The 56,958-nt window shown below is 71.5% G+C and carries 50 protein-coding genes and 1 pseudogene (2 of these 51 only partly in view); 18 read left to right on the top strand and 33 right to left on the bottom strand.

Annotated elements, in window-relative coordinates; translation table 11 throughout:
- From ACFY8U_RS11115 to ACFY8U_RS11105, 3 genes are all read left to right on the top strand, one after another.
- Positions 1-281 carry the 3' portion of a YajQ family cyclic di-GMP-binding protein gene (locus ACFY8U_RS11115; RefSeq protein WP_362016956.1) on the top strand. The gene continues 211 nt to the left of window position 1, outside the view, so only the last 281 of its 492 coding nucleotides appear in the window; the start codon falls outside the window, past its left edge; the stop codon is at positions 279-281.
- Between the two features lie 88 nt (positions 282-369).
- A complete protein-coding gene (locus tag ACFY8U_RS11110; protein ID WP_361667411.1) occupies positions 370-864 on the top strand; it encodes a methylated-DNA--[protein]-cysteine S-methyltransferase in 495 nt (164 codons plus the stop codon).
- The gene (locus tag ACFY8U_RS11105; protein WP_389568622.1) at positions 864-1,490 is read left to right on the top strand and encodes an alpha-ketoglutarate-dependent dioxygenase AlkB family protein; all 627 of its coding nucleotides are present in this window, start codon (positions 864-866) and stop codon (positions 1,488-1,490) included. Before ACFY8U_RS11110 ends, ACFY8U_RS11105 begins: the two co-directional genes overlap by 1 nt.
- Here ACFY8U_RS11105 and ACFY8U_RS11100 read toward each other — a convergent pair.
- Positions 1,487-1,756 (bottom strand): GlsB/YeaQ/YmgE family stress response membrane protein, encoded by a 270-nt coding sequence (locus tag ACFY8U_RS11100; protein ID WP_389568619.1) that lies wholly within the window; start codon positions 1,754-1,756, stop codon positions 1,487-1,489. The genes ACFY8U_RS11105 and ACFY8U_RS11100 overlap by 4 nt on opposite strands.
- Before the next feature lie 112 nt (positions 1,757-1,868).
- Between ACFY8U_RS11100 and ACFY8U_RS11095 the strand changes: the two genes are divergently transcribed.
- On the top strand, positions 1,869-3,113 hold the full coding sequence (locus ACFY8U_RS11095) for an APC family permease (protein ID WP_389568616.1): 1,245 nt from the start codon (positions 1,869-1,871) through the stop codon (positions 3,111-3,113).
- Between the two features lie 31 nt (positions 3,114-3,144).
- On the opposite strand, the gene ACFY8U_RS11090 is transcribed toward ACFY8U_RS11095, so the two are convergent.
- The 14 genes from ACFY8U_RS11090 to ACFY8U_RS11025 all read right to left on the bottom strand — a co-directional run bounded on the left by ACFY8U_RS11090 (position 3,145) and on the right by ACFY8U_RS11025 (position 15,834).
- Positions 3,145-3,972 (bottom strand): hypothetical protein, encoded by an 828-nt coding sequence (locus ACFY8U_RS11090; RefSeq protein ID WP_389568613.1) that lies wholly within the window; start codon positions 3,970-3,972, stop codon positions 3,145-3,147.
- A gap of 61 nt (positions 3,973-4,033) precedes the next feature.
- Positions 4,034-4,435 (bottom strand): YccF domain-containing protein, encoded by a 402-nt coding sequence (locus ACFY8U_RS11085; RefSeq protein WP_361761447.1) that lies wholly within the window; start codon positions 4,433-4,435, stop codon positions 4,034-4,036.
- Positions 4,432-5,295 (bottom strand): zinc metalloprotease HtpX, encoded by an 864-nt coding sequence (gene htpX / locus ACFY8U_RS11080; protein WP_361606982.1) that lies wholly within the window; start codon positions 5,293-5,295, stop codon positions 4,432-4,434. Before htpX ends, ACFY8U_RS11085 begins: the two co-directional genes overlap by 4 nt.
- A gap of 179 nt (positions 5,296-5,474) precedes the next feature.
- Positions 5,475-5,930, bottom strand: coding sequence for a large conductance mechanosensitive channel protein MscL (gene mscL, locus ACFY8U_RS11075; protein ID WP_389568610.1), 456 nt, complete (start codon positions 5,928-5,930; stop codon positions 5,475-5,477).
- Positions 5,931-5,975: 45 nt separating this feature from the next.
- On the bottom strand, positions 5,976-7,499 hold the full coding sequence (locus ACFY8U_RS11070; RefSeq protein ID WP_389568607.1) for an NADH-quinone oxidoreductase subunit N: 1,524 nt from the start codon (positions 7,497-7,499) through the stop codon (positions 5,976-5,978).
- Complete coding sequence (locus ACFY8U_RS11065; protein ID WP_389569701.1) at positions 7,496-9,049, bottom strand: NuoM family protein; 1,554 nt, start codon at positions 9,047-9,049, stop codon at positions 7,496-7,498. Before ACFY8U_RS11065 ends, ACFY8U_RS11070 begins: the two co-directional genes overlap by 4 nt.
- A gap of 27 nt (positions 9,050-9,076) precedes the next feature.
- Entirely contained in the window at positions 9,077-11,056 is a 1,980-nt protein-coding gene (locus ACFY8U_RS11060; RefSeq protein ID WP_389568604.1) for an NADH-quinone oxidoreductase subunit L, read from the bottom strand.
- The gene (gene nuoK / locus ACFY8U_RS11055) at positions 11,053-11,430 is read right to left on the bottom strand and encodes an NADH-quinone oxidoreductase subunit NuoK (RefSeq protein WP_361606994.1); all 378 of its coding nucleotides are present in this window, start codon (positions 11,428-11,430) and stop codon (positions 11,053-11,055) included. Before nuoK (ACFY8U_RS11055) ends, ACFY8U_RS11060 begins: the two co-directional genes overlap by 4 nt.
- Positions 11,430-11,996, bottom strand: a complete 567-nt coding sequence (locus ACFY8U_RS11050; RefSeq protein WP_361606997.1) for an NADH-quinone oxidoreductase subunit J — start codon at positions 11,994-11,996, stop codon at positions 11,430-11,432. Before ACFY8U_RS11050 ends, nuoK (ACFY8U_RS11055) begins: the two co-directional genes overlap by 1 nt.
- Positions 11,993-12,562: an NADH-quinone oxidoreductase subunit I gene (locus ACFY8U_RS11045; RefSeq protein ID WP_361607000.1), complete on the bottom strand. Its 570-nt coding sequence runs from the start codon at positions 12,560-12,562 to the stop codon at positions 11,993-11,995. Before ACFY8U_RS11045 ends, ACFY8U_RS11050 begins: the two co-directional genes overlap by 4 nt.
- A complete protein-coding gene (locus tag ACFY8U_RS11040; RefSeq protein WP_361445204.1) occupies positions 12,562-13,530 on the bottom strand; it encodes a complex I subunit 1 family protein in 969 nt (322 codons plus the stop codon). Before ACFY8U_RS11040 ends, ACFY8U_RS11045 begins: the two co-directional genes overlap by 1 nt.
- Positions 13,527-14,864 carry an NADH-quinone oxidoreductase subunit C gene (locus ACFY8U_RS11035; protein ID WP_389568600.1) on the bottom strand — a complete coding sequence of 446 codons (1,338 nt, stop codon included), beginning with the start codon at positions 14,862-14,864 and terminating at the stop codon, positions 13,527-13,529. The genes ACFY8U_RS11040 and ACFY8U_RS11035 overlap by 4 nt, the downstream gene beginning before the upstream one ends.
- Entirely contained in the window at positions 14,861-15,436 is a 576-nt protein-coding gene (locus tag ACFY8U_RS11030) for an NADH-quinone oxidoreductase subunit B (RefSeq protein WP_389568597.1), read from the bottom strand. The genes ACFY8U_RS11035 and ACFY8U_RS11030 overlap by 4 nt, the downstream gene beginning before the upstream one ends.
- Complete coding sequence (locus ACFY8U_RS11025; RefSeq protein ID WP_361445195.1) at positions 15,427-15,834, bottom strand: NADH-quinone oxidoreductase subunit A; 408 nt, start codon at positions 15,832-15,834, stop codon at positions 15,427-15,429. Before ACFY8U_RS11025 ends, ACFY8U_RS11030 begins: the two co-directional genes overlap by 10 nt.
- Before the next feature lie 175 nt (positions 15,835-16,009).
- On the opposite strand from ACFY8U_RS11025, the gene ACFY8U_RS11020 reads away from it, so the two are divergent.
- From ACFY8U_RS11020 to ACFY8U_RS11000, 5 genes are all read left to right on the top strand, one after another.
- Entirely contained in the window at positions 16,010-17,167 is a 1,158-nt protein-coding gene (locus tag ACFY8U_RS11020) for a sensor histidine kinase (protein ID WP_389568594.1), read from the top strand.
- Between the two features lie 467 nt (positions 17,168-17,634).
- Complete coding sequence (locus ACFY8U_RS11015; RefSeq protein ID WP_389568592.1) at positions 17,635-18,921, top strand: sensor histidine kinase; 1,287 nt, start codon at positions 17,635-17,637, stop codon at positions 18,919-18,921.
- Between the two features lie 220 nt (positions 18,922-19,141).
- Positions 19,142-19,801 carry a response regulator transcription factor gene (locus ACFY8U_RS11010; protein ID WP_361445409.1) on the top strand — a complete coding sequence of 220 codons (660 nt, stop codon included), beginning with the start codon at positions 19,142-19,144 and terminating at the stop codon, positions 19,799-19,801.
- A 271-nt stretch (positions 19,802-20,072) separates the two neighbouring features.
- A complete protein-coding gene (locus ACFY8U_RS11005) occupies positions 20,073-22,013 on the top strand; it encodes a 2-oxoacid:acceptor oxidoreductase subunit alpha (RefSeq protein WP_389568590.1) in 1,941 nt (646 codons plus the stop codon).
- Positions 22,006-23,058, top strand: a complete 1,053-nt coding sequence (locus ACFY8U_RS11000; RefSeq protein ID WP_389568587.1) for a 2-oxoacid:ferredoxin oxidoreductase subunit beta — start codon at positions 22,006-22,008, stop codon at positions 23,056-23,058. The genes ACFY8U_RS11005 and ACFY8U_RS11000 overlap by 8 nt, the downstream gene beginning before the upstream one ends.
- 48 nt (positions 23,059-23,106) lie before the next feature.
- On the opposite strand, the gene ACFY8U_RS10995 is transcribed toward ACFY8U_RS11000, so the two are convergent.
- The 4 genes from ACFY8U_RS10995 to ACFY8U_RS10980 form a co-directional block, all read right to left on the bottom strand.
- Positions 23,107-25,311: a bifunctional serine/threonine-protein kinase/ABC transporter substrate-binding protein gene (locus tag ACFY8U_RS10995; protein ID WP_389568584.1), complete on the bottom strand. Its 2,205-nt coding sequence runs from the start codon at positions 25,309-25,311 to the stop codon at positions 23,107-23,109.
- A 3-nt stretch (positions 25,312-25,314) separates the two neighbouring features.
- The gene (locus tag ACFY8U_RS10990) at positions 25,315-27,657 is read right to left on the bottom strand and encodes an ABC transporter substrate-binding protein (RefSeq protein ID WP_389568582.1); all 2,343 of its coding nucleotides are present in this window, start codon (positions 27,655-27,657) and stop codon (positions 25,315-25,317) included.
- Positions 27,654-28,487: a hypothetical protein gene (locus tag ACFY8U_RS10985; protein WP_389568580.1), complete on the bottom strand. Its 834-nt coding sequence runs from the start codon at positions 28,485-28,487 to the stop codon at positions 27,654-27,656. The genes ACFY8U_RS10990 and ACFY8U_RS10985 overlap by 4 nt, the downstream gene beginning before the upstream one ends.
- Before the next feature lie 84 nt (positions 28,488-28,571).
- Entirely contained in the window at positions 28,572-28,979 is a 408-nt protein-coding gene (locus tag ACFY8U_RS10980; protein ID WP_361598393.1) for a helix-turn-helix domain-containing protein, read from the bottom strand.
- Between the two features lie 98 nt (positions 28,980-29,077).
- On the opposite strand from ACFY8U_RS10980, the gene ACFY8U_RS10975 reads away from it, so the two are divergent.
- Both ACFY8U_RS10975 and rarD read left to right on the top strand, forming a co-directional pair.
- On the top strand, positions 29,078-29,938 hold the full coding sequence (locus tag ACFY8U_RS10975) for an NAD(P)H-binding protein (RefSeq protein WP_389568577.1): 861 nt from the start codon (positions 29,078-29,080) through the stop codon (positions 29,936-29,938).
- A 170-nt stretch (positions 29,939-30,108) separates the two neighbouring features.
- Positions 30,109-31,146 carry an EamA family transporter RarD gene (gene rarD / locus ACFY8U_RS10970; RefSeq protein ID WP_389568574.1) on the top strand — a complete coding sequence of 346 codons (1,038 nt, stop codon included), beginning with the start codon at positions 30,109-30,111 and terminating at the stop codon, positions 31,144-31,146.
- A 23-nt stretch (positions 31,147-31,169) separates the two neighbouring features.
- Here rarD and ACFY8U_RS10965 read toward each other — a convergent pair whose 3' ends face one another.
- Together ACFY8U_RS10965 and ACFY8U_RS10960 are read right to left on the bottom strand one after the other, a co-directional pair.
- Entirely contained in the window at positions 31,170-31,505 is a 336-nt protein-coding gene (locus tag ACFY8U_RS10965; RefSeq protein WP_389568571.1) for a DUF6401 family natural product biosynthesis protein, read from the bottom strand.
- Positions 31,506-31,531: 26 nt separating this feature from the next.
- Complete coding sequence (locus ACFY8U_RS10960) at positions 31,532-32,959, bottom strand: MFS transporter (RefSeq protein ID WP_389569697.1); 1,428 nt, start codon at positions 32,957-32,959, stop codon at positions 31,532-31,534.
- Between the two features lie 108 nt (positions 32,960-33,067).
- On the opposite strand from ACFY8U_RS10960, the gene ACFY8U_RS10955 reads away from it, so the two are divergent.
- The 3 genes from ACFY8U_RS10955 (at position 33,068) to ACFY8U_RS10945 (ending at position 36,587) form a co-directional block, all read left to right on the top strand.
- Positions 33,068-33,526 carry a winged helix-turn-helix transcriptional regulator gene (locus ACFY8U_RS10955; RefSeq protein ID WP_389568569.1) on the top strand — a complete coding sequence of 153 codons (459 nt, stop codon included), beginning with the start codon at positions 33,068-33,070 and terminating at the stop codon, positions 33,524-33,526.
- A gap of 47 nt (positions 33,527-33,573) precedes the next feature.
- Positions 33,574-34,029, top strand: coding sequence for a VOC family protein (locus ACFY8U_RS10950; protein WP_389568566.1), 456 nt, complete (start codon positions 33,574-33,576; stop codon positions 34,027-34,029).
- Between the two features lie 338 nt (positions 34,030-34,367).
- On the top strand, positions 34,368-36,587 hold the full coding sequence (locus ACFY8U_RS10945) for an FG-GAP repeat domain-containing protein (RefSeq protein WP_389568564.1): 2,220 nt from the start codon (positions 34,368-34,370) through the stop codon (positions 36,585-36,587).
- A 115-nt stretch (positions 36,588-36,702) separates the two neighbouring features.
- Here the strand turns inward: ACFY8U_RS10945 and ACFY8U_RS10940 are convergent, their stop codons facing one another.
- Positions 36,703-37,203 carry a DUF1203 domain-containing protein gene (locus ACFY8U_RS10940; protein WP_389568562.1) on the bottom strand — a complete coding sequence of 167 codons (501 nt, stop codon included), beginning with the start codon at positions 37,201-37,203 and terminating at the stop codon, positions 36,703-36,705.
- A gap of 280 nt (positions 37,204-37,483) precedes the next feature.
- Between ACFY8U_RS10940 and ACFY8U_RS10935 the strand changes: the two genes are divergently transcribed.
- On the top strand, positions 37,484-38,797 hold the full coding sequence (locus ACFY8U_RS10935; protein ID WP_389568561.1) for a M28 family metallopeptidase: 1,314 nt from the start codon (positions 37,484-37,486) through the stop codon (positions 38,795-38,797).
- 79 nt (positions 38,798-38,876) lie between these two features.
- Here the strand turns inward: ACFY8U_RS10935 and ACFY8U_RS10930 are convergent, their stop codons facing one another.
- Positions 38,877-40,082, bottom strand: coding sequence for an outer membrane lipoprotein carrier protein LolA (locus ACFY8U_RS10930; protein WP_389568559.1), 1,206 nt, complete (start codon positions 40,080-40,082; stop codon positions 38,877-38,879).
- Positions 40,083-40,299: 217 nt separating this feature from the next.
- A complete protein-coding gene (locus tag ACFY8U_RS10925) occupies positions 40,300-41,310 on the bottom strand; it encodes a polyprenyl synthetase family protein (protein WP_361437405.1) in 1,011 nt (336 codons plus the stop codon).
- Between the two features lie 187 nt (positions 41,311-41,497).
- Here ACFY8U_RS10925 and ACFY8U_RS10920 point away from each other — a divergent pair.
- Both ACFY8U_RS10920 and ACFY8U_RS10915 read left to right on the top strand, forming a co-directional pair.
- A pseudogene (locus ACFY8U_RS10920) lies at positions 41,498-42,314 on the top strand (hypothetical protein).
- Between the two features lie 12 nt (positions 42,315-42,326).
- A complete protein-coding gene (locus ACFY8U_RS10915) occupies positions 42,327-44,327 on the top strand; it encodes a CocE/NonD family hydrolase (protein WP_389568556.1) in 2,001 nt (666 codons plus the stop codon).
- 73 nt (positions 44,328-44,400) lie between these two features.
- On the opposite strand, the gene ACFY8U_RS10910 is transcribed toward ACFY8U_RS10915, so the two are convergent.
- Positions 44,401-45,666 carry an LPXTG cell wall anchor domain-containing protein gene (locus ACFY8U_RS10910; RefSeq protein WP_389568554.1) on the bottom strand — a complete coding sequence of 422 codons (1,266 nt, stop codon included), beginning with the start codon at positions 45,664-45,666 and terminating at the stop codon, positions 44,401-44,403.
- Between the two features lie 302 nt (positions 45,667-45,968).
- Between ACFY8U_RS10910 and fahA the strand changes: the two genes are divergently transcribed.
- Positions 45,969-47,195, top strand: coding sequence for a fumarylacetoacetase (gene fahA / locus ACFY8U_RS10905; RefSeq protein WP_361598432.1), 1,227 nt, complete (start codon positions 45,969-45,971; stop codon positions 47,193-47,195).
- Positions 47,196-47,272: 77 nt separating this feature from the next.
- Here the strand turns inward: fahA and nuoN are convergent, their stop codons facing one another.
- The 8 genes from nuoN to ACFY8U_RS10865 form a co-directional block, all read right to left on the bottom strand.
- Positions 47,273-48,934, bottom strand: a complete 1,662-nt coding sequence (nuoN, locus tag ACFY8U_RS10900; RefSeq protein WP_361598435.1) for an NADH-quinone oxidoreductase subunit NuoN — start codon at positions 48,932-48,934, stop codon at positions 47,273-47,275.
- The gene (locus tag ACFY8U_RS10895; RefSeq protein ID WP_389568550.1) at positions 48,931-50,523 is read right to left on the bottom strand and encodes an NADH-quinone oxidoreductase subunit M; all 1,593 of its coding nucleotides are present in this window, start codon (positions 50,521-50,523) and stop codon (positions 48,931-48,933) included. Before ACFY8U_RS10895 ends, nuoN begins: the two co-directional genes overlap by 4 nt.
- A 3-nt stretch (positions 50,524-50,526) precedes the next feature.
- Positions 50,527-52,422 (bottom strand): NADH-quinone oxidoreductase subunit L, encoded by a 1,896-nt coding sequence (gene nuoL, locus ACFY8U_RS10890; protein ID WP_389568546.1) that lies wholly within the window; start codon positions 52,420-52,422, stop codon positions 50,527-50,529.
- Between the two features lie 11 nt (positions 52,423-52,433).
- Complete coding sequence (gene nuoK, locus ACFY8U_RS10885; RefSeq protein ID WP_260229523.1) at positions 52,434-52,733, bottom strand: NADH-quinone oxidoreductase subunit NuoK; 300 nt, start codon at positions 52,731-52,733, stop codon at positions 52,434-52,436.
- Positions 52,730-53,557 carry an NADH-quinone oxidoreductase subunit J gene (locus tag ACFY8U_RS10880; RefSeq protein ID WP_389568544.1) on the bottom strand — a complete coding sequence of 276 codons (828 nt, stop codon included), beginning with the start codon at positions 53,555-53,557 and terminating at the stop codon, positions 52,730-52,732. The genes nuoK (ACFY8U_RS10885) and ACFY8U_RS10880 overlap by 4 nt, the downstream gene beginning before the upstream one ends.
- On the bottom strand, positions 53,554-54,150 hold the full coding sequence (gene nuoI / locus ACFY8U_RS10875) for an NADH-quinone oxidoreductase subunit NuoI (RefSeq protein WP_361598447.1): 597 nt from the start codon (positions 54,148-54,150) through the stop codon (positions 53,554-53,556). Before nuoI ends, ACFY8U_RS10880 begins: the two co-directional genes overlap by 4 nt.
- Positions 54,125-55,516 (bottom strand): NADH-quinone oxidoreductase subunit NuoH, encoded by a 1,392-nt coding sequence (gene nuoH / locus ACFY8U_RS10870; protein WP_361437388.1) that lies wholly within the window; start codon positions 55,514-55,516, stop codon positions 54,125-54,127. Before nuoH ends, nuoI begins: the two co-directional genes overlap by 26 nt.
- 76 nt (positions 55,517-55,592) lie before the next feature.
- Positions 55,593-56,958 carry the 3' portion of an NADH-quinone oxidoreductase subunit G gene (locus tag ACFY8U_RS10865; RefSeq protein WP_389568541.1) on the bottom strand. 1,124 nt of this gene lie beyond the right edge of the window, so the window shows 1,366 of its 2,490 coding nt (coding positions 1,125-2,490); the start codon falls outside the window, past its right edge; the stop codon is at positions 55,593-55,595.

Genomic DNA, 56,958 nt, shown 5'->3' with positions numbered 1-56,958 from the left:
AGCGCGGGATCTCGCTGAAGTCGCTGGACGTCGACGGTGAGCCGCAGCTGTCCGGTAAGGAGTACAAGCTCTTCGCGTCGGTCGTCGAGGGCATCTCCCAGGAGAACGCCAAGAAGGTCGCGAAGGCCATCCGCGACGAGGGCCCCAAGGGCGTCAAGGCGCAGGTGCAGGGTGACGAGCTGCGGGTCAGCTCGAAGAGCCGGGACGACCTCCAGGCCGTGCAGGCGCTGCTCAAGGGCAAGGACTTCGACTTCGCGATCCAGTTCGTGAACTACCGCTAGTCACCAGCTGCGCGTCCGAAAACCGCCAGCCCCGGGTGGGCGGGCCTCGCACACTGGACGGCAGGTGAGTGCGAGGAAAGGAACCGTCATGACGGTGTACGCATACGTCGAGGGGCCCCTGGGCCCGATGCTGCTCGTCGGGCGGGGCGCCGGGCACGGTGGACGGACCGAGCTGGTCTCGCTGTCGCTGCCCGGGCAGAAGGGTGGTGCCGCCGTCGAGGACGGCTGGCGGCACGCGCCCGAGGCCTTCGAGGAGATCGCCGGGCAGCTCGACGAGTACTTCGCGGGGCGCCGGGAGCGGTTCGAGATCCCGTTCGCGCAGAGCGGTACGGACTTCCAGCGGCGCGTCTGGCGCGCCCTGGAGGAGATCCCGTACGGCGCCACCGTCTCGTACGGGGACATCGCCCGGACGGTCGGGTCCTCCGGGGCCGGGGTGCGGGCCGTCGGCACCGCGATCGGACGCAACCCGTTGCTCGTGGTGCGGCCCTGTCACCGCGTCATCGGCGCGGACGGCAGTCTGCGCGGGTACGCGGCCGGCCTGGAGCGCAAGGAGCGGCTGCTCGGCCTGGAGCGGGCCGTGTGATGGACGCGCTCTTTCCGCGTGAGCGGGCGGAGATCGCCCCCGGCGCCGTGCACGTCCCCGGATGGCTCTCCCCCGGCCGGCAGCGGGAGTTGGTGGCCGCGTGCCGGGAGTGGGGGCGCGGGCCCGTGCCGTACCGGCACACCGTGCTGCCGGGCGGCGGGGTGATGTCGGTGCGGTCGCTGTGTCTGGGCCGGCGCTGGGTTCCGTACCGGTATCTCGACACGGTCGAGGTCGAACTTCCCGGCTGGCTGAGCGAGTTGGGGCGTGACGCCGTCACCGAGGCCTACGGGGACGACGGCGGCTTCGCGCCCGACACCGCGCTGGTGAACTTCTACGACGCGGGCGCCGGCGCGAAGATGGGGCTGCACCAGGACAAGGAGGAGCGGTCCGGGGCACCGGTGGTGTCGCTGAGCCTCGGCGACCGTTGCGTGTTCCGGTTCGGGAACACCGAAACCCGGGGGAAGCCGTACACCGACGTGGAGTTGGCGTCCGGCGACCTCTTCGTCTTCGGCGGGCCCTCGCGCTTCGCGTACCACGGGGTGCCCAAGGTCCTTCCGGGCACCGCCGATCCGGAACTCGGGCTGACGGGCCGTCTGAACATCACCCTGCGCGAGACGGGGCTCTAGCGCGAGCGCGGGTGGCCGAAGAGGATCCGGTACGCGATCAGCAGCACCAGCGCGCCGCCGACGGCCGAGAGCCAGGTGGCCGTGTCGTAGAAGCCGGTGGTGATCGGGCGGTCCAGGAACGTGGACGAGAGCCAGCCGCCGACGAAGGCGCCGGCGATGCCGATGACGGTCGTGCCGATGAGCCCGCCCGGGTCGCGGCCCGGGAGCAGGACCTTGGCTATGACGCCCGCGATGAGACCCAGGACGATCCAGCTGATGACGTTCATGCCTGGGAGGACGCCTGGGCGCCGGGCGCGGTTGCGGGCGCGGTCGCGGTCGCGGTCGCGGTCGGCGGGCGCGGTTGCCGGCGCGGTTGCGGGGCCCCGTAGTGTGCCGTGCATGACACAGGGCCTGCGCCGCTCCCTCGGGGTGTTCGACGCCGTCGTCATCGGGCTCGGCTCGATGGTCGGCGCCGGGATCTTCGTCGCGCTCGGCCCGGCGGCCGAGGCGGCCGGAGCCGGGCTGCTCCCCGCGCTCGGGATCGCGGCGGTCGTCGCGTACTGCAACGCCATGGCCTCGGCCCGGCTCGCCGCGCTGTACCCCGCGTCCGGCGGCACCTATGTGTACGGTCGCGAACGTCTCGGGCCGTTCTGGGGGTACCTGGCGGGCTGGGCGTTCGTCGTCGGCAAGACGGCCTCGTGCGCGGCGATGGCGCTGACGGTCGGGGCGTACGTGTGGCCGGATCAGGCGCACGCGGTGGCGGTCGCCGCCGTCGTGGCGCTGACGGCCCTGAACTACGGCGGTGTGCAGAAGTCCGCCCTGCTGACCCGGGCGGTCGTGGCGCTGGTCCTGGCCGTGCTGGCGGCCGTGGTCGTCGCCTCCCTGAGCGCGGAGGCTGTCGGCTTCGGACGGCTCGCGCTGGACGCGGAGGTGACGGCGAGCGGGGTCCTCCAGGCGGCGGGGCTGCTGTTCTTCGCCTTCGCGGGGTACGCGCGGATCGCCACGCTCGGCGAGGAGGTACGGGATCCGGCCCGGACCATCCCCCGGGCCGTGCCGCTCGCCCTCGGGATCGCGCTGGCCGTCTACGCGGCGGTGGCGGTGAGCGTCCTGGCCGTCCTCGGGCCGCAGGCTCTCGCGGCCTCCCCCGCCCCGCTGGTGGACACGGCCCGGGCGGCCGGCGCCGGGTGGCTGGTGCCCGTCGTCACGGTCGGCGCGGCCGTCGCGGCCCTCGGCTCGCTGCTCTCGCTGATCCTCGGGGTCTCCCGTACGACCCTGGCGATGGCCCGGGACGGTCATCTGCCGTCCGGGCTTGCCGCCGTGCACCCGCGCTTCCAGGTCCCGCACCGGGCGGAGCTCGCGGTGGGCGCGGTGGTGGCCGTGGTGGCGGCCACGGCGGATGTGCGGGGCGCGATCGGCTTCTCGTCCTTCGGCGTACTCGCCTACTACGGCATCGCCAACGCCTCCGCGTGGACGCTGGGGCGCTCCCGGGGACGCGCGAACCGGCTGCTCGCGGCGATCGGTCTGGCCGGCTGCGGGGCGCTGGCGTTCGCGCTGCCCCCCGCGTCCGTCCTGGCCGGGGTCGGGGTCCTCGCGGTGGGCACGGTCGCGTACGCGGTCAGCCGGGGGCGCCACACCGGCACGTGAGGGGCGCGTACCCCCGTAGGACGCCGGGAGGTCACCAGGGCCGGCCGAAGGCCGTCCACACCCCGAGCCAGAGCAGAAGGCCCCCGCCGGCCAGGAGCAGCGCCACCTTGCGGATCACCGTGGCGGGCCGGGCTTCGTGGGCGACCCTGTCGGGCCGGCGCGGATCGTAGACGACGGTGACGGTGGACGCCCCGGAACCGCCGGCGTACGGGCGCGGGACACCGGCGGAGTCGTTGAAGTAGTACCGGGGGCGCGCGCCGCCGGTCCCGACCGGCTCGGCGTCCGTGGTCACGCCGTGCCGGGCGAGGTGGGTCCGGCGGAGCACCTCCTCGACGGCGAGGAGGCACACGGACAGGCCGACGACGAGGGGGAAGAGCCCGGTGGTCACCCCCAGGTCGCGCGTACCGGGGGAGTCGTCGGCCCAGACGCCGTAGCCGGCGTAGGCGAGGGCGATGACCGCGACGACCGCGATCCGGGCCCAGCGCGTGCCGTGGGCGGCGGGCCGGGTGACGAGTGCGCTGCCGGCCGGGTCGCGCCGGTCGGGCAGGGCGTCGTTGAGCGTGGTGGCGAAGGAGGCGGCGGCGGCCTCGGCGACCCCGTCGACGCGATGGACCTCACCGTCGGTGAGCACGATCTCCAGGCCGGGCCGCCCGGGAGCCTCGCCGCCGCGGTCGTCGCGGGCGCGGTCGTCGGCGACGGGGGCTTCGGAGACGCGGGCCTCCGCGACGGCCGTGAGGGGGATGACGGTCAGCCCCTCCGTCCGCGTGCCGGTACGCGCCTCGGTGTGCGAGAGGGTGAGTGCGCCGGTGCCGAGGGTGAGGGACACCCGGCGGCCTTCGAGTCTGTGTATCGAACCCATGCGCATGATCATGACGGGCACGGGCGGCGGAGGCCGCGCCGGGAGGGGCGGGAGGGGCGGCCTAGCGGACCGTGTAGCCGCCGTACGCCTGCTCCGTACGGACGATCTCCTTGCCCAGCGGCAGCAGCGAGACCGGGATCAGCTTGAAGTTCGCGATGCCCAGCGGGATGCCGATGATCGTGATGCACAGGACGATGCCCGTGGCGATGTGACCCAGCGCGAGCCACCAGCCCGCGAGGATCAGCCACAGCACGTTGCCCACGCAGGACGGGGCGCCCGCGTCGTGGCGGTCCACGACCGTGTAGCCGAAGGGCCAGAGGGCGTAGACCCCGATCCGGAACGCGGCGAGTCCGAAGGGGATGCCGATGATCGTGATGCACAGCAGGACGCCGGCCAGCATGTAGCCGAGGAACATCCAGAAGCCGCACAGGATCAGCCAGATGACGTTCAGAATTGTGTTCACGGGCGGCGACCTGCCATCTGTTCGAGTCGGGCGATGCGCTCCGCCATCGGCGGATGCGTCGAGAACATTTTCGAAACGCCTTTGCCCCCTCCGAAGGGGTTCGCAATCATCATGTGGCTGGCGGTCTCGATCCGCGGCTCGGGCGGCAGCGGCAGCTGCTTCGTACCGGCGTCGAGCTTGCGCAGCGCGCTGGCCAGTGCCAGCGGGTCGCCCGTGAGCTGGGCGCCCGAGGCGTCCGCCTGGTACTCCCGGGACCGGCTGATGGAGAGCTGGATGAGGGAGGCGGCGACCGGGCCGAGGATCATGATCAGGAGCATACCGAGCAGGCCGGGTCCGTCGTCGTCGCTGGAGCGGCCGACCGGGATCAGCCAGGCGAAGTTGACCAGGAACATGATCACGGAGGCCAGCGCGCCGGCGACCGAGGAGATCAGGATGTCCCGGTTGTAGACATGGCTCAACTCGTGGCCGATGACTCCGCGCAGCTCGCGCTCGTCGAGGATCGCGAGGATGCCCTCCGTGCAGCAGACGGCCGCGTTCCGCGGGTTCCGGCCGGTCGCGAAGGCGTTGGGCGCCTGGGTGGGCGAGATGTAGAGCCGGGGCATCGGCTGGCGCGCCTGGGTGGAGAGCTCGCGCACCATCCGGTAGAGCTCGGGGGCCTCGAACTCGCTCACCGGGCGGGCGCGCATGGCCCGCAGGGCCAGCTTGTCGCTGTTCCAGTACGCGTACGCGTTGGTGCCGAGCGCCACGACGACCGCGACGATCAGACCTGTCCGTCCGAAGAAGCTGCCGATGACGATGATGAGGGCCGAGAGCCCTCCGAGGAGTACGGCGGTCCTCAGCCCGTTGTGCCGGCGGTGCACGGTACGCCCTCCAAGTGGTGCGGCAGGGGAACCCTTTGCTCGGTGGTGGTCCACTTCCAGTGGACCCTCCCGTACTGGTCAACGCCAGGCGGGAGGCGCGGGTTCCCCTGTCCCCACAGGGGGGGCCTGGGCCGTCCGGGTGATCCGTACGGTGATCCCTCAGCGATCCGTACGGGTGATCAGCGCGGCATGGGGAGGAGGCCGGCCTCCGCCATGGCGTCGGCGACGGGCTCGACCTCGCTGGTGCAGTGGGCGCAGCGGGTGGCGATGGCCGGGATCTCGGAGTAGCAGCGGGGGCAGTCGCGCTTCTCGGACTTCGCGTCGGCCTCCTCCTTGGCGAACCTCTCCTGGACCTTCGTCATGGGGACGACGATGAAGAAGTAGAGCACCGCGGCGGTGATCACGAAGGCTATGGCGGCGGCGATGGCCAGGCCGTACGGGAAGATCGTCTTGCCGACGGTGAACCGGGCCTCGCTGAAGTCACCGACCGAGCCGGTGGCGAGACCGATGAGCGGGGTGATGAACGCCTTGCTGAAGCCGGTCACGACGGCCGTGAACGCCGAGCCGACGGCCAGACCGATGGCCATCGAGACGACGTTGCCGCGCAGTATGAAGTCCTTGAAACCGTTCAGCACGGGGTGAAGCTCCTTGGTGCGTTTCTCTTGGGGGTGGGGCGGGGGTCAGAAGAGTGTGGTGGCGGCGAAGCGCAGGGCGAACTGCGGGTAGCCCGACAGGACGACACCCGCGACGGCCGCCAGCGCGATCGCCAGGGTGATCGGGGCGGGCACGCGCGCGTGGGCCCGCTCCCCCGCCGGCTCGCCCACGGATTCTCCCACCGGCCCGCGGAAGAGCAGCGCGGTCCACCGCAGGTAGTAGTAGAGGCCGATCACGACGTTGACGCCCATGACCACGGCCAGCCAGCCGAGGCCGGCGTCGACCGCCGCCGAGAAGACGGTGACCTTGGCGAAGAGCCCGATGATGCCCGGGGGCAGCCCTGCCAGGTTGAGCAGGAAGAAGCCCATGGTGAGCGCGAGCAGCGGACTGGCCGCGTACAGACCGCGGTAGTCGGCGATCCGGTTCTCCGGGTGCGTCCGCGCGACCAGGGCGGCGACCGCGAAGGCGCCGAGGTTCACGACGGCGTACATCAGGGCGTACGCGACGGTGGCGCCGATCTGGTCGTCACTGGAGTACGCGGCGGCGGCGATCGGGACCAGGAGGTAGCCGGCCTGGGCGACGGAGGACCAGGCGAGCAGCCGGACCGCGCTCCACGCGCGCGTGGAGACCTGCCGCAGGGCGCCCACGTTGCCGATGGTCATGGTCAGCGCGGCGAGCACCGCCAGCGCCGGGCCCCAGACGTCAGCGTACGAGGGGAAGGCGACGACCGTCACCAGGATGAGGCCGGTGAAGCCGACGGCCTTGCCGACGACCGAGAGGTAGCCGGCGACGGGCAGCGGGGCGCCGATGTAGGTGTCGGGGACCCAGAAGTGGAAGGGGGCGGCGGCCGTCTTGAAGGCGAAGCCGACCAGAGTGAGGGCGACGCCCGCCTGGGCGAGGGTCTGCAACTGGCCGGGGACGTCGTCGAGGCGCTGGGCGAGCTCGGTGAGATGGAGCGTGCCGGTCGCCCCGTACACGAAGCTGACGCCGAGCAGGGTGACGGCGGTCGCGGTGACCGAGGAGAGGAAGAACTTCAGCGCCGCCTCGCTGGACCGCCGGTCGCCGCGGCGCAGGCCGACGAGCGCGAACGCGGGCAGCGAGGCCACTTCGAGGGCGACGACGAGGGTCGCCAGATCGCGGGAGGCGGGCAGCAGGGCCGCGCCGGCGGCGGAGGAGAGCAGCAGGAACCAGTACTCCCCCGGCGGGAGCTTGTCCCGCGTGTCGGCGAGGGAGAGCAGGGCGGTGAGGAGCGCGCCGCCGAGCACCAGGACCTGGATGACCAGGGTGAAGCGGTCGGCGGTGTAGCTGCACGCGGCGGTGGCGGCCGGTTCGGTGGTGAGGCAGAACGTCGAGCGGTCGCCGGCGCGCAGCGGGATCAGCAGCGCCAGGGAGGCGACGAGTCCGCCGATCGCGGTCCAGCCGAGGAGCTGCTTGTGCCGGTCGGGCACGAACAGGTCCGCGACGAGCACGGCCAGGGCGACCACGGCGGTGAGGGTGGGCGGCGCGATCGCGAGCCAGTCGACGGACTGGACGAGGGTCGTGGGGGTCACGAGTTTCCTCCCGCGAGGAGCTGCTGCACGGCCGGGTCGGTGAGGCCGAGGAGAACCGCGGGCCACAGTCCGGCGAGGACGGTGAGGGCGACGAGCGGGGTCCACGCGGCGAACTCGTACCCCTGGACGTCGGCGATCGTGCCCTCCCCGCTCGGGCGGGGGCCGCCCATGCAGACCCGGCGGACGACGACGAGGAGGTACGCGGCCGTGAGGAGGGTGCCGAAGGCGCCGATCGCCATGAAGGTGAGGAAGGCGGGGCGGCTGAGGCCCTCGGCCGGCTCGAAGGCGGCGAACAGGGCCAGCATCTCGCCCCAGAAGCCGGCCAGGCCGGGCAGTCCGAGGGAGGCGACGGCGGCGAAGGCGAGCAGCCCGCCGAGGCGGGGGGCGCGGCCGTAGAGGGCGGCGCCGGTGGCTCCGGCGAGGGTGTCGAGGTCGGCGGTGCCGTACCGGTCCTTCAGTGCGCCGACGAGGAAGAACAGCAGGCCGGTGATGAGGCCGTGGGCGATGTTGGCGAAGAGCGCGCCGTTGACGCCGGTGGGGGTCATGGTCGCGATGCCGAGGAGCACGAAGCCCATGTGGCCGACGGAGGAGTACGCGATAAGGCGCTTGAGGTCGCCGTTGGTGCCGGGGCGCGTGAGGGCGAGGCAGGCGAGGGATCCGTAGATGATGCCGACGACGGCGAAGGCGGCGAGGTAGGGGGCGAAGGTCCGCATGCCGTCGGGGGTGATCGGCAGGAGGATCCGGACGAACCCGTACGTACCCATCTTCAGCAGGACGCCGGCGAGGAGGACCGAGCCGACCGTGGGGGCGGCGGTGTGGGCGTCCGGGAGCCAGCTGTGCAGCGGCCACATCGGAGTCTTCACCGCGAGCCCGATCCCGATCGCGAGAACCGCGATGACCTGCACGGAGGCGGTCAGCCCACGGCCGTTGTCAGAGGCGAGTGCCACCATGTCGAACGTGCCCGCCTTCAGCCCCACGAGGAGCAGGCCGAGCAGCATGACGACGGAGCCGAGCAGCGTGTAGAGGATGAACTTCCAGGCGGCGGCCTGCCTTCCGGCACCGCCCCAGCGGGCGATGAGGAAGTACATCGGGATGAGGACCATCTCGAAGGCCAGGAAGAACAGGATCAGGTCGAGGACGGCGAAGGTCGCGAGGGTGCCGGACTCGAGCACGAGGAGCAGTGCCACGAAGCCCTTGGGGGAAGGGCCGCCGGGCATCTTGAAGTAGCTGTAGAGCGCGCAGAGGAAGGTCAGGAGCGCGGTCATGACCAGGAGGGGGAGGGAGATGCCGTCCACACCGAGGTGGAGGCGCACGTCGAGTGCGGGGATCCACTTGACGTCCGTGCTCGCCTGGATCCTCGACGGGTTGTCGTGGTCGAAGCCCAGGGTGAGGACGATCGCGGCGGCGAGAACGACGCCGGTGACGATCACTCCGTGGCGCAGCACGGCCTGGTCCGGTGACTTCCCCTTCAGCCCGGGCGGGGCGGGGAGGAGAGCGGCGACGGCGCCGACGAGCGGGCCGGCGACGATCGCCACGAGAAGGAACTGCATCACGGATGCGCTGATATCGATCACGTCTCACGCTCCCGCGACGGCGACGAGTACGGCGGCGATCGCCAGGACGACGGAGCCGGCGAGCAGGGCGCTCAGATAGGTCTGCACATTGCCGGTCTGGGCGCGGCGGACGAGCCAGCCGAGCCATTGGGTGCCGGTGCCCGCACCGCGTACGTACGTGTCGACGACCTCGCGGTCCAGGAAGCGGACCAAGGAGGCGGCCGCCAGGACGGGGCGGACGAAGACGGCGGCGTAGAGGGCGTCCACGTGGAAGCCGGCCGCCGCGGGACGGTGCAGGGGGCCGAGCAGGGCACGGCCGGGGTCGGTCGGGTCCTCGGCGGGGTGCGGCAGGTGCAGGGCCTCCGCCTCGACCTGGCCGGCCTCGGCGTCGGGGTGGGCGACGTGCGCGGCGACGGCTGCCTCCCTGGCGGGGGCCTTCGTGGCGAGGGTGCGCCAGACGGCGTAGGTGACGGCCGCGCCGATCACGGCGATGCCGGTGCCGAGGACGGCGGTGGTGACGGTCGGGGTGAGGGCGTTCCCGTCGAACCAGTCGTCGAGGTACGTGACGCTCAGACCGAAGCCGAGGGAGGGGATGGCGAGCACCCACAGGACGGCGGTCATGGCGATCGGCTGACGGCCGAAGTCGGGGGCTTCCGCGCCCCTGCCCCGGAAGGCCAGCAGCCACAGCCGGGTCGCGTAGGCCGCGGTGAGGAGGGCGGTGAGCAGGCCTGCGACGAGGACGGTCCAGCCGGCCCCGGCGGGGGCGACGGTCCGGTCGCCGAGGGCGGTGTGCTCGGCGGCCACGAGGACGGCTTCCTTGGAGAAGAAGCCGGCGAACGGCGGCAGGGCGGCGAGCGCGAGGAGGGCGACGGTCATCGTCCAGTACGCGTCGGGGACCCGTTTCGTCAGGCCGCTCATCCGGGACATGGCCGAGAGCGAGTTCGTACCGGCGGCGTGGATGATCGCGCCGGCGGCGAGGAAGAGGAGGGCCTTGAACGCGCCGTGGGAGATGAGGTGGAAGACGGCGGCCCCGCGGTCGGCGACGGCCAGGGCGCCGGCCATGTAGCCGAGCTGACCGATCGTCGAGTAGGCGAGGACGCGCTTGATGTCGTCCTGGGCGAGCGCGGCGAGCGCCGAGCCGACCATCGTGACGGCGGCCATCACGGCGAGCACCGTCAGCGCGGCCGCGGAGGAGGCGAAGACGGGCAGCAGGCGGGCCACGAAGTAGATGCCGGCGGCGACCATCGTCGCCGCGTGGATCAGCGCGGAGACGGGGGTGGGGCCGGCCATCGCGTCGGGGAGCCAGGTGTGCAGCGGGAACTGCGCGGACTTGCCCGCCACACCGGCCAGGAGCAGCAGCGCGACGAGGGTGGGGTGGTCGAGTCCGCCGGCCGCGACGGTTCCGAGGATCCCGTCGATCCGGAACGTGCCCGCGTCCGTGGCCAGCGCGAAGAGGCCGATCAGGAAGGGGACGTCGCCGAGCTTGGTGACCAGGAAGGCCTTGAGGGAGGCGGCCCGCGCCTCGGGGGTCTCCCAGTAGTGCCCGACGAGGAAGTACGAGCAGATGCCCATGATCTCCCAGCCGACCAGGAGCACCATCAGGTCGCCGGAGTAGACGACGAGCAGCATCGCGGAGGTGAAGAGGGAGACGAGCGCGGCGTACGAGGGGTAGCGCGGGTCGTCGCGCAGATAGCCGGTCGAGTAGATCTGCACGCAGGTGGCGACCACGCCGACGAGGATGGCGGCGAGCGCGGCGAAGCCGTCGATGTACAGGGCCAGGTCGATCGGGACCGAGCCGGTGGGGGTGAGCTGGGTGGCAGCCTCGATCGTCTTCCCGCCGCCCTGCCGGACGGCGACCACGACGGCCAGCGCGGCCGCGCCGATCGTCGGCAGCACGGCGAGGGGGCGGACGAAGCCGGGCGCGGTGCGGCCGAGGAGCAGGCCGGCGACGGCGCCGAGGAAGGGAAGGAGGGGGACCAGGACGGCGAGGGTCGTGGTGGTCACGCGGTGGCCTCGGCCTTCTCGTCGGTCCCGGCGCTCCGGGGCTCGGCGTCGTCGGTACCGGCGCCGTGGGGCTCGGCGTTGTCGCGCAGGCGGTCGACGTCCGAGGTGCCGCGGTTGCGGTAGACCATCAGGACGATCGCGAGACCGATGCCGATCTCGGCGGCGGCGATGGCGATGGTGAAGAGGGTGAGCGCCTGGCCGGCGTGCAGGGCGTCGCGGAGCCAGACGTCGAAGGCGACCAGGTTGAGGTTGACGGCGTTGAGCATCAGCTCGACGGACATCAGGACCAGGATCGCGTTGCGGCGGGCGAGGACGCCGTACAGGCCGACGCAGAAGAGCAGGGCGGCGAGGACGGCGGGGTAGGCGAGATGCATCAGTCCCGGGCCTCCTTGGCGTGCTTGCGGGACAGGACGATCGCGCCGACCAGCGCGGCGAGCAGCAGGACGGAGAGCGCCTCGAAGGGCAGCACCCAGTGCCGGAACAGGATCTCGCCGGACACCTTGGTGGAGCCCTGGGCCGGTCCGTCGAGTTCGATCCAGGTCGTGCGGAAGGCGTCGACGACCACCCAGACGAGCGCCGCGGCCGCGGCGAGCGCGACCGCGAGGGCGACCGGGCGGTTGCCCGAGTCCGCGTCCGGGGAGCGGCCGATGGGGGCCTTGGTGAGCATGAGCCCGAAGAGAAGGAGGACGACGACGGAGCCGACGTAGATCAGCACCTGGACCCAGGCGATGAACTCCGCGGTGAGGAGGAGGTACTCGACGGCGAGGCCGCCGAGCGCCACGACCAGCCAGAGCGCGGCGTGCACGAGCTGGCGGGTGGTGACGGTCACGACGGCGGCGCCGAGGGTCACGAGACCGACGAGGAGGAAGGCGATCTCGACGCCGGAGGGCGAGAGGAAGCCGGGGGTGGCGGCGGCGAGGCCGGTGGCGGCGGCGGTCACTGCTGGTCCCCCTCGGCCTGGGCGGCCTGGGCGGCCGCTGCCGCGGCGGCGGCCTTCTCCACGGCCTTGCGGGCCGCGCCGATCTCCTTCGGCTCCTCGGCGCCCGGGTCGAGCGCGGGCGGTTCGGGGACCGTCCACATCCACTCGCGGAGCTTGTCGCGCTCATGGGTGAGTTCGTGGATGTCCGTCTCCGCGTACTCGAACTCGGGCGACCAGAAGAGCGCGTCGAAGGGGCAGACCTCGATGCAGATACCGCAGTACATGCAGAGGGCGAAGTCGATGGCGAAGCGGTCGAGGACGTTACGGCTGCGCTCACGGCCGCCGGGCGTGGCGGCCGGCACCGTCTCCTTGTGGGAGTCGATGTAGATGCACCAGTCGGGGCACTCGCGGGCGCAGAGCATGCAGACGGTGCAGTTCTCCTCGAAGAGCCCGATGACACCGCGGGTGCGGGGCGGGAGTTCGGGCTGCTTGTCCGGGTACTGCGCGGTGTGCGCGCGCTTCGTCATCGTGCGGAGGGTGACGGCGAGGCCCTTGGCCAGGCCGGATCCCGGGAACGGGCGGGTCATTACTGGATCGCCACCTTCACGATGCCGGTGAGCGCGATCTGCGCGAGGGCGAGCGGGACGAGCGTGGTCCAGGCGAGCTTCTGGAGCTGGTCCTCGCGGAGCCGCGGGTAGCTCACGCGGAGCCAGATCACGACGAAGGCGAGGATCGCGGTCTTGAGCAGGGTCCAGACCCAGCCGAGGCCGTCGGCGCCGAAGGGGCCGTGCCAGCCGCCGAGGAAGAGGACGGTGGTGAGGCCGCAGAGGACGACGATGCCGGCGTACTCGGCGAGCAGGAAGAGCGCGAAGCGGAGGCCGGTGTACTCGGTGTACGCGCCGAAGATGATCTCGGAGTCGGCGACGGGCATGTCGAACGGCGGCCGCTGGAGCTCGGCGAGACCGGCGACGAAGAAGACGATCGCGCCGACGATCTGCCAGGGCAGCCACCACCACTCGAAGGCGTCGAGGATGCCGGGGAGGGAGACGGTGCCGGCGGCCATCGCCACGGAGGCGGCGGCGAGCAGCATCGGAAGCTCGTAGGCGAGCAGCTGGGCGGCGGTACGGAGACCGCCGAGCAGCGAGAACTTGTTCGCCGAGGCCCAGCCGGCCATGAGGCTGCCGAGGACGCCGACGCCCATGACGGCGAGGACGAAGAAGATGCCGGCGTCGACGATCTCGCCGACGGCTCCTTCACCAGGGCCGATGGGGATGGCGACGAGCACGAGGAGGTACGGGAGGAGGGCGACGGCGGGGGCGAGCTGGAAGACGCGGCGGTCGGCGTTGGCCGGGACCACGTCCTCCTTCTGCGCGAACTTGACCCCGTCGGCGACGAGCTGGGCCCACCCGTGGAACCCACCGGCGTACATGGGCCCGAGACGGCCCTGCATATGGGCCATGACCTTGTGCTCGGTCTGCCCGATGACGAGGGGCAGCACGAGGAACACGGCGAAGACGACGAGCAGCCGCAGGGCGACGTCGAGTGCGTCGTTCACGCGGATTCGCCTCCGTCGGGGTCGGTGGGGTCGGTGGGGTCGGTGGGGTCGGTGTCGGGGCCGGGGCCGGGACCGGTAGGACCAGGGGTGGCCCCGGTCCGCTTGCCGCCGTCGGGTGCGGTGTCGCCGTCGGCCGCAGGGGCGGCCTCGGGCGCGGGCCCGGCCTCGTGGGCCGGACCGGCCTCTGGCACGGGTCCGGCCTCAGGCGCGGGGGCAGCCTCGGGCACGGGTCCCGCCTCAGGGCCGGGTCCGGCCTCGGGCACGGGCGCGGCCTTGGGGGCGGGTCCGGCCTCAGGCGCGGGTCCGGCCTCGGGCACGGGTCCGGCCTCGGGCACGGGTCCGGCCTCGGGGGCGGGTCCGGTCTTGGGCTCGGGGGGCTTGGTCGTTTCAGCGTCGAAGGCCGGGCGGGCGTGGTGCCAGGGGGCGTCCGAGCTGCGGGGGCGGGGCTGGGCCGGCTGGGCCGACGCGCCCTCGGCCGCCTGGCTCGCCGAGCCGTCCGACGCGCTGCGGCTGCGGCGCGGCGGGCGGGCGGGGCCCGTGGTTTCCGGAGCCTGGGCCGCCGCGCCCTCGGCCGCCTGGCTCGCCGAGCCCTCCGACGCGCTGCGGCTGCGGCGCGGCGGGCGCGCGGGCGTCTCCACCTCACCCGCCGGGCCGGCCGCCTGCGTCGCGGAGCCCTCCGCCGTCGTACGGGTACGGCGCGGAGGGCGGTCGCCCGTGGCCGTGGCGCGGGCGGGGCGCGCCGGGGCGGGCGGGAGCTGGCCCTTCATCGGGCCCCAGTCGTTGGGGTCGGGGACGCCCGGGGGCAGCATCTGGCGGCGCTTCGGGCCACCGTGCTCCGACTCCCCCGGCTCCTTCGCTCCCGGCCACGCCTTCACGACCCGCGCCGCGAGCACGAAGTCCTTCCGCAGCGGGAAGCCCTCGAAGTTCTCCGGCAGAAGCAGCGGCACGAGGTTCGGGTGGTCCGTGAACTCGACGCCGAACATCTCGTGCGTCTCGCGCTCGTGCCACTCCGCGCCCGCGTAGACCGCGATCGCCGAAGGCAGCACCGGAGACGCGTGCGGAACCGTCGTCCGTACGAGCAGCCGGCGCACCGCGCCGCCCTCCAGCGCCACCACGTGCGCGCACACCTGGAAGCCGGCGCCCGGCTCGTCCACGGCGCTCAGCCAGTCGAAGTACGTGCAGCCCAGCTTGTCCCGCGCGATCTCCAGCGCGGCGATCCACGAGCCGACCGGCACGTCCACCGTCAGCAGGTCGTACGCCCGTTCCGCCCTCGCCTCCTCGCCGAAGACCTCGGTCACGGCGTCCGGGAGGGAGTCGTACGCGTTCGCGTTCACCTGTCATCACCACCCGGCTTCGGCGGCGTCACGAGACCGCTCGTCAGCTGGCCGACCGAGGGGCCCGAGTAGCGCGCCGCCAGCGACTCCCGGGCGATCTTCTCCTGGAGCTTGAGGATCCCCTGCAGCAGCGCCTCCGGGCGCGGCGGGCAGCCCGGCACGTAGACGTCGACGGGGATGATCTGGTCGACGCCCTTCGTCACCGAGTACGAGTCCCAGTACGGCCCGCCGCAGTTCGAGCAGGCACCGAAGGAGATGACGTACTTGGGCTCCGGCATCTGCTCGTACAGCCGCTTCACCGCCGGCGCCATCTTGTCCGTGACCGTGCCTGAGACGATCATCAGGTCGGCCTGGCGGGGGCCCGGCGCGAAGGGGATCACACCGAGCCGGATGAAATCGTGGCGGGCCATCGACGCGGCGATGAACTCGATCGCGCAGCAGGCGAGGCCGAAGTTGAAGACCCAGAGGCTGTAGCGGCGGCCCCAGTTCAGGACCACCTTCATCGGCTCGGGGGCCAGCCGCGCGAGCGGGCCGAGCTTGGGAGCCGGCAGCGGGGTCGGGGTCACGTCCATGTCAGGACGCCCTTCTTGTACGCGTAGAGCAGTCCCACGGCCAGGAAGCCGAGGAAGATGAACATCTCGACCAGCGTCGTCCCGCCGTAGCCGGGCGCGGCGAACACGGTCGCCCACGGGAAGAGGAAGATCGAGTCGACGGCGAAGATCACGTAGAGGAAGGCGTACACGTAGTAGCGGACCTGGGTGTGTGCCCAGCCCTCCCCCACCGGGTCGACACCGCACTCGTACGTCAGCAGCTTCTCCGGCGTCGGTACGACCGGCCGCAGCAGCCGGCCCGCGCCGAACGCGACGGCCACGAAGAGCACGCCGATGACGGCGAGCAGTCCGACGACGGAGTACGACTGGAAGTAGTCCGCCGCGAGTCCGTGTCCCGCCCGTACGGTCGGATCCGGCACGTCCACCCCTCGCTCCCTGCCCGTTTCGGCGATCTGTCTGTACGCACGGGAGTCTAGGCCCTGCTAAAGACGCTGTAAGCGGTCGTGTCACAGTGCGAGCAGTGGGGATATCCCTACTCTCCTTCACCGACGTACCCCATGGCGTGCCGAGCCCCCCGACCGGCACGCTTGGCCCATGAGCGTCGACACCGAGACCCCGCTGCCGCCCGTGCGCCTCGCCTACGGCCGGCACACCTGGAAGGAGATCTCCTTCCTCCTCACCAATCTGCCCGCCGCCCTGGTCGGCTTCGTGTACGTGGTGGTGGCGGTCGCCGTCGGCGTGGGCCTGGCCGTCACGGTGATCGGCCTGCCGCTCCTCGCCCTCGGTCTCGCCGGGGCGCGCGGCCTGGGGCGGACCGAGCGGGCGAGGGCCCGGGCGCTGCTCGGCGTAAAGGTCGACGAGCCCAGCCCGCTCCCCCGCCGGCACGGCTTCTTCCCCTGGCTGTGGACGGCGCTGAAGGACCCGGTGGCCTGGCGGACGATGCTGTACGGCTTCATCCGGCTGCCCTGGGGCATCGTCACCTTCGTCGTCACGCTCGTCTCGCTGATCGTGCTGTGGCCCTTGCTGCCGTTCGTGGCCCGCGGTCTCGCGACCGCCGACCGGGCCATGGTCCGCGGTCTGCTGTCGCCCTCGGACGAACTGGAGCGGCGGATCGCCGAGCTGGAGTCGGACCGGGGCGTGGTCGTGGACACGGCCGCCGCCGATCTGCGCCGGATCGAGCGCGATCTGCACGACGGTGCGCAGGCCCGGCTCGTCGCCCTGGCGATGGGGCTCGGTCTGGCGAAGGAGAAGCTCCTCGAGGACCCGGAGGCGGCGGCCGCGATGGTCGACGAGGCCCACGGCGAGGTGAAGCTCGCGCTCCAGGAGCTCCGTGACCTGGCCCGGGGCATCCACCCGGCGGTCCTGACCGACCGCGGCCTGGACGCCGCACTCTCGTCGATCGCCGCGCGCTGCACGGTCCCGGTGAAGGTGACGGTCGACCTGACCGAGCGGCCGGCCGAGGCCATCGAGGGCATCGCGTACTTCACCGTGTCCGAGCTGCTCCAGAACGTGTCCAAGCACGCCCGGGCCCGTTCCGCTTCCGTGGAGGTGTGGCGGCGGGACGACCGGCTGCTGCTCCAGGTACGGGACGACGGGCAGGGCGGCGCCCGGCTGGACGGCGGCACGGGGATGGCGGGACTCGCGGAGCGCCTGGGGGCGGTCGACGGACTCTTCGTCCTCGAATCCCCGGCGGGCGGCCCGACGACGGTCACGGCGGAACTGCCGTGGCGCGCCCGCCCGACGACCGCGTAGCCCCCGGAGGGGACCGGGACCGGACGCCCGCGTGGCCCCCGGAGGGGGCATGGACCGGACGACCGCGTGGCCCCGGCGGGGGGGTAGCTCCGGCGGGGCGTGGCCCCGACGACCGCGTGCCCCGGCGCGCGTAAAGCGGACGACCGCGTAGCCCCCTGCGGGGCGTAGCCCGCACGACCGCGTCGACCTACGGGACGCGTTGCCCCGCCGGGCGCACGGACGCTGGCGGCGCACGGAGGCGGCGGGCGCATGGCCCGGCGAGCACGTCGACCGTACGGCGCGGGACCGGCCCGCAGCCCCGCGCCCGCCCGCAGCCCCGTACGCCTCCAACCCCGCCCTGCCCCGCCCCCCAAGGTAGGGAAATCCCCCCTCCATACACGCCCACCTCCCTCATGGTCCGGCGCGCGCCCGCGCGGAAACCTTGAGTCGTACTCCTCCACTCCCCCGAGCAGAAACGGACACCAGCGATGGCATCCCACCGCCTCCCCGCCGCGATCCGCGCGCCGTTCGAGGCCCGCACCTGGCGCGAGTTCGGCTATCTGGTGCTCGGGCTGCCGCTGAGCTGCGTCTACTTCGCCCTCTCCATCGCCCTGGTCTCGGCCGGCGCGGGGCTCCTCGTCACCTTCCTCGGCATCCCCGTCCTCGCGGGCGCCCTCGCCATGTGCCGCGGCTTCGGCGCCGTGGAGCGGGCCCGGGCCCGCGGGCTGCTGGATCTGGAGGTCGCGCCGCCCGAGCCCGCCCGGGGCCGTACCGGCGGGGCGATGTCGTGGATGGGCGCGACGCTGAAGAGCGGCGCGTCCTGGCGCCACCTCCTCTACGCGCTCCTGCACATGCCGTGGGCGATCTTCGCCTTCACGGTCGCGGTGACCTTCTGGGTGTCGGGCTGGACGCTGTTCACGTACCCGCTGTGGCAGTGGGTCTTCCCCATGTACGCCGGCCAGGACGGCATCCAGCTGTACGGCGACCGGACACACGCCTTCTATCTGGACTCGCCCTTCGAGATCGCCGTCACCAGCGCCGTCGGCCTGCTCGTCGTGCTCGCCGGGCCGTGGATCATCCGGTCGCTCGCCGCCGTGGACCGGCTGATGGTCTCCGGGCTGCTCGGCCCCTCCCGGCTCGCGACCCGCGTCACGGAGCTGGAGAGCGACCGGGGTGTGGTCGTCGACACCGCCGCCGCCGATCTGCGGCGGATCGAACGCGATCTGCACGACGGCGCGCAGGCCCGGCTCGTCGCCCTCGCCATGGATCTGGGGCTGGCGAAGGAGAAGCTGACCGAGGACCCGAAGGCGGCCGCGCGGATGGTCGAGGAGGCCCACGGCGAGGTGAAGACCGCGCTCCAGGAGCTGCGCGATCTGGCCCGGGGCATCCACCCGGCGGTCCTGACCGACCGCGGCCTGGACGCCGCGCTGTCGGCGGTCGCCGCGCGGTGCACCGTGCCGGTGTCCGTCGAGGTGGACCTCCCGGCCCGGCCCGTGCCGGCGATCGAGGGCATCGCGTACTTCACCGTGTCCGAGCTGCTCCAGAACGTGTCCAAGCACTCCGGGGCCCGGCGCGCGTGGGTCGACGTATGGCGGTCGGGCGACCGGCTGCTGCTCCAGGTACGGGACGACGGGCGGGGCGGCGCGGACACGACCGCGGGCCGGGGGCTCGCCGGGCTCACGGAGCGGCTGGACGCGGTCGACGGGATCCTGGCCGTGGACTCGCCGGCGGGTGGCCCGACGACGATCACGGCGGAACTTCCCTGGCGCGCGTAGTCCGGCCGGACCCCGGGCCCGCCGCGTCCCCCGCCCGGACCCGCATCCCTGCCCCGCGCAAAGATCAAGCCACCCATGACCACGTCATGGCCACGCCATGACACGCCCCTGACACTCCTGAACCCGACCCCGCCCCTTCGCGTCCCTCTTACTGCGATGCTGGGACGCATCGAACACCGGAACATGGGGGCTGCAAGTCGTGGAAGACGTGGCGGACAGGGTGCGCGTGGTCATCGCCGAGGATTCGGTGCTCCTCCGGGAGGGCCTGACCCGGCTGCTGACGGACCGGGGGCACGAGGTCGTCGCCGGGGTGGGCGACGGAGAGGCCCTGGTCAAGACCGTCGCCGGGCTCGCCGGCGAGGGCGAGCTGCCCGATGTGGTCGTGGCCGACGTACGGATGCCCCCGACCCACACGGACGAGGGCGTACGTGCGGCGGTGCAGCTGCGCAAGGAGTACCCCGGGGTCGGGGTCCTGGTCCTTTCGCAGTACGTGGAGGAGCAGTACGCCACCGAACTTCTGGCCGGATCCAGCCGGGGCGTGGGCTATCTCCTGAAGGACCGGGTCGCCGAGGTCCGCGAGTTCGTGGACGCCGTCGTCCGGGTGGCGCGGGGCGGTACGGCCCTGGACCCGGAGGTCGTCCAGCAGCTGCTGGGCCGGAGCCGTAAGCAGGACGTCCTCGCGAACCTGACCCCGCGCGAACGCGAGGTCCTGGGCCTGATGGCCGAGGGGCGAACGAACTCCGCGATCGCGAAGCAGCTGGTCGTGAGCGACGGCGCGGTGGAGAAGCACATCAGCAACATCTTCCTGAAGCTGGGCCTGTCCCCGAGTGAAGGCGATCATCGTCGGGTACTCGCGGTGTTGACCTATCTGAATTCCTGACAAGCTGACACTCTGTCAGATATCGGGGTTCGGGACCTACGACCGAAGAACGAGCGGAACGCGACTTTCCGGAAGGCTCTGGGGGGCGACAGAACGTGACGATTCATGGCAGACAGGCATCCCAAAACGAGGTCCAGGATGCGAGAAGTCCCGGGGAGGGCCACCTCACCGTCGTAGGGTGGGCCACGGGGACGGCCGGTTCGCCGACCGCCCCGCGAGCCTTCTCCCGCCTCTGGCGGAGAGACCCTTGCCGCGAGGGAGGTCCAGTTCAGTGACCAGCCAGGTCAGTAGCGAGGCCGGTGAGGCCCTGGTCGGGGAGCAGCGCAGCGCCGCCCCGACGGCGCCCCGCCACGGCGACGAGAAGGAAGTCCGCCGGCTCGATCGGGTGATCATCCGGTTCGCGGGTGATTCCGGTGACGGTATGCAGCTCACGGGTGACAGGTTCACCTCGGAGACGGCGTCGTTCGGGAACGATCTGTCGACGCTGCCGAACTTTCCCGCCGAGATCCGGGCGCCCGCGGGCACGCTGCCGGGTGTCTCCTCGTTCCAGCTGCATTTCGCCGATCACGACATCCTGACGCCGGGCGATGCGCCGAACGTGCTGGTCGCGATGAACCCTGCCGCGTTGAAGGCGAACATCGGGGATGTGCCGCGTGGCGGCGAGGTCATCGTGAACACGGACGAGTTCGCGAAGCGGGCGATGGCGAAGGTCGGCTACGACACCTCGCCGCTCGAGGACGGCTCGCTGGACGGCTACCGGGTGCATCCGGTGCCGTTGACGACGCTGACGATCGAGGCGCTGAAGGATTTCGGCCTGTCGCGCAAGGAGGCCGAGCGTTCGAAGAACATGTTCGCGCTCGGGCTGCTGTCGTGGATGTATCACCGGCCGACGGAGGGTACCGAGAGCTTCCTGCGGCAGAAGTTCGCATCGAGGCCGCAGATCGCCGAGGCGAACGTGGCCGCGTTCCGGGCGGGCTGGAACTTCGGCGAGACGACGGAGGACTTCGCCGTCTCCTACGAGGTCGCCCCGGCAACCCAGGCCTTCCCCGCCGGCACGTACCGCAACATTTCCGGGAACCTGGCCCTGTCCTACGGTCTGATCGCCGCCTCCCGTCAGGCGGATCTGCCGCTCTATCTGGGTTCGTATCCGATCACTCCGGCGTCGGACATCCTGCACGAGCTGTCGCGGCACAAGAATTTCGGTGTCCGTACCTTCCAGGCGGAGGACGAGATCGCCGGCATCGGCGCCGCACTCGGTGCGGCGTTCGGCGGCTCCCTCGCGGTGACCACCACCTCCGGGCCGGGTGTGGCGCTGAAGTCGGAGACGATCGGTCTGGCGGTGTCGTTGGAGCTGCCGCTGCTGATCGTGGACATCCAGCGTGGCGGGCCGTCGACCGGTCTGCCGACCAAGACCGAGCAGGCCGATCTGCTGCAGGCGATGTACGGGCGTAACGGTGAGGCCCCGGTGCCGGTGGTCGCGCCGCGGACGCCGGCGGACTGTTTCGACGCGGCGATCGAGGCGGCCCGGATCGCGCTCGCCTACCGCACCCCGGTCTTCCTGCTCTCCGACGGCTACCTCGCCAACGGCTCCGAACCCTGGCGGATCCCCGACATCGACGAACTGCCCGACCTGCGGGTCCAGTTCGCCACCGGCCCCAACCACCGGCTGGCCGACGGCACCGACGTGTTCTGGCCCTACAAACGCGACCCGCAGACCCTGGCCCGCCCCTGGGCCGTGCCCGGCACCCCGGGCCTGGAACACCGCATCGGCGGCATCGAGAAGCAGGACGGCACCGGCAACATCTCCTACGACCCGGCCAACCACGACCTCATGGTCCGCACCCGCCAGGCCAAGACCGACGGCATCACCGTCCCCGACCTCACCGTCGACGACCCCGACGGCGCGAAGACGCTGGTCCTCGGCTGGGGCTCCACATACGGGCCCATCACCGCCGCCGTGCGGCGGATCCGCCGGGAGCAGGGCGCGATCGCGCAGGCCCACCTGCGCCACCTCAACCCCTTCCCGAAGAACCTCGGCGAGATCCTGCACCGCTACGACACAGTGATCATCCCCGAGATGAACCTCGGCCAGCTCGCCACCCTCATCCGCGCCAGATATCTCATCGACGCCCGCTCGCACACCCAGGTCAACGGCATGCCGTTCAAGGCCGAGCAGCTCGCTTCGGCGCTCAAGGAGGCCATCGATGAGTGAGACGCTCCTGAACCTCGTGCCCAAAGCCGACGCCGCCCAGTCGATGAAGGACTTCAAGTCCGACCAGGAAGTGCGGTGGTGCCCCGGCTGCGGTGATTACGCCGTCCTCGCCGCCGTCCAGGGCTTCATGCCCGAACTCGGCCTCGCCCGCGAGAACATCGTCTTCGTCTCCGGCATCGGCTGCTCCTCCCGCTTCCCGTACTACATGAACACCTACGGGATGCACTCCATCCACGGCCGCGCCCCCGCCATCGCCACCGGCCTGGCCACCAGCCGCCGCGACCTGTCCGTCTGGGTCGTCACCGGCGACGGCGACGCCCTGTCCATCGGCGGCAACCACCTCATCCACGCCCTGCGCCGCAACGTCAACCTCAAGATCCTGCTCTTCAACAACCGGATCTACGGACTCACCAAGGGCCAGTACAGCCCCACCTCCGAGGTCGGCAAGATCACCAAATCGACCCCGATGGGCTCCCTCGACGCCCCCTTCAACCCCGTCTCCCTCGCCCTCGGTGCCGAAGCCTCCTTCGTCGCCCGCACCGTCGACTCCGACCGCAAACACCTCACCGAAGTCCTCCGCCAGGCCGCCGACCACCCCGGCACCGCCCTCGTGGAGATCTACCAGAACTGCAACATCTTCAACGACGGCGCCTTCGAAGCCCTCAAAGACAGGGACCAGGCACAAGAAGCCGTGATCCGCCTCGAACACGGACAGCCCATCCGCTTCGGCACCGGCCAGGACAAGGGAGTCGTACGGGACCCGGCCACCGGCGAGCTGAAGGTCGTCACCGTCACCCCCGACAACGAGAGCACGATCCTCGTCCACGACGCCCACGCGGCCTCGCCGACCACCGCGTTCGCGCTCTCCCGCCTCGCCGACCCCGACACCCTCCACCAGACCCCCATCGGCGTCTTCCGCTCCGTGAAACGCCCGGTCTACGACACACTCATGGCCGACCAACTCGACACGGCCATCGAACAGCACGGCAAGGGCGACCTGGGGCAGCTCCTCGCGGGGAACGACACCTGGACCGTCGTCGGCTGACGCAGGAATGACGGGTGAGGGGCGCGGCCGCGCGAAGGGCCGCGCCCCTCACCCCTTCTTCCGGCGCTTCTTCTCCTCGTCCGACGCCTTCTCGAACTGCCCGAGGTAGTGCGGGACGCCCTGCTCGATCCGGTACAGGAACAGTTCTTTGTTGTACTGGAACATCATCACGTTCTGTTCCTCGAAGCCGTACTTCTTCGCGAGGCCCTGGAACGAGAACGTCCGCATCGCCCCCCGCACGGCGACCCGCGTGATCGCCAGCTTCTGGTTCGACACCAGATCCGTCATCCGCTCGGCCACGCCCGTGACCACGTCGTACGCCTCCACCGCGAACCGCTCGACCGGCGCCGTGGCCGCCAGGCCCCAGCGCGTGCGGTAGGCGGCCGTGAACTCCTTGGCCGCGGGCACGAGCGCCGGATCGACGTAGGTGGTGCCGAAGTACCAGCCCTCGGCCGCCTCCGGGCCCGCGGCCGTGAGGAACTCCGGTGCCAGCGCGTACTCGACGCCTCCGCGCAGACCGTCGTAGCCCTGCTGCTTCAGCGCCTTGGCGCACAGTCCGGCGCGGCGCGGGGAGACGCCGGCGTAGAGCACGGCGTCGGGCCGGGCGGCGACGACCTCACGCACCACGGCACTGAAGTCCTCCTCGTCCGCGGCGATCTGATGGACTGTCACGGGTGCGCCGATCGCACTCATGGTGCTGCGTGTGGAGTTGGCCGTGCGCCAGGCGTAGTCGCCCGCAGCCCGGTCCTGCACGACGGCCGTCCGCTTGGCCCCACGTACGAGGGCGATGCTGGTGAAGGGCAGTTGCAGCATGTCGTGGTGGACGCGCAGCTCGCGGTAGACGGGGTTGACGTTCGGAAAGGTCAGGTCGCCCTGGTCGATGCCGACGGCGACGGTCGCGAGGACCAGCATGCTCGCGTGGTACGTGGTGGCGGCGGCGACCACCGTCTCGCGGGTCGTGGGGCCGATCACGGCCACGACGGCCGTGTCGTTCGCGAACTCCCGTGCCACGGTGCCCGCCCGGGGCGGGTGGCCCTCGTCGTCCCGTACCTTCACGGCCAGATCGAAGGGGCGGTCCGGACGGGCGTTGAAGGTCTCGACGGCCAGCCTCGCCCCGCGCTCCTGGGCGCGTCCGTCCGCCGCGCGGGGGCCGCTCAGATCGGTCTGGATACCGATCGCGTACGTGGGCAGGGACGCGGGCGGCCCGCCGGTCGCCGGGCTCGCGGGCGCCCGGTTCACGAGCCAGGCCGTCAGCCCGCCGGCCCCGGCGACGGCTGCCGCGGACCCGAGTGCCAGGAAGCGGCGCCGGGACGGCGAGGTGCGGGCCGGTTGTGCGGAGGGCACCACGACCGTCGGCTCGGCCACGGGCAGGTCCAGGACCCGTGCGGAGCGTTCGGCGATCAGCGCGGGCAGCCCGGGCGGCAGCCAGTCGCCCGCCGGCCCCTCGGCGGACCCCAGCCGCGCCCGTACCTCCACGGCCGTCGGCCGGTCCGCGGGGTCCTTGGCGAGACACGCGGTGACCAGCGGCAGCAGCGCCTCGGGTACGCCGTCGAGGTCGGGCTCCTCGTGGACCGTGCGGTACACGACCGCGGCCACCCCGCCCGTACCGAAGGGGCGTCGCCCGGTCGTCGCGTACGCGAGCACGCACCCCAGCGAGAAGACGTCGCTCGGCGGGCCGACCGCGCCCGCACCGGCGGCGCGGGCCTGCTCGGGGGCGAGGAAGCCGGGTGTGCCGATCATCGCGTCGGTGGCGGTGAGGGCGGTGGCCCCGGCCGACCGGGCGATGCCGAAGTCGATCAGGCGCGGGCCGTCGAGGGCGAGGAGGACGTTGCCCGGTTTGACGTCCCGGTGCACGAGTCCGGCCTCGTGCATGTCCGCGAGCGCGTCGGCGAGCCGGGCGCCCAGGGCCCGTACGCTCGCTTCGGGCAGGGCGCCGTGGAGGCCGACGGCCTCGGCGAGTGAGGGTCCCGGCACGAACTCGGTGGCGAGCCAGGGCTCCCGGGCCTCAGGATCGGAGCCGAGGACCCGGACCACCCAGCGGCCGGTGATCCGCTCGGCGACGAGCGCCTCCCGCCGGAACCGCTCGCGGAAACCGGGGTCGGCGGCGTGCTCGGCCAGGATCAGCTTGAGCGCGGCGAGCGCGCCGCCGGCGGACCGGGCGAGGTAGACCACGCCCATGCCGCCGGCGCCGAGCCGGCCGAGCAGGCGGTATCCGGCGATCGCCGAGGGATCGGCGGGACGGAGGGGCCTCATGTCTCAGACCTGTCTGTTCTTCGGCGGCCCGGCGGGGGCGAACTCCAGGGGCTTGTACCGGCCGTTCTCGGCGGCGTACATGAACGTGCCGACCGCCGTCAGGTGCCCGTCCTCGGGATCGAAGACGTAGTCGCCCATGGCGCCGGTGTACTTCGCCTTGCGCAGCAGGGACGCGAGCGCCGTGCGGTCGGGGCGCTTCCCGCCCTTGGCCGCCTTCTCCACCTCCTGGACCAGGAGGTTGACCATGTCGAAGTACTCGCCCGTGTAGAAGGCGGGCGTCGCGCCGTACCGCTTGCGGTGCGCGGCGATGAGGGCGGACGCCTCCTTGCGGGTCGAGGGGTCGACGACCGGCGCGCCGATGATCCAGCCCTCCGCCGCCTCCCCCGCCTCCGCGAGGAAGCGCGGCTCGAAGACGTGCTGGCCGGTGATCCTCATGCCGGTGAAGCCGAGTTCGTCGAGCGCACGGGCGGCGAGGACCGCGCTCGGGGTGAGGCCGCAGTGGACGTACGCGTCCATGCCCTCCGCCATCATGGAGCCGAGCACCCGCTTGTAGTCGGTGGTGGGACCGGGGACGACACGGGGAACGGGGACGACCTTCCCCTGCCGGAAGCCGAAGTTCGCGCCACCGATGTACTGCCAGGCGTAGGTGTCGTCGGTCCGTTCCTGCAGGATGCCCGGCCGGACGCTCCGGGTCTTCGTCAGGACGTAGTAGGCGAGGCACATGCCCGCGAAGGCGTGGTGCGGACAGGCCTGCACCATCGAGAGCCCCTGGCCGCCTGCCTGGTTGACCAGCATGTTCAGCCCGGCGGAGACCGTGATCACGGGCAGGAGGGCCTCGTCGTACGCGGGGAGGGCGGCGAGGCCCGTGTAGTCGGAGGTGGGCCCGATGACACCGAGGACGTCGGGGTCGCCGGTGAGGACGCGGGCGGCGGCCAGGGCCTTGTTCTTGTCGCCGCCGTCGTCGGAGACCTTGAGTTCGAGGGTGAAGGGCTTGTTCTCCCGGGCGTTGAACTGCTCGACCGCGAGCCGGGCACCGCGTTCCTGCGCGCGGCCGATGGCTTTGGCAGGGCCGGTCAGATCGGCGTGGACGCCGATGACCCAGCGGCGCTTCTTCGGTCCGGGGGCGGCCTTCCGGTCCTTGTCGTCGTCCCGGAGCGCGGCCCAGGCCGCGATGCCGCCTCCGGCGGCGAGTACGGCGCCGCCTGAGGCCAGGAGCAGGAACTTCCGTCGGCTGCTCGCCGGTTGCGCATCCCTGTCCGATGCGCCGAGCTGCGTGGACTCGATCTCGGGCAGGGCGAGCATGGCGGCGGAGCGCTCGGCGATGGTCCGTACGACGGGGGCGGGCAGCCAGTCGTTCCCGGCGCCCGGGGCGTCCTCCGTGAGCCGGTCCGCGATCTCCTCGGCGGTGGGCCGCCGGGCCGGATCCTTGGCGAGGCAGGCGCGCAGGAGGCCCAGGAGCCCGTCGGGTACGCCGGCGAGGTCGGGCTCGTCGTGGACCGTGCGGTACAGCAGGGCGTCGACCGCCCCCGTGCCGAAGGGCGGGCGGCCGGTCGCCGCGTGGGCGAGGAGGCAGCCGAGCGCGAAGACGTCGCTGGGCGGGCCGATCTCGGCGGCGCGGGCCTCGGCCTGTTCGGGCGCGAGGAAGCCGGGGGTGCCGACGACCATGTCGGTGGAGGTGAGCGCGGTCTCCCCGGTGGTCCGGGCGATGCCGAAGTCGATCAGACGCGGGCCGTCGACGGCGAGGAGGACGTTGCCGGGTTTGACGTCCCGGTGGACGAGTCCGGCCTCGTGCACGGCGGCCAGCGCGCGGGCCAGCGCGCCGCCGAGGATCCGCACGCTCCGCTCCGGCAGCGGCCCGTGCGCGGCGACGGCCTCGCCGAGGGAGGGTCCGGGGACGAAGGCGGTCGCCATCCACGGCTCCGGGGCGTCCGGGTCGGCGCCCGTCACGGGGACGGCCCAGGGGCTGGCGACCCGGCGGGCGGCCTCGACCTCGCGGCGGAAGCGGGCGCGGAAGTCGGCCTGGTCGGCCTGGTCGGCGTGGGTGACCTTCACGGCGGCGAGTTCGCCGTTGCCGGTACGGCCGAGGTAGACCACGCCCATGCCGCCGGCGCCGAGCCGGCCGAGCAGCCGGTATCCGGCGATCGCCGACGGGTCGGAGGTCCGGAGCGGCTGAACGGCCGCGGGCCGGGGAGCCGACGCGCGAGCCGAGGGCCGGGGCTGGTGAGCAACGGGCTGGGGCTCGGGAGCCGAGGGCTGGGGCTGGTGAGCCGCGGGCGCGGGCTCGGAGGCCGAGGGCTGAGGGTCGGGAGACGAGGGCTCGGGCTGGGGATCGGGTGCGGGGCTCATGACTGGACCTCCAGCTCGTCCTCGGCGCGCCCGACCATGGCGACAAGGGCCTGGACCTGAGCGCTGTCGACGTCCTTGGCGACATGACCGGGAGCGCCCTTGACGACCGCGGCGACGGTGACCTGTCCCACGCGGGACTGGTACCAGGAGTACGTCTGCTCGCCCCGGACCGCGTCGTTGACGTACGTCCCCGCCTCCCTCAGCGAGTCCACGGCGGTGAAGTTGCCCCCGACGCCGAAGGGGCTGCCGAGGGACATCAGTCCGCTGATCCGCTCCCCGTCGCGCAGTCGCTGGTCGGGGCAGCGGAGCGCCTCCTCCAGCGTCTCGGCCATCTCCCAGTCGGCGTCCGTCTCGGTGCGGTGCACGGTGACGGTCGCCGAGACCCGAAGCGTCCCCTTGCCGTCCTGGGCGGGGACCTCGCTGTAGGCGGTGACGCTGTGGAGCACGGTCCGCGGGCGGGCTCCGGTCTCCCAGGTGCACTGCGCGGAGAGGACCGGCCAGTAGTCGTCGGCGCTGAGGTGCGGGGTGCGTTTCACGTAGTCCGCTCCCCAGGATTCGGGGCCCGCGACGATCGCGAGGGCGAGCCGCTTGGCCTCGGCCTCGTTCTTGGGGGCCCGCTTCGGGTCCGCGGTGAAGCCGAGCTTCGTGGGCGTCGGCTGGGGTGTCGGCGTGGGCTGCGCGGTCGCGGTTCCGGACGCCCCCGAGGACGTACTCCCCTTGTCGTCGGAGCGTGTGCCGTCGTCGCCCGCATCGGAGCAGCCCGTCAGGATCATGCCGCACGCGAGCAAGCCCCCGCAGACGCGCAGCACTCTTCGGTACCCGTATGTCACGTATCCCCCACGCACGTTCACACTTGCCCCGAGTGGTGAGCAGATCGTACGACGCGCCGGCACCAACTCGCCCCGTTTACAACATCATTGAGGCGAACCCGTGGCCTTCTCGCGACGTGCCGCGTCATACCGGGCGCGGGACTCCTGGACCGCCGGGACCCGGGCGTCGGTCCAGCGGGCCAGCTCCCAGACCCGGCCGGCGGCCTCTTCGCCGAGCTCGGTGAGGCTGTAGTCGACGCGGGGCGGGATGACCGGCTTGGCGTCGCGGTGGACGAAGCCGTCGCGCTCCAGCGTCTGGAGCGTCTGCGTCAGCATCTTCTCGCTGACCCCGCCGACCTGTCGGCGCAGCTCACTGAAGCGGTACGAACGCTCCCGCAGCGCGATCAGGATCAGGACGCCCCACCGGCTGGTGACGTGCTCCAGGACGAGCCGCGACGGGCACATCGCGCCGTCGACGTCGGCGAGCAGACTCTTCGGATCACTTACTCCCATGCCAGTACCTTACTTCAAAGTGGGTACTTTCTCTTGGTTAGCGCACGCCGTACGGTGAGTGCATTGCCCACCGCACCCCACGGGAGAAGGAACCCCCCATGAGCATCGTCGTCACCGGAGCCACCGGACAGCTCGGCCGTCTCGTCATCGACGAGCTCCTCGCCCGGGTCCCCGCCGAGTCCGTCGTCGCCGTCGTCCGCGACAAGGCGAAGGCCGCCGACCTCGCCGAGCGCGGTGTCGAGCTGCGGATCGCCGACTACAGCAGGCCGGAGACCCTCGCGGGGGCGTTCGAGCGGGGCGACCGCGTCCTGCTCATCTCCGGCAGCGAGGTCGGGCAGCGCGTGGCCCAGCACGCCGCCGTGATCGACGCGGCCAAGGCCGCGGGCGTAGCCCAGCTCGCGTACACCGGCGTCCTCGGCGGGCCGGAGGCCGACTTCGACCTGGCCGCCGAGCACAAGGCCACGGAGACGCTGATCCTCGACTCGGGTCTGCCGTACACGTTCCTGCGCAACGGCTGGTACACCGAGAACTACACCGCGAACCTCGCCCCCGTCCTCGCCCACGGCGCCGTCGTCGCCAACGCCGGCGAGGGCCGCGTCGCCTCCGCCACGCGCGCCGACTACGCCGCCGCGGCCGCCGCCGTCCTGACCGGGCCGGCCGAGGAGCACGTGAGCAGGGCGTACGAGCTGAGCGGCGACGTCGCCTGGTCGCTGGCCGAGTACGCGGCCGAGGTCGCCCGCCAGACCGGCAGGGAGATCGCGTACAGCAACGTCCCGGCCGAGACGCACGAGGCGATCCTGACCGGCGCCGGTGTCCCGGCGGGCTTGGCCGCGATCCTCGTGGACGTCGACGAGGCCATCGGGCGCGGGGCGCTCGCCCGACGGACCGGTGACCTGTCCCGCCTCATCGGCCGTCCGACCACCCCGCTCGCCGAGACGGTCGCGAAGGCCCTCGCGTAAGGCCTGGAAACCCCCGCCGAGGGCCCCGCACCGACCTCGCCCGAGCCTCGCCCGAGCCCTCACCCGAGCCCTCGCTCGAAAGTCATGACCGTATCGCGGTACGGACATGACAGCCTGCCCTGTGCGGCGCTACCTTCATCAGGACGGCGTGGCGCAGGGCAGGAGGTTCGGTGAAGACGGACAACGAGGGACGAGCGGGTCTCCTCTACGGGATCGGTGCCTACGGAATGTGGGGTCTGGTCCCGCTCTTCTGGCCGCTCCTCAAGCCCGCCGGGGCGGTCGAGATCCTCGCCCACCGGATGGTGTGGTCCCTGGCCTTCGTCGTCGTCGCGCTGCTCGCGGTCCGCCGCTGGGGCTGGATACGCGAGCTGGTGCGCAGCCCGCGCAAGCTCGGTCTGATCACGCTGGCCGCGGCGGTGATCACCGTCAACTGGGGCGTCTACATCTGGGCGGTCAACGCCGGCCAGGTCGTCGAGGCGTCCCTCGGCTACTTCATCAACCCGCTCGTCACGATCGCCCTGGGCGTCCTTCTCCTGAAGGAGCGGCTGCGGCCCGCGCAGTGGGCGGCGGTCGGCGTCGCCGCCACGGCCGTCCTCGTCCTCTCCGTCGGGTACGGGCAGCCGCCATGGATCTCGCTGATCCTGGCCTTCTCCTTCGGCATCTACGGCCTGGTGAAGAAGAAGGTCAACATCGGCGGTCTGGAGTCGCTCGCGGCCGAGACCGCGGTCCAGTTCCTGCCGGCCCTCGCCTACCTGGTGTGGCTCGGCTCCCAGGGTTCGGCCACCTTCGGCACCGAGGGCGCGGGACACGCGGCGCTGCTCGCCGCGACCGGCATCGTGACCGCCGTGCCGCTGATCTGCTTCGGAGCGGCGGCGATCCGCGTACCGCTGTCGACGCTGGGGCTGCTCCAGTACCTGGCGCCGATGTTCCAGTTCGTGCTGGGGATCGCGTACTTCCACGAGGCGATGCCGCCGGAGCGCTGGGCGGGCTTCTCCCTGGTGTGGTTGGCACTGACGATCCTGACCTGGGACGCGCTGCGGACGGCGCGGCGGAGCAGGGCGGCGCTTGCGGCGGCGGAGCGCGCGGCGGCGGGCAACCCGGAGGCCGTCCCGGCGTCCGTCATGACGAACGAAGCCGGGTCCGCCGAAGCCGGGTCCGCCGAGGCCGATGTCTCCTCCACCTCGACCCGGACCCAGGCCGTCTCCTGACGTCCCGACCCCAGTGGCGGGGCTCAGGCCGCCAGGAGGTCGTACTCCCGGATGAGCCAGCACACGGCCGTCAGGCGCAGCGTCGCGAAGTCGTGGCCGACGGGCTCGGTCCAGTCGGCCTCCGACAGCGAGTCCGTGAAGCCGAGGACGTAGTCGGCGAGGTCCTCCCTGCGCACGGTCCGCCGACGGGTGAGGGCGGTCCCGTCCGGGCGGCGCGGGGCGGGGATCAGGGCGTCGCATACGGCCGCCGCGTGCTGGTCGACGGCGGCCACGAGCCCCGGCTCGAAGGCGAGCTCCGAGAGCCGGGGCATGTACGTGGCGGCCACTCCGACCAGCGGACAGTCGGAGGAATTGGTCATTCCTCCACCCTAAGGGCGCCTCCTGTTCACCCTGCGGTGACCTTGGCCGCAGCCTCCGAGACGTCCGGGCGCTCCAGGACCGCCAGGATCTCCGGGGCCTCGTTCACCGCCTTGGCGCCCCGCAGCCCCGTCGCCGAGACCAGCGCCCCGAGCGCCACCATCGCCACCGGCACGATCAGCGCGGACCGGAAGCCGTCGAGTCCGCCGCCGACGATCCCGTACACCGCCGTCACCAGCGAGATGCCGACCGCCGAGCCGAACTGGGTCGCCGTCGTCAGGAGCCCGCTCGCCAGCCCCTGCTCCTCCTCCTCGATCCCGTCCGTCGCGGCGATCGTCAGCGGCCCGTACGCCAATGAGAACGCGAGCCCGGTCAGCAGCAGGGTCGGGAACATCGCCGCGTACGACCAGTCCGGCCCGACCGGCAGGAACAGCGCGTACGAGAGGATCGCGAGCACGAAGCCGCCGAGGATCACGCGTCCGTTGCCGAACCTCGCCACCAGCCTCGGCGTGAGCGTCGGGGCGAGGATCGCGTCGACGCCCATGACCATCAGCGCCAGCGCCGTCTCCAGGGAGGACCAGCCGCGCAGCTCCTGGAGGTAGAGCGTGGCGACGAACTGGAAGCCGAAGAAGGACCCGACGAAGAGCAGCGCCCCGAGGTCGGCCCGGACGGTCGACGCCTTGCGCAGCAGCCCGAGGCGGACGAGCGGGGAGGCGGCGCGCCGCTCCACGGCGACGAACAGGCCGGCGAGGGCCGCTCCGGCGGCGGCCACGAGCGCGGTCAGCGGCCATCCGTCGAGGCCGTGCTCCAGCCGTACGATGCCGTACGCGAGCAGCAGCATCGCCCCGGCCGCGGTCAGCGCGCCGGCGAGGTCGAAGCCGCCCGTCGGCTCCGGCCGCGTCTCCTTGGGGATCAGCCGCAGCGCGGCGAGCAGGATCGCCGCGGCGAGCAGGACGGGCGCGAAGAAGACCCAGCGCCAGCCGAGCTGGGTGAGCAGTCCGCCGATGACCAGGCCGAGGGAGAAGCCTCCGGCGGCCGTGCCGGCGAAGACCAGCAGCGCCTGGTTGCGCTGCGGGCCCTCCTCGTACGACGTCGTGATGATCGACATGGCGGCGGGAGTCATGAACGCTGCGGCGACACCCGTCATGAAGCGGGCCGTGATCAGCATCCACCCCTCGGTCGCGAAGCCGCCGAGGCCGGAGAAGAGCAGGAAGACGGTGAGCCAGCCGAGGAACATCCGGCGACGGCCGAGCAGGTCGGCCGCGCGTCCGCCGAGGAGGGTGAAGCCGGCGTAGCCGAGGACGTACGCGGACATCACCCAGGCCGCACTGGCGGTGGAGAGGTCCAGATCGGATCTGATGCTTGGCACCGCCACGGCGAGCATGGCGACGTCGATGCCTTCGAGGAAGATCGTTCCGCAGAGGACGAGGAGAAGGGCCCAGGCGCGTGCGGGCAGGGATGTGGACACAGCTGTCTCCAAGACGGGGAAGGGGAAGGGTGGTTACCGGCCATTGGGTCGGTTCTCTCTTGTAACCACCTCGATCCTGCGACAGGATCCGATGCCATGGAAGAAGGCACTTTGAAGTCACCGAGTCACTGCGAAGTGACCTACGCCGACGGCGCGTCGGGAGACCAGGACCCCTTCCAGTGGGACACCCGGGAGGACTGCGAGGTCCGGCAGATCCTCGACCGGGTCGCCGACAAGTGGTCCCTGCTGGTCATCGCCCTGCTCGACCGCCGCAAGCTGCGCTTCTCGGAGCTGCGGCGGGAGATCGACGGCATCAGCCAGCGCATGCTGACGGTGACCCTGCGGCAGCTGGAGCGGGACGGCCTGGTCAAGCGGACGGTGCACCCGGTGGTCCCGCCGCGCGTGGACTACGAACTCACGCCGCTGGGCGGCACGTTGCACACGACGATCCGCTCGCTGGTGCTCTGGACGGAGCTCCACCAGAACGAGATCGCGGCGGCACGGCAGGCGTACGACGCGAAGGAGGCGGCCGAGGCGGAAGCGGCCCTGGTCTGACGCGCGGCGACAGGCGAAGGGCCGGGCGAGCGGCTATGACTGGTCCCATGGCACCCATCCACTGGAAGCTCGTCGTCGACGCCGCCGACCCGCACGCCCAGGCCGCCTTCTGGGCCGCCGCGCTCGGCTATGTGGACGAGGACCACACGGCCCTCGTCGAAGGCCTCCTCGCGGCCGGTGCGGCCCCGCCCGAGCTGACGGTCGCGCTCGGGGACGGCCGCCGGGCATGGCGTGACCTGGCCGCCGTCCGGCACCCGGAAGACCCGCACGAGGAGAAGTCGGGGGCCGGTCTCGGCCGCCGGATCCTCTTCCAGCGCGTCCCGGAGGAGAAGACCGCCAAGAACCGCCTCCACATGGACCTCCACCCGGGCCCGGAAACCCGTGACGAGGAGGTCGCCCGCCTGGAGTCCCTGGGTGCGTCGTCCCTGCGCCGGGTGACGGAACACGGGTCCACCTGGGTCGTCATGACCGACCCCGAGGGCAACGAGTTCTGCGTGCAGTGACATCACCCGGAAGGGACCGGAAGGCCGACCGAAGAAGATCCAGTACCCCGCACAACCGTTCGCACCGCCCGGTGGTCCTACCGGGCGGTGCGTACGGGTACGCGTACCGCTCCTGTCGCTTCCGGAGGACTCACGTGGTCGCAGACGGCGACGTCGACCACGTCGCGTGAGGCCTGCCGTGCCGTGCCATCACGGACGCGGCGCTCCGGCGCGCGCGGCGGGAAGGGGAACGCTCGTGCCCGGCGCGCGGTTCCCGAGCGGCGCCCGCACAGCCGTGCGCTCGGACGCCTCGCGCGTCCGCTCCGTCATGCAGCACCCTTCGGAAGGTCACCTCACACGTGAAGCACCGCATTTCCGGCCGCCGGCTCGCCGCCGCGGTCCTCACCCTGTCCACGGTCACGGCCGTGACGGGGACGCTCGTCACCGTCCCGGCCGTCGCGGCCGTCCCCGCGGCGACGGCCGCGGCCGGTGCCGAGGCCGCCGACGCGGCGACGCTGCCGGTCGACGCCGACGTCGTCAGCGTCGGCGACACCGGCTACCTCACGTCCCGCAAGGACGCCGACGGCAAGACCGTCCTGGAGTGGCGGAAGGCAGACGGCTCGGCGGAGCCGGTCGGCGGCGCCACCGTCGGCCACGACAGCGCGTCCGACTTCGTCGTCACGGGCGAAGGCGGCAGCACGATCACCGTCCGGGACATGACGGCCCCCGCCGCCCCGCCCGTCACGGTCGACCTCGCCACCGAGTTCGCCGCCGGGGCCAAGCTGGTCGGCGTGATCGGCAGGGACCTGTTCGTACAGGTCCCCAGGGCGGGGAACTACCACGACCTGTGGCTGTACACCCCGAACGGCGAGCAGACCAGGAAGGTCCAGCTCTCCGGGTACGGCAACCACCTGAGCTTCAAGGTCGTCGCGTCCGCCGGGAACAAGGCACTCGTCCTGGTCACCACCCGGTACGAGTCGGGCGTGACGTTCCGCAACCAGGACTCGCTGGCGCTGGTCGACTTCGTCCACGGGACGCCTCTCCAGCACGAGAGGGACACCGGCAAGCTCGTGACGGACGCCTCGGGCGCCCTCACCCACGACTACATCGCCCGGGTCGAGGCCCGTGCCGAGGGCAACAGGATCATCGTCGACAGGGCCGGCAAGCTCCCCAAGGAGATCCGGCTCGACAGCCACAGCCAGAAGGCCGTCATCGTCGGCATCGTCGGTGACGTGCTGCTGTACGGCGTCCCGGGCGAGGCCGCCGGCGATGCGGTGAACCCGCTGTACGCGGTGGACCTGTACAAGTCCGACGCCCAGCCGTACGAGCTTCTGGAGCGCTTCTCCAGCGTCGCCCACGCCCCGGACGGCGCTGTGCACGTGCGTGGCGTCGAGAACGACGTCGACGGCCTGTACCGCCTGTTCGACGGCGTCCAGGGCAGCGTCCCGGTGGTGACCGAGGTCGCGAGCACGGGCCGGAACTTCGCCGTCACCGTCGTCGGCTCGAAGGTCCCCACGACGGTGGACCTCCAGCAGCCCGGCACCCCGGTGCGGTGGGAGTGGACGATCTCGCGCTCCGCCTTCGCCATGGTGACGCTGACGCACGTGGCCACCGGCAGGACGATCACCCTGCCCGGCCCGGAAGACCGCTCCACGAATCCCGTCATGGAGTGGGACGGAACCATCGACGGCACGAGCGCCCCGAACGGCGCCTACACCTGGCAGTTCGTCGCCATCCCGGGCGGAATCGGCAGCGCCGCGCGCGCCTCCGGCACGTTCCAGGTCACCCGGCAGGCCAATCCGCACGACTACAACGACAACGGATCGACCGACCTGCTCGCGCGGGACTCCTCCGGCACGCTGTGGCGGGACGACCTGTTCGATGGGCCGGTGGACGGGCAGTACAAGTCGGCCGGCCGGACGGCCGTCGGAGGCGGCTGGCAGACGTACAAGCACATCGAGGCGGCCGGGAACATCGCCGGCACCCCGAACGGCGATCTCGTCGCCGTCGACAACGCCGGTTCGCTGTACCACTACCTCGGCAAGGGCGACGGGAGCTTCGGCAAGCGCGTCCTCGTGGGCGGCGGCTGGCAGAACTACCGGCAGATCACCGCGGGCTCCGACCTCGACGGCGACGGGCGGGCCGACCTCGTCGCGTCCGACGCCTCGGGCGTCCTCTGGTTCTACAAGGGCACCGGCGACACCGTCCAGCCGTACGCCAAGCGCGTCCGCGTGGGCGGCGGCTGGCAGCAGTACAACCAGCTCACCGCCGTCGGCAACATCGCCGGCTCGGCCGCCGGCGACCTCGTCGCCCGGGGCACCGACGGCGTCCTCTGGCTGTACCAGGGCAACGGCCGCGGCAACTTCACCGCCCGCGTACGCATCGGCGGCGGCTGGAACGCCTTCACCCAGCTCGTCGGCGCCGGAGACATCACCAACGACGGCCGCCCCGACCTCGTCGCCTACGGAGCGGGCGGCACCTACGTCTACCGCTCCACCGGCACGGTCAGCGCGCCCTTCCAGCGGCTGACGACCGGCCTGTACGCGAGCGAGGGCGCCACGTTCAACAGCGTGGCCTGACGCCCCGTTCCCCGGGTACGACGCCGCCCGCCACGGGACCCCCGCCGGGCGGCCGCCCCGGCGGCGGGATCCGGCCGCCGTCCGGCATCCGGACGGCGGCCGGACGGCGGCCGCGTCAGGCGCGCCGTACCTCGAACTGGAAGCAGCCGTACTCGACGGCGCGGACGTGCACGAGAGCGACCTGCGGGTCGGCGAAGGCCTCGGCGAAGGCCTTGTCGAAGCCCGCGGTCGCCTCGGCCGGGATCTCCAGGAGCCGTCCGCCGACGATGCGGCCCTCGCCGTCGTAGCGGCGCAGGGTGCGCAGGGCGCCGGGCCGGTCGAAGGGGTACGACTCCGGGCCCTCGACCGGCCCCGCGCACGGGTCGGCGTGGATGAAGACCGGGCCCTGCTCGTCGTACGCCCCCGGGGCCGCGCCGGTCGCGGCCGCCCAGCGGCGCAGCGGAGCGTACGAGACGAGGGCGACCCGCTCCCCCGGCTCGAACGTACGCAGGCAGCAGCGCAGCGGGCTGCCCCCTTCGGTGGCGGTGTACGGGACGCAGGGCTGTCCGGCGTCGTCACTCACCCGGAGCTCGGCGAGGACGGCGGGCTCGATGGCGCGTGCGGTGTAGGTCGTCATGGCTCCAGCGTCACGCGCGGGCGGCCCACCCGCTGGCGGGATTCGGACGTGGCGTTCCGGACGCCCGCGGCCACTTCTCCTCGCACGCTCGTCCGATGAGCGAACGCTTCTGACCGGTTTCCGCTCTTGACGCTCAGTCAAACTCTCGTTGAACATTCACCACGCACATCACGCACCACCCCGCACCGACACGCACAGCTCCAACGCCCCGCGACTTCACAGCCGTCGGGGCGTCTCGCACGTTCCGTTCCCATCCCCGTTCGGAATCCGGAGCCCCCACATGAACCTCTCCGTTCCCAGACGTGCCGCCGCGCTCGCGGCCGTGACCGCCATGGCCCTCGCCGGGTTCACCGGCGCCACGGCGAACGCCGCGCCCGCAGCACCCGCCGGTGCCGCCGCCGCGCCGGACATACCGCTCGCCAACGTCAAGCAGCACCTCACCGACCTCCAGGCCATCGCCACCGCCAACGGCGGCAACCGCGCGCACGGCCGCCCCGGCTACAAGGCGTCCATCGACTTCGTGAAGGCCAAGCTGGACGCGGCCGGATTCACCACCACCGTCCAGCAGTTCACCTCCAGCGGCGCCACCGGCTACAACCTGATAGCCGACTGGCCCGGCGGTGACCCCAACCAGGTCCTCATGGCCGGCGCGCACCTCGACTCCGTCTCCTCCGGTGCCGGTATCAACGACAACGGCTCCGGTTCCGCCGCCGTCCTGGAGACCGCGCTCGCCGTCTCCCGCGCGAACCTCCAGCCCACGAAGCACCTGCGCTTCGGCTGGTGGGGCGCCGAGGAGCTGGGGCTCGTCGGGTCGAAGTACTACGTCAACCAGCTGCCCAGCACGGAGCGTTCGAAGTTCTCCGGGTATCTGAACTTCGACATGATCGGGTCGCCCAACCCCGGCTACTTCGTCTACGACGACGACCCCACCATCGAGCAGACCTTCAAGAGCTACTTCGCCGGCATCGGCGTGCCCACCGAGATCGAGACCGAGGGCGACGGCCGCTCCGACCACGCCTCGTTCAAGAACGTCGGCATACCGGTCGGCGGTCTGTTCACCGGTGCCAGCCGCGTGAAGAGCAGCGCCCAGGTCCAGAAGTGGGGCGGTACGGCCACGGCCTTCGACCGCTGCTACCACTCCTCGTGCGACACCACCTCGAACATCAACGACACGGCCCTCGACCGCAACAGCGACGCCGTCGCCCACGCGATCTGGACCCTGTCGGCCGGTACGACCACGCCCCCCGGCAAGGTCTTCGAGAACGCGGCCGACGTGTCCATCCCGGACAACGGCGCCGCGGTGACCTCCACGGTCAACGTCACCGGTATCACCGGCAACGCCCCCTCCACCCTCAGCGTGGACGTGAACATCGTCCACACCTACCGCGGTGACCTCGTCGTCGACCTCGTCGCCCCCGACGGCTCGGTCTACAACCTGCACAACCGCTCCGGCGGCAGCGCCGACAACATCGTCCAGACCTACACCGTGAACGCCTCCTCGGAGGTCGCCAACGGCGCCTGGAAGCTCCGCGCCCAGGACCGGGCCTCGGCCGACACCGGCTACATCAACAGCTTCAAGCTCACGTTCCCGTAAGGCGCCGGCCCTACGGCGCAGAAACTCCCGGGTGGGTCGGTGACCATCGCCCCCGACCCGCCCGGGGTCCCATCGCGCCCTACTTGCCGGCGTTCGCCGCGTCCACCAGCGCCTGCTTCGTCACGGCGCCGACGTAGACCTTGCCGTCGTCCGTCATCAGCGCGTTGACGAGCTTCGTCTTGAAGACGGTGCCCGAGCCGAACTTCCCGCTGACCTTGTCCCCGAGCGCGTCCAGGAAGCCCTGGACCTCCTTCGGGGCCTCGCCTGTCTTCGGGGCCGGGGCGCCGGTGTCGATCTTCGCGATCGAGGTCCAGCCCTCGCCGATGACGTTCATGCCCTCGGCGCCCGCGCCGCCGGCGCCGGGAGCCATGCCGCCGAAGAGTCCGTCGAGGCCGCCGAACTCCTTCTCCAGCTCCTTCTCGAGGTCCTCGGGGGACTTGCCGTGTGCCGCCCCGTCCGGGCCCTCGGAGCCCTCCGTCACCTTCGCGCCCTTCGGCGCCTCGAAGTCGAACGTCGAGGCCGCCGGCTTGGCGAAGTCGACCTTCGTGAAGCCCGCGTCGAGGACCGGCTTGCCGCCCTCGACCGACGCCAGCGTGAACTTCAGCGGCGTCCCGGTCTTCGCGTCCACCGCGATCTTGATCGACTCGACCGTCGAACCGCTCTGCCTGGGCTTGATCACGAGCTGGTACGCGTCCCGGCCGGCCACCTTCGCCGTACCGCCCACCGTGACGGACGTGGTGTCGCCCGCCGCCTTCAGGACCTCGTCCGCGAGCTCCTTCGGGGTGCCCGGGACCTCCTTCTCGCCGGCGGGGCGCTCCGAGGCGTCGCCCTTCTCGTGGAACACCTCGTTCGACTTGCTGTCGTACGCCCACACGTCGTCGCCGTTGTGGATCAGGCTGTACTCGTCCGAGCCGTCCACGATCGTCAGCTTCTGCTTCTCCGGGCCGTCCGCCGCCACCCGCAGGGTGTGCGAGCCCGAGACCAGCTGCGTCAGCCGCTCCTGCGGGTCCACGGACGACGATCCGCCGGACGACGATCCGCCCGCGAAGCTGTCGGCCAGGCCCGCCACCGACGGCAGGCCCAGGTCCGTGGTCACCTTGAACGTGCCGGACAGGGTCTGCGTGTCCGACGCCGCGATCTTCTCGATCAGCTGCTGTGCCGTGATCTCCGGCAGGTCGGGGTCGCCGGACGCCGCCAGCGCCGGTACGAGTCCGATGGTCGCGGCGGCCACTCCGGCCACCGCGAACGGGACGACGTAGCGGCTCGCCTTACGGGTCTCTGCCATGGTCTGTCCTACCTCCGTGGTCGATGACTCCATCTGACCAAAGCGGCGGCCCGGAATCGTCAGACTGCGGCATCAACCTGACGTACTGCTGAAGGATGACAACCCGTAGGGGCCGTAGCCCGTCCGGGCTGCCCGCCGGGCCAACACGGCCCGCCGGCCCGCCCGGTGGACAGAGTCGGCCCGCCCGGTGGACGAGGTCGGCCCGCCCGGTGGGGGATCAGCCCGCCCGGTGGACCACCGCGTCGCACAGCTCCTCCAGAGCCGACTTCGCGTATCCGTCGGGCAGCGGCGCCAGCATCGCCCGCGCCTCCTCCGCGTACCGCACGGTGTCCCGCCGGGCCTGCTCCAGGGCCGGGTGGACGCGCAGCCGCCGCAGGACCTCAGCGTGCCGCTCGTCGTCCGTCAGGTCGCCGTCGATGAGCTCCACCAGCTCCACGTCCTCAGGACGGCCGAAAGTCGCCGCCGCGGCCCGCAGGCGGAGCACCGGAAGGGTCGGGATGCCCTCCCTGAGGTCCGTCCCCGGGGTCTTGCCGGACTCGTGGGAGTCGGAGGCGATGTCGAGGACGTCGTCGGCGAGCTGGAAGGCGACGCCGAGCCGCTCGCCGTACTGGGTGAGGATGTCGACGACGGTCTCGTCCGCGCCGGACATCATCGCGCCGAAGCGGCAGGAGACGGCGACGAGCGAGCCGGTCTTGCCGGCGAGGACGTCGAGGTAGTGGTCGACGGGGTCGCGGTCGCCCTGCGGTCCGGCGGTCTCCAGGATCTGGCCGGTGACCAGACGTTCGAACGCCTCGGACTGGATGCGTACGGCCTCGGGCCCGAGGTCCGCCAGCGTGTGCGAGGCGCGGGCGAACAGGAAGTCACCCGTCAGGACGGCGATGGAGTTCCCCCATCGGGTGTTCGCGCTGTCGACACCGCGCCGCACGTCCGCCTCGTCCATGACGTCGTCGTGGTAGAGCGTGGCCAGGTGGGTGAGCTCGACGACGACGGCCGAGGGCACGACGCCCGGCGCGTACGGGTCGCCGAACTGGGCGGCGAGCATCACGAGCAGGGGCCGGAAACGCTTCCCACCTGCCAGGACGAGATGCTGCGCGGCCTCCGTGATGAACGGGATCTCGCTCTTGGTGGCGTCGAGGAGACCTGCCTCCACGGCCGCCAATCCGGTCTGGACATCGGCCTCAAGAGCCTGGTCCCGCACGCTAAGACCGAACGGCCCGACGACGGTCACGAGGGGGTCTCCTGTCTGCTGACGCCTGCTTCTGCTGCCGACGATCACACGGATTGTCGATGTGTCGCTCGATTCACTCAAGTCAGCGTATCCGGTCGCCTTTCGATCACCATGGGCGCCTTCCCGCCACCCCCGGTATGTTCTTGATCAGCTCATACGACCAGGAGTAGGCGATTTGTCCCGAACAGTGATCGATACCGACGCGGGCGGCGAGCAGCCGCCGCCCGAAGACGATCATGCCTTCTTCGGCCGGCCGAAGGGGCTTCCTACCCTCTCGGGCCTGGAGGTCTGGGAGCGCTTCTCGTTCCTCGGCATGCAGGCGATCCTGGTCCTCTACTTCGCCGACAGCGTGGCGAACGAGGGTCTCGGCATGGACGCGGGCACCGCCGCCTCCGTCGCCGCCGCGTACGGCACACTCGTCTATCTGGTGTCCGTCGCGGGCGGCTGGCTCGCCGACCACCGCGGCTACCACTGGGGCTTCTCCGCCGCGGCCGTCGGCATGACCCTCGGCCTGCTCCAGTACGTCCTCGGCCGCCGTCACCTGGCCGGGCGCAAGCACTCGGCCGAGTTCGCGCTCGCTCCCGACGCCATGCGCCGGGCGGTGTGGACGATCATCGGCGGGGTGGTCCTGGCGGGCGCCGTCGGCGCGATGCTGGCCGCCGTCGGCCGGCTGACCATGGACCGCTTCGTCGACCTGCTGACGCTCATCTCGGTGATCGCCCCGGTCGTCTACGCTGCTCGGCCTCGGCGACGTCCTCCTGGAGACCTCCGGGATGTCGGCGACGAGCAAGCTCGCGCCGGAGGCCTTCTCCAGCCAGACCATGTCCCTCTGGTTCCTCTCCCTCGCGCTCGCCAACGGCATCCAGGCACAGACGGTGAAGCTGTACGACGACGTCTCCAAGCCCGCCTACTTCGGCGTCAACGGAGCCGTCGCCGTCGCCGCGGGCCTCGTCGTGATCGCCATGGCGCCCTGGCTGCGCCGCACCATGCACCCCGTCCACTGAGGTTGGTCCGCCATGCGCATCCGTACCGAGTTCCCGTACGAGACGACCCACGAAGACGTCCGGATCCCGCTCCCCGGGGAAGGGACGAGGCTCTACGCCCGGATCTGGCGGCCGGTCACCGACGAGCCCGTCCCCGCCCTCCTGGAGTACCTCCCGTACCGGCTCACCGACTGGACGGCGCCCCGGGACCGGCAGCGCCACCCCTGGTACGCCGGGCACGGCTACGCCTCCGTACGGGTCGACGTGCGCGGCCACGGGAACAGCGAGGGCCTGCCGGGTGACGAGTACGACCCCGTGGAGCTGGCGGACGGCGTGGCGGTGGTGGAGTGGCTCGCCGAGCAGCCCTGGTGCACGGGGAAGGTCGGCATGTTCGGCATCTCCTGGGGCGGTTTCAACGCGCTCCAGATCGCCGCGCTCGCACCCGAGCCGCTGAAGGCGATCGTCACCGTCTGCTCGGCCGACGACCGCTACGACAACGACGTCCACTACATGGGCGGCTCCGTCCTCGCGGTCGACATGCACGCCTGGGCGGCGACGATGCTGGCCTTCGTCTGCCGTCCGCCCGACCCGCTGCACGTGGGCGAGGAGTGGCGGGAGATGTGGCTGCGGCGCCTGGAGGCCGTGGACCCCTTCATCCACACGTGGCTCGCCCACCAGACCCGGGACGCCTACTGGCGGCACGGCAGCGTCTGCGAGGACTACGGTGCGATCGGGGCGGCCGTCCTGGCGGTGGGCGGCTGGCACGACCCGTACCGGGACACCGTGCTGCGTCTGGTGGAACACCTTCCGCAGGACCGGGTCCGCGGGATCATCGGGCCGTGGTCGCACCAGTACCCCGACCGCGGCCTGCCGCCCGGCCCGGCGATCGGCTTCCTCCAGGAGACCCTGCGCTGGTGGGACCACCACCTCAAGGGCGTCGACAACGATGTGATGGCCGAGCCGCTGCTGCGCTCCTGGATCAGCGGGTCCCACCCGCCGGCGACCGTCTACGACGAGCTGCCGGGCCGCTGGGTCGCCGACCCGGCCTGGCCGTCCCCGAACGTCACCCCTGTCACGTACGGCTTCCAGGGCGAACCGGTCGTGGTCGACTCCCCGCAGCAGACCGGCCTCGACGCGGGGCGCTTCTTCCCCTTCGGCAACGACGCCGACCTGCCGCCCGACCAGCGCGAGGAGGATGCCCACTCGGCCTGCTTCGACTTCCCCGTGCCGGATGACGGCGAGCCGATCGAGATCCTGGGCCGGCCGCGGGTGAGCCTGAACCTCCGGGCCGGCGCCCCTACCGGGCAGGTGATCGCCCGCCTCTGCGACATCGCCCCGGACGGCTCCTCGACCCTGGTCACCCGTGGTGTGCTCAACTTCTCCGCCCGCTACGGCCGAGACCGGGCGGTGGAGGCACAGGTCGGCGAGGCGGAGGACTTCGTCTTCGAGCTGAACGGCATCGGCCACACCTTCCCGCCCGGCCACCGGGTCCGCCTCGCCGTCTCGTCCGCGTACTGGCCGTGGATCTGGCCCCAGCCGGACGCGGCGGGCTTCACCCTCGACCCGGTCACCTCGCACCTGACGCTGCCGGTCCGCCGGCCCACGACCGACGCGGTCGAGTGGCAGGAGCCGGAACAGTCCGCACCGCTGGGCGTGAGCGTCCCGGCGACGCTGGAGGAACCCCGTCCGGAGCGTCTGGTGGTACGGGACGTGGCCAAGGGCGAATGGCGCCTCGAGGTGGACCCCCGGTACGGCGGTACGCGGGTCTATCCGGACGGCCTGGAATTCACCGAGGACGCCCTGGAGACGTACACGATCGTCGAGGACGACCCGCTCTCGGCCCGTACCCGCTCGGACTGGTCGATCCGGCTGCACCGGCCGGAAAGCGCGTGGGACGTGACGATCGAATCGCGCTCGGAGATCTCCTGCGACGCGGACGCCTTCCTCACGTCGAACGAGGTGGTGTGCAAGGAGGGCGGAGAGGTCGCCTTCCACCGGACGTGGGAGAAACGCATTCCGCGCACGGCGGGGTGAGCGGGAAAGGAAGCGGGAAAAGGAAAGGGCCCGCATTCCACGGGGGATGCGGGCCCCTCGCTCAGAGCGCGGATCAGGCGTCTGCGCCGGCCTTACGGCGGCGGACGACGAACATCGCGCCGGCACCGAGGGCCACGGCCGCCGCGCCCGCGAGGGCGAACTGCGGCATGACGTCACTCGAACCGGTCTTGGCGAGCTGGCCGGTGGACGTCACGGACGTGGTGGAGGTGCCGCCCTGCTGGGTGGTACCGGTGTTGCCACCGCCCGTGGAGCCGGTGCCGCCCGTGGTGTCCGTGGAGGACGGGTCCTTGGGCTTGGCGGTGACGTCGAACTCGGCGTAGGCGCCCTCCGCGATGAAGCCGCAGGACCCGTCCTTGTTGTCGTAGCCGACATCGACGAGGAACATGGCCTCCGTCTGCGGGGCCTTGGCGTCGACCGTCAGGCGCACCAGGAGGTCGACCTTCTCGCCCGGCTTCATCATGTCGAGCTCGATGGAGCCGAACTCCGGGCTCAGGTCGTCCCACTCGCTGTTCGGCGGGCCCCACTTGAGGTCCGCGTGGTCGAGCAGGCTCTCCTTCTCGGCGAAGAGGTCGGTCGTGGCGTAGACCGCGTCCAGCGTCTCCTTGGAGTCGTTGGTGACCTGCAGCTTGAAGTCGATGCTGCCGCCGGCGGCGACCTTCGACGGGCCGGTCATGGTGACCTTCAGCTGGTCGCTGACGTCCTTGCAGTCGACGTGCGGCGGCTCGGCGTCCGCGAGCTCCTTCTTGGCCGTGTCGAGGGTCTTGAGGGCGGCCTCCTTGGCGAGCCGCAGACGCTCGGCCTCGGCAGAGGCGGCGCCGCGCGCGTCCTCGATGTCCTTCTTGGCCTTGGTCAGCTTCTCACCGGCGGCCACGCGGTCGGCGACGGCCGTCGTGAGGCCGGTCTTGGCGGCCTCGACAGCCTGCTCCGCGGCCGCCTTCTGCTCGGGGGTGGCGTCGACGGGCAGGGCCTTGAGGTCGGCCTCGGCCTTGGACAGCTTCTCGTTGGCGGCGCTCACCGCGGTGTCGGCCGTCGCGACGGCCTTCTCCGCGTCGATGACGGCGAGCTTCAGCTTGCTGTCGGCGGCGTCGATGGCGGCGAGCGCCTTCGCGGCGTCGTTGTACGCGACCAGGGCGTCGTCGTACGCCTTCTGCGCCGCGGTGACCTTCTTCTGCAGCTCCTCGATCGTCGGCGGCTGCTCCTGCGTCTGCGACGGCGCGGACGGCTTGGTGTCGGCGAACGCCGGGGCGGCCGAGAGGAAGACGACGGGAGTCGTCACGGCGGCGGCCACGGCCGTCGCGAGAATACGGCGGATCTTCAAGGTGGACCTTCTGGTCAGGATCGGTCGGAGAAGAGAAAAGAAAAGGTGGGTCGCGCCTGCGGGGAAACTCACGCGGTGCGACTTCGCCAAGATCGTATGACCGGAATAAGCCCCGGGGAAGAGGGAATTGAACGCGCTCAGTCGCATGGCCGACTCCCACCCCACGCACAGGACGCATAAAGCACGCGAATATGGACAGTTGTGCACGGAGGGCACAGTTTCTCTGTGATCCATGTCATCCGCGCCGAGCGGCCCGCCCCGTAACGTGTCCCCCACACCCGTGGAAAGCGAGGCAAGCACCGATGCCCGAGCAGTCCCCGCTCGACCTGGCCGAGGGCGATCCCTTCGGCCCGCACAACCTTCCGTACGGCGTCTTCTCCCCCGCCGACGAGCCCGACCGGCGGAGGGTCGGCGTCCGCATCGGCGGTCATGTCCTCGACGCGGGAGCCGCGGCGAACGCGCTCGGTTCGCCGTATGCCGCGCTGCTCGCGCAGCCGAGCCTCAACCCGCTGCTCGCCGCCGGCCGCACCGCCTGGCGCGACGTGCGCCGGGCGCTCACCGGCTGGGTTACGGTGCCCGCCCACCGCCCCGTCATAGAGCCGCTGCTCCACCCGCTGGACTCCGTGACGCTGCACCTGCCGTTCGAGGTCGCGGACTACGTCGACTTCTACGCGAGCGAGCACCACGCCACCAACGTGGGCCGGATCTTCCGCCCGGACGGCGACGCGCTCACCCCCAACTGGAAGCACCTGCCCATCGGTTACCACGGCCGCGCGGGCACCGTCGTCGTCTCCGGCACCGATGTCGTACGCCCCGCCGGGCAGCGCAAGGCGCCCACGGACCCGGCGCCGGTCTTCGGCCCCTCGGTGAAGCTGGACATCGAGGCGGAGGTCGGCTTCGTCGTCGGCACCCCCTCGACGCTGGGCACGCCGGTCCCGCTGGCCGACTTCCGCGAGCACGTCTTCGGTCTGACGCTCCTCAACGACTGGTCGGCACGGGACATCCAGGCCTGGGAGTACGTGCCGCTCGGCCCGTTCCTCGGCAAGTCGTTCACCACGTCCGTCTCGGCCTGGGTGACCCCCCTGGAGGCCCTGGACGCGGCCCGTACGGCCCCGCCGGCCCGGGACTTCGACCTGCTGCCGTATCTGGACGACTCCGCCGACGAGGAGCCCGGCGGCTTCGATCTGCGGATCACGGTCGAGATCAACGGCGAGGTGGTCTCCGAGCCGCCGTTCGCCACGATGTACTGGACGGCCGCCCAGCAGCTCGCCCATATGACGGTCAACGGTGCCTCGCTGCGGACCGGTGACCTGTACGGCTCCGGCACGGTCTCCGGGCCCGAGACGCACCAGCGCGGCTCGCTGCTCGAACTGACCTGGAACGGCCGCGACCCGCTCGAACTGCCGACCGGGAAGCGGACGTTCCTGGAGGACGGCGACGTGGTCACGCTCACCGCGTGGGCCCCGGGTCCCGACGGTACGCAGGTCGCGCTCGGCGAGGTGACGGGCCGGATCGTTCCGGCGCCGTAGCGCGCCCCGCACCCATACGTCAGGGCCCGGCCCCCGCGCGAGCGGAGACCGGGCCCTGACGGCGCTCAGGCTCTCGACTACCGTACGAACACGCCCGCCTGGCCCGCCAGGTCCAGGAAGTACTGCGGCGCGAGGCCGAGCACCAGCGTGACCGCGACGCCCACCGTGATGGTGACCGCCGTGAAGGCCGAGGGCACGGCGACCGTGGGGCCGTCCGCCTTCGGCTCGCTGAAGAACATCAGCACGATCACCCGGATGTAGAAGAACGCGGCGATCGCGGACGAGACGACACCGACGACGACCAGCGCGCCCGCGCCGCCCTCCGCCGCCGCCTTGAAGACCGCGAACTTTCCGGTGAAGCCCGACGTCAGCGGGATGCCGGCGAAGGCGAGCAGGAACACCGCGAAGACCGCCGCCACGAGCGGCGAACGGCGCCCGAGACCCGCCCACTTGGACAGGTGCGTCGCCTCGCCGCCCGCGTCCCGCACCAGCGTGACGACCGCGAAGGCGCCGATCGTCACGAACGAGTACGCGCCCAGGTAGAAGAGCACGGACGAGATGCCGGTGGGCGTGGCGGCGATGACACCGGCCAGCAGGAAGCCCGCGTGGGCGATGGAGGAGTACGCGAGGAGCCGCTTGATGTCGGTCTGGGTGATCGCGACGATCGCGCCGCCCAGCATGGTGACGATCGCGACGCCCCACATGACCGGCCGCCAGTCCCAGGTGAGGCCCGGCAGCACCACGTACAGCAGCCGCAGCAGGGCACCGAACGCGGCGACCTTCGTCGCCGCCGCCATGAAGCCGGTGACGGGAGTCGGCGCGCCCTGGTAGACGTCCGGGGTCCACATGTGGAACGGCACGGCGCCGACCTTGAAGAGCAGCCCCATGAGGACCAAGGCGAAGCCGATGAGCAGCAGGGCGTCGTTGCCCATGGTGTCGGCGAGCGCCGGGTCGATGGCGCCGACCGATCCGTCGACGACGTTCGCGATGGTGGCGTACGAGACGGAGCCCGCGTAGCCGTAGAGCAGCGCGATGCCGAAGAGCAGGAACGCCGACGAGAAGGCGCCGAGGAGGAAGTACTTGACCGCGGCCTCCTGCGACATGAGCCGCTTGCGGCGTGCCACGGCGCAGAGCAGGTACAGCGGGAGGGAGAAGACCTCGAGGGCGACGAAGAGCGTCAGGAGGTCGTTGGCCGCGGGGAAGACCAGCATGCCGGCGATGGCGAACAGCGCCAGCGGGAACACCTCGGTGGTGGTGAACCCGGCCTTGACCGCCGCCTTCTCCTGGTCGCTGCCGGGGACGGCGGCGGCCTCGGCGGCGAAGGAGTCGACCCGGTGGCCGTGGTCGGCCGGGTCGAGCCTGCGCTCGGCGAAGGTGAAGACGGCGACGAGCGACGCCAGCAGGATCGTGCCCTGGAGGAAGAGCGCCGGGCCGTCGACGGCGATGGCGCCCATGGCGGCGATGTGCGCCTTGGTGGAGCCGTAGCCGCCGGCGGCGAGGCCGACGATCGCGGCGAACGCGGCGACCAGGGCGAGCACGCTGAGGAACACCTGGCTGAGCCAGCGGCCCTTGCGGGGCACGAAGGCCTCGACGAGGACGCTGAGGACGGCGGCGCCGACCACGATGAGGACGGGCGAGAGCTGCACGTACTCGATGTGGGGTGCCGGGATCTTGGTCACCGGCTCGGCGGCGGTCGTCCACAGGCTGTGGACGGCGGGCGCGACGGCGGATGCACTCACTTGGCCGCCTCCACTTCGGGCTGGGGGTCCTTTTGCTGGACGTCGGACATGGTGTGCGTGACGGCGGGGTTCACGATGTCCGTCAGCGGCTTCGGGAACACCCCGAGGAAGATCAGCAGAGCGATCAGCGGGGCGACCACGACCAGCTCCCGCACCCGCAGGTCCGGCATCGTCCGGACCTCCTCCGTCACCACCGGGCCCGTCATCGTCCGCTGGTAGAGGACGAGGGTGTAGAGCGCGGCGAGGACGATGCCGGTGGTGGCGATGATGCCGGCCACGGGATAGCGGGCGAACGTGCCGACCAGGACCAGGAACTCGCTGACGAAGGGCGCGAGGCCCGGCAGTGAGAGGGTGGCCAGACCGCCGATCAGGAACGTGCCGGCAAGCACCGGGGCGACCTTCTGCACACCGCCGTAGTCGGCGATGAGCCGCGAGCCGCGCCGGGTGATCAGGAAGCCGGCCACCAGCATCAGGGCGGCCGTCGAGATCCCGTGGTTGACCATGTACAGCGTCGCGCCGCTCTGGCCCTGGCTGGTCATCGCGAAGATGCCCATGATGATGAAGCCGAAGTGCGAGATCGACGCGTACGCCACCAGGCGCTTGATGTCCCGCTGGCCGACCGCGACCAGCGCCCCGTAGACGATGCTCACGAGGGCGAGCGCGATGATCACCGGGGTCGCCCACTTCGACGCCTCGGGGAAGAGCTGGAGGCAGAAGCGGAGCATCGCGAACGTGCCGACCTTGTCGACGACCGCGGTGATGAGCACGGCGACCGGTGCGGTCGCCTCCCCCATCGCGTTCGGCAGCCAGGTGTGCAGCGGCCAGAGCGGCGCCTTCACCGCGAAGGCGAAGAAGAAGCCGAGGAACAGCAGCCGTTCGGTGTTGGTCGCCATCTCCAGCTGACCGGACGCCCGTGCCTCGGCGATCTCCGTGAGCGAGAAGTTCCCGGCGACGACGTAGAGCCCGATGACGGCGGCCAGCATGATCAGTCCGCCGACCAGGTTGTACAGCAGGAACTTCACGGCCGCGTACGAACGCTGGGCCGCCGCGTTCTCGTCCGAGCCCGCGTGGGCCCGGTCGCCGAAGCCGCCGATGAGGAAGTACATCGGGATGAGCATGGCTTCGAACAGGATGTAGAAGAGGAAGACGTCGGTGGCCTCGAAGGAGAGGATCACCATCGCCTCGACCATCAGGATCAGGGCGAAGAAGCCCTGGGTCGGCCGCCAGCGGCTGGACTTCGTCTCCAGGGGGTCGGCGTCGTGCCAGCCGGCCAGGATGATGAAGGGGATCAGCAGCGCGGTGAGCGCGATGAGCGCCACCCCGATGCCGTCCACGCCCAGTTCGTAGCGGACCCCGAAGTCCTTGATCCAGGAGTAGGACTCGACGAACTGGTACCGGTCGCCGCCGGGCTCGAAGTCGACGAGCACGACCACGGCGAGGACCAGGGTGACGAGTGAGACGAGCAGCGCCAGCCACTTGGCGGCGGTGCGGCGGGCGGCGGGGACGGCGGCGGTCAGGATCGCGCCGACCGCCGGCACCGCTGCCGTCGCCGTCAGGATCGGAAAGCCCGCGTTGACTGCTTGCGACATCGGTTACACCGCCCTCATCAGCAGGGTCGCGGCGATCAGCACCGCAGTACCTCCGAACATGGAGACCGCATAGGAGCGGGCGTAGCCGTTCTGCAGCTTGCGCAGCCGGCCGGACAGACCGCCGACCGAGGCGGCGGTGCCGTTGACGACCCCGTCGACCAGGCTGTGGTCGACGTAGACGAGCGAGCGGGTGAGGTGCGTGCCGCCCGTCACGAAGACGGCGTGGTTGAAGTCGTCCTGGAGCAGGTCGCGGCGGGCGGCCCGGGTGAGCAGCGAGCCACGCGGGGCGGTGACCGGGACGGGCCTGCGACCGTACTGGACGTAGGCGATCGCGACGCCGATCACCATGACCGCGACCGTGGCCGAGGTGATGGCGCCGGCACTGATCGGCGGGTGTCCGTGCTCGAACGAGGTCACCGGCTTCAGCCAGTTGATGAACCGGTCGCCGATGGAGAAAAAGCCACCCGCGAAGACGGAGCCGACGGCCAGCAGGACCATCGGGATCGTCATCGACTTCGGCGACTCGTGCGGGTGCGGTAGCTCGCCCTTGTCGTCGGCCTGCCAGCGCTTCTCGCCGAAGAAGGTCATCAGCATCACGCGCGTCATGTAGTACGCGGTGATGGCCGCGCCGAGCAGGGTGACCGCGCCGAGGATCCAGCCCTCGGTGCCTCCCTTGGCGAAGGCCGCCTCGATGATCTTGTCCTTGGAGAAGAAGCCGGACAGGCCGGGGAAGCCGATGATCGCGAGATAGCCGAGGCCGAAGGTGACGAAGGTGACCGGCATGTACTTCCGCAGGCCGCCGTAACGGCGCATGTCCACCTCGTCGTTCATGCCGTGCATGACCGAACCGGCGCCGAGGAAGAGCCCGGCCTTGAAGAAGCCGTGCGTGACCAGGTGCATGATCGCGAAGACGTAACCGATGGGGCCGAGACCCGCCGCCAGGATCATGTAGCCGATCTGCGACATCGTCGAGCCGGCCAGCGCCTTCTTGATGTCGTCCTTCGCGCAACCGACGATCGCACCGAAGAGGAGCGTGACCGCGCCGACCACGACGACCACGAGCTGGGCGTCCGGAGCGGCGTTGAAGATGTCGGCGGAGCGGACGATCAGATAGACACCGGCGGTGACCATCGTGGCCGCGTGGATGAGGGCCGAGACCGGGGTCGGGCCCTCCATCGCGTCCCCGAGCCAGGACTGCAGCGGCACCTGGGCCGACTTGCCGCACGCGGCGAGGAGCAGCATCAGGGCGATCGCCGTCAGCGTGCCCTCGCCCGCCTCACCGGTCGCCTCCAGGACCGGCCCGAAGGCGAAGGTCCCGAAGGTGGTGAACATGAGCATGATCGCGATCGAGAGACCCATGTCGCCGACCCGGTTGACCAGGAAGGCCTTCTTCGCGGCGGTGGCCGCGGTGGGCTTGTGCTGCCAGAAGCCGATCAGGAGGTACGAGGCGAGGCCGACGCCCTCCCAGCCGAAGTACAGCAGCAGGTAGTTGTCGGCGAGGACGAGCAGCAGCATCGCCGCGAGGAACAGGTTCAGATAGCCGAAGAAGCGGCGCTTGCGCTCGTCGTGCTCCATGTACCCGATCGAGTACAGGTGGATCAGCGAGCCCACGCCGGTGATCAGCAGGACGAACGTCACCGACAGCTGGTCGAGCTGGAAGGCGACGTCCGCCTGGAAGCCCTCGACCGGGATCCAGGTCCACAGGTTCTGGTACATGGCCCGGTCGTCGGCGCTCCTGCCGAGCATGTCGGCGAAGAGGACGAGACCGAGCACGAAGGAGACGGCCGCGAGCAGCGTGCCGAGCCAGGGCCCGGCCTTGTCGAGGCGCCGCCCGCCGCACAGCAGGACGGCCGCTCCCAGCAGAGGCGCCGCGACGAGCAGCGCAATCAGGTTCTCCACGATTCAGCCCCTCACAGCTTCATCAGGCTGGCGTCGTCGACCGAGGCCGAGTGGCGGGAACGGAACAGCGACACGATGATCGCGAGCCCGACCACGACCTCCGCGGCGGCGACGACCATCGTGAAGAAGGCGATGATCTGGCCGTCGAGGTTGCCGTGCATCCGGGAGAAGGTGACGAGCGCGAGGTTGCAGGCGTTGAGCATCAGCTCGACGCACATGAAGACCACGATCGCGTTGCGCCGGATCAGCACCCCGGCCGCGCCGATCGTGAACAGCAGGGCGGCGAGATAGAGATAGTTCACGGGATTCATCGGGTGGCCTCCTCGTCGTCCCGGTCCCGGCCGAGCCGCTCCTCCGAGCGCTGTTCCAGCGCCTTCAGGTCGGCCAGCGCCTCGCCGGACACGTCACGGACCTGTCCGCGCCTGCGCAGCGTCTGCATCACGGTCAGCTCGGCGGGGGTGCCGTCGGGCAGCAGACCGGGGATGTCCACCGCGTTGTGCCGGGCGTACACACCCGGCGCGGGAAGCGGCGGAACGTGCCTGCCCTCGCGGACGCGCTGCTCCGACAGCTCACGCTGCGTGCGGGCCCGTTCGGTGCGCTCACGGTGCGTGAGGACCATCGCGCCGACGGCCGCGGTGATGAGCAGCGCGCCGGTGATCTCGAAGGCGAAGACGTACTTGGTGAAGATGAGGGCGGCGAGGCCCTCGACGTTCCCGCCGTACGCGCCGTTCGCCGCGCCGAGCCCGTTGAACTCCGTCAGGGAGGCCTGGCCGATCCCGCCGATCAGCAGGATGCCGAAGCCGAGCCCGCAGGCGGCGGCCCACCAGCGCTGGCCCTTGATGGTCTCCTTCAGGGAGTCCGCGGCCGTGACACCGACGAGCATGACGATGAAGAGGAACAGCATCATGATCGCGCCGGTGTAGACGACGATCTGGACGATGCCCAGGAAGTACGCGCCGTTGGCGAGGTAGAAGACCGCCAGGACGATCATCGTGCCGGCCAGACAGAGAGCGCTGTGCATGGCCTTCCTCATCAGGACCGTGCACAGGGCGCCGACGACGGCGACCGTGCCGAGGACCCAGAACTGGAAGGCCTCTCCGCCGGAGGTGGCGTAGGCGGCAAGGTGGGCGTTCATGCGTCCACCTCTTCCGGCTCGCCCTTCTCTCCCTTGGAGGTGGCGACCTGCTGGACGGTGCCCGGAGCGGCCTCGGTGACCAGACCCCGGTAGTAGTCCTGCTCGTCCATGCCCGGGAAGATCGAGTGCGGGGAGTCGACCATGCCCTCCTCCAGGCCCGCGAGGAGCTGCTCCTTGGTGTAGATCAGGTTCTCGCGGGAGGAGTCGGCCAGTTCGAACTCGTTCGTCATCGTCAGCGCCCGCGTGGGGCAGGCCTCGATGCACAGTCCGCACAGGATGCAGCGGGCGTAGTTGATCTGGTAGACGCGGCCGTAGCGCTCGCCCGGGGAGTAGCGCTCCTCCTCGGTGTTGTCCGCGCCCTCCACATAGATGGCGTCCGCGGGGCAGGCCCAGGCGCACAGCTCGCAGCCCACACACTTCTCAAGTCCGTCCGGATGACGGTTGAGCTGGTGCCGGCCGTGGAAGCGCGGCGCCGTCGTCTTGCGCTCCTCCGGGTACTGCTCGGTCAGCCGCTTCTTGAACATGGCCTTGAAGGTCACGCCGAAGCCGGCCACCGGATTCTGGAAATCAGACACCGTCCGTCTCCTTTCCATCACTCGCAGTAGCAGTATCGGGGGCGCCACTGACAACCAGGTCGCGATCGGCTCGCGGCCTGCGCCGCGGCACGGGCGGCAGGGCCTGTCCGGGCTTGGGCGGTACGGGGAAGCCACCGGCCATCGGGTCGAAGGGGCGCTCGTCCTCGGCCGGACCCTCGGCCCCCTTCGCCTGCCGGTCGCGGAACATGTCCGCCACGAAGGAGATGAGCAGGACGGCGATCACGGCTCCGGCGACGTACAGCACGATCGTCTGGAACTCGAAGTTCTCGTTGCGCAGGGCCCGGACGGTGGCGACCAGCATCAGCCAGAGCACCGAGACCGGGATGAGGACCTTCCAGCCGAGCTTCATCAGCTGGTCGTAGCGGACCCGGGGCAGGGTGCCGCGCAGCCAGATGAAGAAGAAGAGCAGCAGCTGCACCTTGAGGATGAACCAGAGCATCGGCCACCAGCCGTGGTTCGCGCCCTCCCAGAAGGTGGAGACCGGGTACGGGGCGCGCCAGCCGCCGAGGAAGAGCGTCACGGAGACGGCGGAGACCGTCACCATGTTCACGTACTCGGCGAGCATGAACATCGCGAACTTGATGGAGGAGTACTCGGTGTTGAAGCCGCCGACGAGGTCGCCCTCGGACTCGGGCATGTCGAACGGGGCGCGGTTGGTCTCGCCGACCATCGTGACGACGTAGATGATGAACGAGACCGGCAGCAGGATGATGAACCAGCGGTCCGCCTGCGCCTCGACGATCGCCGAGGTCGACATCGACCCGGAGTAGAGGAAGACGGAGGCGAACGCGGCGCCCATGGCGATCTCGTAGGAGATCATCTGGGCGCAGGAGCGCAGGCCGCCGAGGAGCGGGTACGTGGAGCCGGAGGACCAGCCGGCGAGCACGATGCCGTAGATGCCGACGGAGGCGATCGCGAGGACGTACAGCATCGCGATCGGCAGGTCGGTGAGCTGCATCGTGGTGCGGTGGCCGAAGATCGAGACCTCGTTGCCGGCCGGGCCGAACGGGATCACGGCGATGGCCATGAACGCGGGGGCGGCGGCGATGATCGGCGCGAGGATGTAGACGACCTTGTCGGCGCGCTTGACGACGACGTCCTCCTTCAGCATCAGCTTGATGCCGTCCGCGAGGGACTGGAGGAAACCCCAGGGTCCGTGCCGGTTGGGGCCGATGCGCAGCTGCATCCAGGCGACGACCTTGCGCTCCCACACGATGGAGAAGAGCACCGTGACCATGAGGAAGGCGAAGCAGAAGACGGCCTTGATCGCGACGAGCCACCAGGGGTCCGTCCCGAACATGGAGAGGTCTTCCGCGGCGAGGACGCCGCGCTGGGCGTCCGCGAGTTGAGCAAGGGCGGTCATGCGCGCACCTCCCGTGCGGGGGCGGCCAGGGCTTCGCCCGGCCGGACGGCGTGGGTACGGCGGTCGAGGACGCCGGTCATGACCGGACCTCCGCCGCGTCGGGGGCGCCCGCGGCGCCGATCCGGACCAGGTCGCCCGGGTGGGCGCCCGTGTCGGAGAGGACGCCGCCCGCGGTCGAGTTGAGCGGGAGCCAGACCACACGGTCGGGCATCTCGGTGACCTGGAGCGGGAGCCGGGTCGAGCCCGCCGGTCCGGTGACGGCGAGGAGGTCGCCGTCCTTGACGCCCGTCTCCTCGGCGGTCGCGGGCGAGAGGCGGGCGACCGCCGCGTGACGGGTGCCGGCCAGCGCCGCGTCGCCCTCCTGGAGGCGGCCGAGGTCGAGCAGCAGCCGGTGCCCCGCGAGGACCGCCTCGCCCTCGCCCGGGCGGGGCGCGGCCTGTGCGGGCTCGGTGGGCTCGGAGGCCCGCTCGCCGTCCCAGCCGCCGAGCCGGTCCAGCTCGCGGCGGACCGAGCGCAGATCGGGCAGGGCCAGGTGCGCGTCGAGGGCGTCGGCGAGCATGTGGAGCACGCGCGTGTCCGCCGGCGGCAGCGTCCGGGTCATCTGCTCGGGCTTGAGGGCGGCCTCGAAGAGGCGTGCCCTGCCCTCCCAGTTGAGGAAGGTGCCGGACTTCTCGGCGACCGCGGCGACCGGCAGGACCACGTCGGCCCGCTCGGTGACCTCGCTCGGCCGCAGCTCCAGGGAGACCACGAACGCCGCGTCGAGCGCCTCACGCGCGCGTGCCGGGTCCGGCAGGTCGCGGACCTCGACACCGCCGACGAGCAGCGCGCCCAGTTCGCCGGTGGCCGCGGCCTCGACGATCTGGCCGGTGTCGCGGCCGTAGCCGTGCGGAAGTTCACGTACGCCCCAGGCGGCCGCGACCTCCTCACGCGCGCGTGGGTCGGTCGCGGGACGGCCGCCGGGCAGCAGCGTCGGGATCGCGCCGGCTTCGAGCGCGCCCCGCTCTCCGGCCCGGCGCGGGATCCACACCAGCTTCGCGCCGGTCGCCGTCGCCGTCCGCACGGCCGCGGTCAGCCCACCGGGCACGGTGGCCAGCCGCTCGCCGACCACGATGACGGCGCCGTCCTGGCGCAGCGCCTCCGCGGCTCGCGTACCGGCCTCGTCGAGGCCGACGCGGGAGGTGAGCGCGTCCAGCCACTCGGTCTCGGTGCCGGGCGCGGCCGCGAGCAGCGTGCCGCCCGCCTTCTCCAGGCCCCGGGTCGCGTGGGAGGCCAGCGCGTACGTCTTCTGGCCGCTCTTGCGCCAGGCCTTGCGCAGCCGCAGGAAGACGCCGGGCGCCTCCTCCTCGGACTCGAAGCCGACGAGCAGCACCGCCGGGGCGGCTTCCAGGGAGGTGTACGTGACCCCGCTGCCGTCCAGGTCCCGTCCGCGTCCGGCGACGGTC

The sequence above is a fragment of the Streptomyces sp. NPDC012508 genome (genome assembly GCF_042902595.1).
Lineage (GTDB): Bacteria > Actinomycetota > Actinomycetes > Streptomycetales > Streptomycetaceae > Streptomyces.
Note: the sequence above shows the minus strand (reverse complement) of the source record. Positions and strands in the feature narration are given on the sequence as shown.

Coding starts and splice junctions, on each gene's coding strand:
- ACFY8U_RS10930 (WP_389568559.1), bottom strand. CDS start 40,082: ATGGCAGAGACCCGTAAGGCGAGCCGCTACGTCGTCCCGTTCGCGGTG.
- ACFY8U_RS10980 (WP_361598393.1), bottom strand. CDS start 28,979: ATGGGAGTAAGTGATCCGAAGAGTCTGCTCGCCGACGTCGACGGCGCG.
- ACFY8U_RS10975 (WP_389568577.1), top strand. CDS start 29,078: ATGAGCATCGTCGTCACCGGAGCCACCGGACAGCTCGGCCGTCTCGTC.
- ACFY8U_RS10990 (WP_389568582.1), bottom strand. CDS start 27,657: ATGAGCCCCGCACCCGATCCCCAGCCCGAGCCCTCGTCTCCCGACCCT.
- ACFY8U_RS11045 (WP_361607000.1), bottom strand. CDS start 12,562: ATGACCCGCCCGTTCCCGGGATCCGGCCTGGCCAAGGGCCTCGCCGTC.
- ACFY8U_RS10935 (WP_389568561.1), top strand. CDS start 37,484: ATGAACCTCTCCGTTCCCAGACGTGCCGCCGCGCTCGCGGCCGTGACC.
- ACFY8U_RS11110 (WP_361667411.1), top strand. CDS start 370: ATGACGGTGTACGCATACGTCGAGGGGCCCCTGGGCCCGATGCTGCTC.
- ACFY8U_RS10940 (WP_389568562.1), bottom strand. CDS start 37,203: ATGACGACCTACACCGCACGCGCCATCGAGCCCGCCGTCCTCGCCGAG.
- ACFY8U_RS11095 (WP_389568616.1), top strand. CDS start 1,869: ATGACACAGGGCCTGCGCCGCTCCCTCGGGGTGTTCGACGCCGTCGTC.
- ACFY8U_RS11090 (WP_389568613.1), bottom strand. CDS start 3,972: ATGGGTTCGATACACAGACTCGAAGGCCGCCGGGTGTCCCTCACCCTC.
- fahA (WP_361598432.1), top strand. CDS start 45,969: ATGCCCGAGCAGTCCCCGCTCGACCTGGCCGAGGGCGATCCCTTCGGC.
- ACFY8U_RS11015 (WP_389568592.1), top strand. CDS start 17,635: ATGGCATCCCACCGCCTCCCCGCCGCGATCCGCGCGCCGTTCGAGGCC.
- nuoI (WP_361598447.1), bottom strand. CDS start 54,150: ATGGAAAGGAGACGGACGGTGTCTGATTTCCAGAATCCGGTGGCCGGC.
- ACFY8U_RS10965 (WP_389568571.1), bottom strand. CDS start 31,505: ATGACCAATTCCTCCGACTGTCCGCTGGTCGGAGTGGCCGCCACGTAC.
- ACFY8U_RS11105 (WP_389568622.1), top strand. CDS start 864: ATGGACGCGCTCTTTCCGCGTGAGCGGGCGGAGATCGCCCCCGGCGCC.
- nuoH (WP_361437388.1), bottom strand. CDS start 55,516: ATGACCGCCCTTGCTCAACTCGCGGACGCCCAGCGCGGCGTCCTCGCC.
- ACFY8U_RS10955 (WP_389568569.1), top strand. CDS start 33,068: ATGGAAGAAGGCACTTTGAAGTCACCGAGTCACTGCGAAGTGACCTAC.
- ACFY8U_RS11100 (WP_389568619.1), bottom strand. CDS start 1,756: ATGAACGTCATCAGCTGGATCGTCCTGGGTCTCATCGCGGGCGTCATA.
- ACFY8U_RS10950 (WP_389568566.1), top strand. CDS start 33,574: ATGGCACCCATCCACTGGAAGCTCGTCGTCGACGCCGCCGACCCGCAC.
- ACFY8U_RS10880 (WP_389568544.1), bottom strand. CDS start 53,557: ATGAACGCCCACCTTGCCGCCTACGCCACCTCCGGCGGAGAGGCCTTC.
- ACFY8U_RS11030 (WP_389568597.1), bottom strand. CDS start 15,436: ATGGACGTGACCCCGACCCCGCTGCCGGCTCCCAAGCTCGGCCCGCTC.
- ACFY8U_RS10895 (WP_389568550.1), bottom strand. CDS start 50,523: ATGTCGCAAGCAGTCAACGCGGGCTTTCCGATCCTGACGGCGACGGCA.
- nuoK (WP_260229523.1), bottom strand. CDS start 52,733: ATGAATCCCGTGAACTATCTCTATCTCGCCGCCCTGCTGTTCACGATC.
- nuoK (WP_361606994.1), bottom strand. CDS start 11,430: ATGCATCTCGCCTACCCCGCCGTCCTCGCCGCCCTGCTCTTCTGCGTC.
- ACFY8U_RS11065 (WP_389569701.1), bottom strand. CDS start 9,049: ATGCAGTTCCTTCTCGTGGCGATCGTCGCCGGCCCGCTCGTCGGCGCC.
- ACFY8U_RS10995 (WP_389568584.1), bottom strand. CDS start 25,311: ATGAGGCCCCTCCGTCCCGCCGATCCCTCGGCGATCGCCGGATACCGC.
- ACFY8U_RS10915 (WP_389568556.1), top strand. CDS start 42,327: ATGCGCATCCGTACCGAGTTCCCGTACGAGACGACCCACGAAGACGTC.
- ACFY8U_RS11020 (WP_389568594.1), top strand. CDS start 16,010: ATGAGCGTCGACACCGAGACCCCGCTGCCGCCCGTGCGCCTCGCCTAC.
- ACFY8U_RS11000 (WP_389568587.1), top strand. CDS start 22,006: ATGAGTGAGACGCTCCTGAACCTCGTGCCCAAAGCCGACGCCGCCCAG.